At 64.5% G+C, this 57,059-nt stretch carries 53 protein-coding genes and 1 tRNA gene (1 of these 54 only partly in view); 25 read left to right on the forward strand and 29 right to left on the reverse strand.

Translation table 11 applies throughout. The features are described from left to right. Positions 1–71: 71 nt before the first annotated feature. The 3 genes from ychF (at position 72) to VFA60_01715 (ending at position 2,653) form a co-directional block, all read left to right on the forward strand. Positions 72–1,151 carry a redox-regulated ATPase YchF gene (ychF, locus tag VFA60_01705; protein HZQ90488.1) on the forward strand — a complete coding sequence of 360 codons (1,080 nt, stop codon included), beginning with the start codon at positions 72–74 and terminating at the stop codon, positions 1,149–1,151. A gap of 249 nt (positions 1,152–1,400) precedes the next feature. Continuing rightward, entirely contained in the window at positions 1,401–2,132 is a 732-nt protein-coding gene (locus tag VFA60_01710; protein HZQ90489.1) for a ZIP family metal transporter, read from the forward strand. Positions 2,133–2,188: 56 nt separating this feature from the next. Then, positions 2,189–2,653, forward strand: a complete 465-nt coding sequence (locus VFA60_01715) for a hypothetical protein (protein ID HZQ90490.1) — start codon at positions 2,189–2,191, stop codon at positions 2,651–2,653. A gap of 177 nt (positions 2,654–2,830) precedes the next feature. Here the strand turns inward: VFA60_01715 and VFA60_01720 are convergent, their stop codons facing one another. Next, positions 2,831–4,006, reverse strand: coding sequence for a VWA domain-containing protein (locus tag VFA60_01720; GenBank protein HZQ90491.1), 1,176 nt, complete (start codon positions 4,004–4,006; stop codon positions 2,831–2,833). 191 nt (positions 4,007–4,197) lie between these two features. Here VFA60_01720 and VFA60_01725 point away from each other — a divergent pair, with 191 nt between their 5' ends. The 8 genes from VFA60_01725 to VFA60_01760 all read left to right on the forward strand — a co-directional run bounded on the left by VFA60_01725 (position 4,198) and on the right by VFA60_01760 (position 15,704). Further along, positions 4,198–6,018 (forward strand): SpoIVB peptidase S55, encoded by a 1,821-nt coding sequence (locus VFA60_01725; protein ID HZQ90492.1) that lies wholly within the window; start codon positions 4,198–4,200, stop codon positions 6,016–6,018. A gap of 115 nt (positions 6,019–6,133) precedes the next feature. Beyond that, positions 6,134–8,431 carry a hypothetical protein gene (locus VFA60_01730; protein ID HZQ90493.1) on the forward strand — a complete coding sequence of 766 codons (2,298 nt, stop codon included), beginning with the start codon at positions 6,134–6,136 and terminating at the stop codon, positions 8,429–8,431. A gap of 71 nt (positions 8,432–8,502) precedes the next feature. Further along, positions 8,503–9,111 carry an isoprenylcysteine carboxylmethyltransferase family protein gene (locus VFA60_01735; protein HZQ90494.1) on the forward strand — a complete coding sequence of 203 codons (609 nt, stop codon included), beginning with the start codon at positions 8,503–8,505 and terminating at the stop codon, positions 9,109–9,111. Then, positions 9,108–10,412 carry an FtsX-like permease family protein gene (locus VFA60_01740; protein HZQ90495.1) on the forward strand — a complete coding sequence of 435 codons (1,305 nt, stop codon included), beginning with the start codon at positions 9,108–9,110 and terminating at the stop codon, positions 10,410–10,412. The genes VFA60_01735 and VFA60_01740 overlap by 4 nt, the downstream gene beginning before the upstream one ends. Before the next feature lie 68 nt (positions 10,413–10,480). Further along, positions 10,481–10,867: a VOC family protein gene (locus tag VFA60_01745; GenBank protein HZQ90496.1), complete on the forward strand. Its 387-nt coding sequence runs from the start codon at positions 10,481–10,483 to the stop codon at positions 10,865–10,867. Between the two features lie 193 nt (positions 10,868–11,060). After that, positions 11,061–11,795: an ABC transporter ATP-binding protein gene (locus tag VFA60_01750; protein HZQ90497.1), complete on the forward strand. Its 735-nt coding sequence runs from the start codon at positions 11,061–11,063 to the stop codon at positions 11,793–11,795. A 206-nt stretch (positions 11,796–12,001) separates the two neighbouring features. Next, complete coding sequence (locus tag VFA60_01755; GenBank protein ID HZQ90498.1) at positions 12,002–14,452, forward strand: ATP-dependent Clp protease ATP-binding subunit; 2,451 nt, start codon at positions 12,002–12,004, stop codon at positions 14,450–14,452. 316 nt (positions 14,453–14,768) lie between these two features. Continuing rightward, the gene (locus VFA60_01760; protein HZQ90499.1) at positions 14,769–15,704 is read left to right on the forward strand and encodes a trypsin-like peptidase domain-containing protein; all 936 of its coding nucleotides are present in this window, start codon (positions 14,769–14,771) and stop codon (positions 15,702–15,704) included. A 47-nt stretch (positions 15,705–15,751) separates the two neighbouring features. On the opposite strand, the gene VFA60_01765 is transcribed toward VFA60_01760, so the two are convergent. Both VFA60_01765 and VFA60_01770 read right to left on the reverse strand, forming a co-directional pair. Beyond that, on the reverse strand, positions 15,752–17,599 hold the full coding sequence (locus tag VFA60_01765) for a chloride channel protein (GenBank protein ID HZQ90500.1): 1,848 nt from the start codon (positions 17,597–17,599) through the stop codon (positions 15,752–15,754). 1 nt (position 17,600) lies between these two features. Further along, positions 17,601–18,065 carry a helix-turn-helix domain-containing protein gene (locus VFA60_01770; protein HZQ90501.1) on the reverse strand — a complete coding sequence of 155 codons (465 nt, stop codon included), beginning with the start codon at positions 18,063–18,065 and terminating at the stop codon, positions 17,601–17,603. 181 nt (positions 18,066–18,246) lie between these two features. Between VFA60_01770 and purB the strand changes: the two genes are divergently transcribed. Continuing rightward, a complete protein-coding gene (gene purB, locus VFA60_01775; protein ID HZQ90502.1) occupies positions 18,247–19,617 on the forward strand; it encodes an adenylosuccinate lyase in 1,371 nt (456 codons plus the stop codon). Positions 19,618–19,638: 21 nt separating this feature from the next. Here purB and VFA60_01780 read toward each other — a convergent pair whose 3' ends face one another. The 3 genes from VFA60_01780 to VFA60_01790 form a co-directional block, all read right to left on the reverse strand. Then, positions 19,639–20,157 carry a DoxX family protein gene (locus tag VFA60_01780; protein HZQ90503.1) on the reverse strand — a complete coding sequence of 173 codons (519 nt, stop codon included), beginning with the start codon at positions 20,155–20,157 and terminating at the stop codon, positions 19,639–19,641. An 84-nt stretch (positions 20,158–20,241) separates the two neighbouring features. Then, complete coding sequence (larB, locus tag VFA60_01785) at positions 20,242–20,988, reverse strand: nickel pincer cofactor biosynthesis protein LarB (protein HZQ90504.1); 747 nt, start codon at positions 20,986–20,988, stop codon at positions 20,242–20,244. A gap of 120 nt (positions 20,989–21,108) precedes the next feature. Beyond that, the gene (locus tag VFA60_01790; GenBank protein HZQ90505.1) at positions 21,109–22,785 is read right to left on the reverse strand and encodes a ChaN family lipoprotein; all 1,677 of its coding nucleotides are present in this window, start codon (positions 22,783–22,785) and stop codon (positions 21,109–21,111) included. Between the two features lie 113 nt (positions 22,786–22,898). Between VFA60_01790 and VFA60_01795 the strand changes: the two genes are divergently transcribed. Then, complete coding sequence (locus tag VFA60_01795) at positions 22,899–23,510, forward strand: UbiX family flavin prenyltransferase (GenBank protein HZQ90506.1); 612 nt, start codon at positions 22,899–22,901, stop codon at positions 23,508–23,510. Between the two features lie 21 nt (positions 23,511–23,531). Here VFA60_01795 and VFA60_01800 read toward each other — a convergent pair whose 3' ends face one another. From VFA60_01800 to VFA60_01815, 4 genes are all read right to left on the reverse strand, one after another. Continuing rightward, the gene (locus tag VFA60_01800; protein ID HZQ90507.1) at positions 23,532–23,957 is read right to left on the reverse strand and encodes an NUDIX hydrolase; all 426 of its coding nucleotides are present in this window, start codon (positions 23,955–23,957) and stop codon (positions 23,532–23,534) included. 25 nt (positions 23,958–23,982) lie between these two features. Further along, the gene (locus VFA60_01805; protein ID HZQ90508.1) at positions 23,983–24,546 is read right to left on the reverse strand and encodes a hypothetical protein; all 564 of its coding nucleotides are present in this window, start codon (positions 24,544–24,546) and stop codon (positions 23,983–23,985) included. A 70-nt stretch (positions 24,547–24,616) separates the two neighbouring features. Then, positions 24,617–26,989, reverse strand: a complete 2,373-nt coding sequence (locus tag VFA60_01810) for an adenylate/guanylate cyclase domain-containing protein (GenBank protein HZQ90509.1) — start codon at positions 26,987–26,989, stop codon at positions 24,617–24,619. Continuing rightward, complete coding sequence (locus tag VFA60_01815) at positions 26,986–28,857, reverse strand: hypothetical protein (protein ID HZQ90510.1); 1,872 nt, start codon at positions 28,855–28,857, stop codon at positions 26,986–26,988. Before VFA60_01815 ends, VFA60_01810 begins: the two co-directional genes overlap by 4 nt. Before the next feature lie 355 nt (positions 28,858–29,212). Between VFA60_01815 and VFA60_01820 the strand changes: the two genes are divergently transcribed. The 3 genes from VFA60_01820 to VFA60_01830 all read left to right on the forward strand — a co-directional run bounded on the left by VFA60_01820 (position 29,213) and on the right by VFA60_01830 (position 32,694). Beyond that, complete coding sequence (locus VFA60_01820) at positions 29,213–29,530, forward strand: antibiotic biosynthesis monooxygenase (protein HZQ90511.1); 318 nt, start codon at positions 29,213–29,215, stop codon at positions 29,528–29,530. A 176-nt stretch (positions 29,531–29,706) separates the two neighbouring features. Beyond that, positions 29,707–31,653 carry a non-homologous end-joining DNA ligase gene (ligD, locus tag VFA60_01825; protein ID HZQ90512.1) on the forward strand — a complete coding sequence of 649 codons (1,947 nt, stop codon included), beginning with the start codon at positions 29,707–29,709 and terminating at the stop codon, positions 31,651–31,653. A 207-nt stretch (positions 31,654–31,860) separates the two neighbouring features. Continuing rightward, positions 31,861–32,694, forward strand: coding sequence for an alpha/beta hydrolase (locus tag VFA60_01830; protein ID HZQ90513.1), 834 nt, complete (start codon positions 31,861–31,863; stop codon positions 32,692–32,694). Positions 32,695–32,830: 136 nt separating this feature from the next. Here the strand turns inward: VFA60_01830 and VFA60_01835 are convergent, their stop codons facing one another. Next, entirely contained in the window at positions 32,831–33,979 is a 1,149-nt protein-coding gene (locus VFA60_01835) for a hypothetical protein (protein HZQ90514.1), read from the reverse strand. A 401-nt stretch (positions 33,980–34,380) separates the two neighbouring features. Further along, a complete protein-coding gene (locus VFA60_01840; GenBank protein ID HZQ90515.1) occupies positions 34,381–35,385 on the reverse strand; it encodes a hypothetical protein in 1,005 nt (334 codons plus the stop codon). 265 nt (positions 35,386–35,650) lie between these two features. On the opposite strand from VFA60_01840, the gene VFA60_01845 reads away from it, so the two are divergent. After that, positions 35,651–36,640, forward strand: a complete 990-nt coding sequence (locus tag VFA60_01845; protein ID HZQ90516.1) for a hypothetical protein — start codon at positions 35,651–35,653, stop codon at positions 36,638–36,640. 20 nt (positions 36,641–36,660) lie between these two features. On the opposite strand, the gene VFA60_01850 is transcribed toward VFA60_01845, so the two are convergent. Further along, positions 36,661–36,852, reverse strand: a complete 192-nt coding sequence (locus VFA60_01850) for a hypothetical protein (protein ID HZQ90517.1) — start codon at positions 36,850–36,852, stop codon at positions 36,661–36,663. Positions 36,853–37,176: 324 nt separating this feature from the next. Here VFA60_01850 and uvrA point away from each other — a divergent pair, with 324 nt between their 5' ends. Further along, on the forward strand, positions 37,177–40,026 hold the full coding sequence (uvrA, locus tag VFA60_01855) for an excinuclease ABC subunit UvrA (GenBank protein ID HZQ90518.1): 2,850 nt from the start codon (positions 37,177–37,179) through the stop codon (positions 40,024–40,026). Between the two features lie 12 nt (positions 40,027–40,038). Here the strand turns inward: uvrA and VFA60_01860 are convergent, their stop codons facing one another. Beyond that, positions 40,039–40,257, reverse strand: a complete 219-nt coding sequence (locus VFA60_01860; GenBank protein HZQ90519.1) for a hypothetical protein — start codon at positions 40,255–40,257, stop codon at positions 40,039–40,041. On the opposite strand from VFA60_01860, the gene VFA60_01865 reads away from it, so the two are divergent. From VFA60_01865 to mtnA, 4 genes are all read left to right on the forward strand, one after another. Continuing rightward, the gene (locus tag VFA60_01865) at positions 40,231–41,076 is read left to right on the forward strand and encodes a CPBP family glutamic-type intramembrane protease (protein ID HZQ90520.1); all 846 of its coding nucleotides are present in this window, start codon (positions 40,231–40,233) and stop codon (positions 41,074–41,076) included. The two genes, VFA60_01860 and VFA60_01865, sit on opposite strands and share 27 nt — an antisense overlap. 210 nt (positions 41,077–41,286) lie before the next feature. Then, positions 41,287–41,880: an orotate phosphoribosyltransferase gene (pyrE, locus tag VFA60_01870; GenBank protein ID HZQ90521.1), complete on the forward strand. Its 594-nt coding sequence runs from the start codon at positions 41,287–41,289 to the stop codon at positions 41,878–41,880. A gap of 38 nt (positions 41,881–41,918) precedes the next feature. Then, positions 41,919–42,269: a VOC family protein gene (locus VFA60_01875; protein ID HZQ90522.1), complete on the forward strand. Its 351-nt coding sequence runs from the start codon at positions 41,919–41,921 to the stop codon at positions 42,267–42,269. A 95-nt stretch (positions 42,270–42,364) separates the two neighbouring features. After that, on the forward strand, positions 42,365–43,423 hold the full coding sequence (mtnA, locus tag VFA60_01880; GenBank protein ID HZQ90523.1) for an S-methyl-5-thioribose-1-phosphate isomerase: 1,059 nt from the start codon (positions 42,365–42,367) through the stop codon (positions 43,421–43,423). A gap of 72 nt (positions 43,424–43,495) precedes the next feature. Here mtnA and VFA60_01885 read toward each other — a convergent pair whose 3' ends face one another. The 13 genes from VFA60_01885 to trpC form a co-directional block, all read right to left on the reverse strand. Then, on the reverse strand, positions 43,496–43,912 hold the full coding sequence (locus VFA60_01885; GenBank protein HZQ90524.1) for a hypothetical protein: 417 nt from the start codon (positions 43,910–43,912) through the stop codon (positions 43,496–43,498). Between the two features lie 158 nt (positions 43,913–44,070). Continuing rightward, on the reverse strand, positions 44,071–44,808 hold the full coding sequence (locus VFA60_01890) for a DNA alkylation repair protein (protein HZQ90525.1): 738 nt from the start codon (positions 44,806–44,808) through the stop codon (positions 44,071–44,073). 8 nt (positions 44,809–44,816) lie between these two features. Then, positions 44,817–45,512 (reverse strand): CoA transferase subunit B, encoded by a 696-nt coding sequence (locus tag VFA60_01895; GenBank protein HZQ90526.1) that lies wholly within the window; start codon positions 45,510–45,512, stop codon positions 44,817–44,819. 71 nt (positions 45,513–45,583) lie between these two features. Further along, positions 45,584–46,279: a CoA transferase subunit A gene (locus VFA60_01900; protein HZQ90527.1), complete on the reverse strand. Its 696-nt coding sequence runs from the start codon at positions 46,277–46,279 to the stop codon at positions 45,584–45,586. Positions 46,280–46,371: 92 nt separating this feature from the next. Continuing rightward, positions 46,372–46,824 carry a DCC1-like thiol-disulfide oxidoreductase family protein gene (locus VFA60_01905; GenBank protein HZQ90528.1) on the reverse strand — a complete coding sequence of 151 codons (453 nt, stop codon included), beginning with the start codon at positions 46,822–46,824 and terminating at the stop codon, positions 46,372–46,374. Beyond that, positions 46,821–47,714 (reverse strand): prephenate dehydrogenase/arogenate dehydrogenase family protein, encoded by an 894-nt coding sequence (locus VFA60_01910; GenBank protein HZQ90529.1) that lies wholly within the window; start codon positions 47,712–47,714, stop codon positions 46,821–46,823. Before VFA60_01910 ends, VFA60_01905 begins: the two co-directional genes overlap by 4 nt. 15 nt (positions 47,715–47,729) lie before the next feature. Further along, on the reverse strand, positions 47,730–48,746 hold the full coding sequence (aroF, locus tag VFA60_01915; protein HZQ90530.1) for a 3-deoxy-7-phosphoheptulonate synthase: 1,017 nt from the start codon (positions 48,744–48,746) through the stop codon (positions 47,730–47,732). Between the two features lie 83 nt (positions 48,747–48,829). Then, entirely contained in the window at positions 48,830–49,150 is a 321-nt protein-coding gene (locus VFA60_01920) for a chorismate mutase (protein ID HZQ90531.1), read from the reverse strand. 83 nt (positions 49,151–49,233) lie between these two features. Next, complete coding sequence (gene trpA, locus VFA60_01925) at positions 49,234–50,028, reverse strand: tryptophan synthase subunit alpha (GenBank protein HZQ90532.1); 795 nt, start codon at positions 50,026–50,028, stop codon at positions 49,234–49,236. Then, positions 50,025–50,768 carry a hypothetical protein gene (locus VFA60_01930; GenBank protein ID HZQ90533.1) on the reverse strand — a complete coding sequence of 248 codons (744 nt, stop codon included), beginning with the start codon at positions 50,766–50,768 and terminating at the stop codon, positions 50,025–50,027. The genes trpA and VFA60_01930 overlap by 4 nt, the downstream gene beginning before the upstream one ends. Then, complete coding sequence (gene trpB / locus VFA60_01935; GenBank protein ID HZQ90534.1) at positions 50,765–51,988, reverse strand: tryptophan synthase subunit beta; 1,224 nt, start codon at positions 51,986–51,988, stop codon at positions 50,765–50,767. Before trpB ends, VFA60_01930 begins: the two co-directional genes overlap by 4 nt. Positions 51,989–52,003: 15 nt before the next feature. Beyond that, a complete protein-coding gene (locus VFA60_01940; GenBank protein ID HZQ90535.1) occupies positions 52,004–52,714 on the reverse strand; it encodes a phosphoribosylanthranilate isomerase in 711 nt (236 codons plus the stop codon). 121 nt (positions 52,715–52,835) lie between these two features. Further along, positions 52,836–53,645 (reverse strand): indole-3-glycerol phosphate synthase TrpC, encoded by an 810-nt coding sequence (gene trpC / locus VFA60_01945; protein ID HZQ90536.1) that lies wholly within the window; start codon positions 53,643–53,645, stop codon positions 52,836–52,838. A 117-nt stretch (positions 53,646–53,762) separates the two neighbouring features. On the opposite strand from trpC, the gene VFA60_01950 reads away from it, so the two are divergent. From VFA60_01950 to VFA60_01960, 3 genes are all read left to right on the forward strand, one after another. Next, complete coding sequence (locus tag VFA60_01950; protein ID HZQ90537.1) at positions 53,763–54,161, forward strand: hypothetical protein; 399 nt, start codon at positions 53,763–53,765, stop codon at positions 54,159–54,161. A 110-nt stretch (positions 54,162–54,271) separates the two neighbouring features. Continuing rightward, a complete protein-coding gene (locus VFA60_01955) occupies positions 54,272–54,634 on the forward strand; it encodes a cupin (GenBank protein HZQ90538.1) in 363 nt (120 codons plus the stop codon). A gap of 79 nt (positions 54,635–54,713) precedes the next feature. Then, on the forward strand, positions 54,714–55,532 hold the full coding sequence (locus VFA60_01960; GenBank protein HZQ90539.1) for a hypothetical protein: 819 nt from the start codon (positions 54,714–54,716) through the stop codon (positions 55,530–55,532). Between the two features lie 110 nt (positions 55,533–55,642). Here VFA60_01960 and VFA60_01965 read toward each other — a convergent pair. Both VFA60_01965 and VFA60_01970 read right to left on the reverse strand, forming a co-directional pair. Then, positions 55,643–55,729 (reverse strand) — tRNA-Leu (locus tag VFA60_01965). A 244-nt stretch (positions 55,730–55,973) separates the two neighbouring features. Next, a protein-coding gene (locus tag VFA60_01970; protein HZQ90540.1) for an alkaline phosphatase family protein crosses the window boundary here: on the reverse strand, positions 55,974–57,059 show its 3' portion. The gene runs 78 nt beyond the window's last position; the window shows 1,086 of its 1,164 coding nt (coding positions 79–1,164); its start codon lies beyond the right edge, outside the window — the gene reads right to left on this strand; it ends in the stop codon at positions 55,974–55,976.

The raw sequence follows: 57,059 nt of genomic DNA on the forward strand, positions 1-57,059 counted from the left end.
CACACTGGGCCGTTAAGCGTTGATGTAGAAAGGCCAAATGCCAACTGCTCAGCGCCAAGTGCGATTTTCCCATGAAGACGGGAATCATTGGACTTCCGCAAGTCGGCAAGACGTCGCTGTTCCGCATGCTGACCAAGGCGCATGTGGCGGCGCACGCCAACCCGCGCGAGGCGCATGTGGGCGTGGCGAAAGTCCCCGACGAGCGGCTCGACAAGCTGGCCGCGCTCTACAACCCGAAAAAGCTGGTGCATGCCGCGGTGGACTACGTCGACGTGGCGGCGATCGGGCAGGAAGCGCTGAAGGAGACGGCGTATCTTGGAAATCTGCGCACGGTGGACGCACTGGCGCACGTGCTGCGCGCCTTTGACGATCCGGCGGTGCCGCATGTGGGCGAGATCGATCCGCGGCGCGACGCGCGCAACGTGGACTTCGACCTGATGCTCAGCGACCTGGCGCAGATCGAGAAGCGCCTGGAGCGGCTCGAGAAAGACCTGAAGAAGATGCGCTCGCCGGAGCTGGAGAAAGAAAACGAGTTGCTGCATCGCGCCAAGGCGCACCTGGAGCAGGAGCGCCCGCTGCGCGAGATGGAGATGACGCCCGAAGACAAGAAGCGCGTGCGCGGCTTCATGTTCCTGAGCGAGAAACCGATGCTCTACGTCATCAACGTGGGTGAGAGCGCGACGCTGGGCGCGGATCTGGAGAAAGCGGCCAGGAAATATGGCCTTGGCGAGCCGGCGGCGCGGGCAAATTGCGCATCGCTGGCGGTGTGCGCGAAGGTTGAAGCCGAACTGGCGGAAATGAGCGATACCGATGCCGCCGGGTTCCTCGCCAGCTACGGCCTGCAGGAGAGCGGATTGGTGAGACTCATCCGCAAGAGCTATGAGCTGCTGGGGCTGATCTCATTCTTCACCGTCGGCGAAGACGAATGCCGCGCGTGGACGGTGGAGCGCCACACGCGCGCGGTCAACGCCGCCGGCGTGATCCATTCCGACCTGGAGAAGCACTTCATCCGCGCCGAAACCATTCACTGGGACAAGTTGCTCGAAGCCGGCTCGGAAGCGGAAGCGCGGGCCCGCGGCACGCTGCGGCTCGAGGGCAAGGACTACGTCGTCAAAGACGGCGACGTGATGCACATTCGGCACTCGGGATAGGTCTCAGTTCTCGGTCCCCAGTTCTCGGCCCTCAGTCAAGGCCAAAGCAGTGCTCGTGGTTTATAGTTCCGCGCTCCGCCGGAGAAACAAGCCATGGGCAGAACATACCGCGACCTGGTCGCCGGGCGGAAGAGTATGGGTCTGGTTGAACACATTTACGAATGCACGCGGAGATTTCCGCGCGAAGAGGTTTAGCTGATCGCCGCAATAAGACTGAGAACCGAGAACTGAGAGCTGAGAACCGGGAACTTGAGCCCAATTGTCTACAGCATCCTGCTGGGCCTGACCGCGGCAGGCGCGAACCTGCTGGGCGGCGTGCTCATCGTGCAGAAGCACTGGGACGCCCGCTTCCTGCGCTACTTTGTCGCGCTCGGCGCCGGATTCATGCTGGCGACCGCGATGGTGGAGATGGTGCCGGCGAGCGTGGAGCTGCGTCCGCAGTCGGCGGGGTTCTTCGTCCTGATCGGATACCTGATCATCCATTTTTTTGAGCACACCATCTCCCCGCACTTCCACTTCGGCGAAGAGACGCACGCCGACGAGTTTGTCCACGCGCGCAAGGGATATTCGGTGCTGCTGGGGCTCGGCATCCACGCGTTCTTCGACGGGATCGCGATTACGAGCGGCTTCCTGGTGTCGAGCTGGCTGGGCTGGATCATTTTTCTCGCCATCTTTTTGCACAAGATGCCGGAAGGATTCACGGTTGCCTCGGTCATGCTGGCCAGCGGACTCAGCCGGCGCGCGGCGTGGGGATCGAGCGCGTTTCTGGGCATGAGCACGCTATTGGGCGTGCTGGCGATGGCCGCTTTCCGCACCGCGGTGAGCGCCGGCCTGCCGCTTTCGTCCGGCGTAACGCTGTACGTTGCCGCGAGCGACTTAATCCCGGAAGTCAATAAAGAACCGGGCATCAAAATGGCGCTGGTGGTGTTTGTAGGAGTGGCGGTCCTGTTTCTGCTCGATCGCTTTTTTCACGTGCAGTAGCTGCGCTGCACCAACGATGGTGCGCGCTCGAAACGCGCTCTGAATCAGGCGATAGAATGGCCAATGTGCTTACGCCGCCCGTGACCGGTCACGCAATCGATTCGCAGGTGCGCGATGCGCCGCGCGCGAGCTGGCTTTTCTGGGTGCCGCTGTCGAAGGCGAAGATCGTGCTGCTGTCGGTTGCCTTCGCGACGCTGGTGTTCGCGGTTGGACTCGGGCTGGACCTGCTGCTGATCGAGCAGCACGAACCGCGCTCGCTGACGCTGGAAATTTCCGACGCGTTTACCGGCATGGTCGCCGGCGCGCTGTTCCTGCGGTTGCTGATCTATGGCCAGCGGCGGCGGCGCGAACTGGAGCGGCGGCTGGAAATGATCGCCGAGATGAATCATCACATCCGCAATGCGCTGCAGGTGATCGCCTTCTCGCGCCATCTGCCGCCGGAAAAAGAGCCGCTGGCGGCCATTGACGCATCCGTGAAGCGCATCCAGTGGGCGCTGAAGGAGTTGCTGCCGAAGGTGTGAGGCTAGTTCTCGGTCCCCGGCGCCCGGTTTTTCCCTCCCGATCCTCCCATCGGCTTGCGCCCCCGGCCGGGAAGACTGGGGAAGCTAGCCCGGCGTTTTCCAACCTCCGGGTCAGCGCGCAAACAAAACCGCCGTCCGGGGGGACGGCGGGGAAATTGCGGACTGACTGCTGCTGAGTCACTCCACCGTGTGCTTGGCGGTGTAACCCTCACGGGCGATGACGGTGTACTTCACTTCCTTCCCTTTTTCGTCGCGCATTTTCAGCGGCTGGCCGTTTTCGTCCACCAACTCAACCTTGAGCTTGCGGTAGGTGCCGTCGAGCTTCGGGTTGGTCGGATGGTAGGCGAGCGTGTACTCGTTGCGGATGGAGTTGCCGATGTCAGCAAAAATCTCGGGGAACTGGCCCTGGAACCGGGGGAAGTAGGCGCGTCCGCCGGTGAGGCGGGCGAAGGTGGACATCTGGTTGTCGGCTTGGAGGAAATCGATACGAGTCGTGGTGTTGTCGCCCGGCCCGCCGGTGCAGTTCAGGTAATAGGAGGTGAGGCCGCGCGCGTCGGCCCACTCGCGCAACGCCTGGCCAACGCCGATGGCGTAAATGCTGATGTTCTGCGTGGCCTGCACTTTCTTGAGGATCTTGTCGTAGGTGAGCTTGCTGAAGCTGTCGCAGCCGGTGGAAACCAGAATGATGTACTTGCGTCCTTCGATTCCCTCGATGCGGTCAATGGTGTCGTAGAGAGCGTCGAAAAGGTTCGTTTCCCGGAAGCCGGGGATGCGCAGCGAGTTGAGGGCAGCGTAGATGGCGCGCTTGTCCTGCGTGAAATCAACCAGGATCTCGGGCTTCATGTCGTAGGAAACGACCGCGACCCAGTCTTCCTTCTTCAAGGAAGCGGCAAAGTTGTACGACGCGTTGAGCACATCATTCAGCATGAAGCCGTAGTTGTTGGAGGCAAACTCCACCAGCAGCACGGCGGTGATGGGCGCCTCGCCCTGGCTGAAGTTGCTGACCTTCTGCGGCACGCCATCTTCGTAGATGCGGAAGAATTCCTTCTTCAGGCCGGGAATGAAGTGGCCGTCCTTGGCGGTGACCATCACGTCCAGCGTGACCAGCGGGACGTTGACGCTGAGCGAGTACTCGGGCGTCCTCTCAGCGGCGGGCGTGCGACGCGGCGGCGCCGGTGGCGGCTCCTCTCCCTTCCTCGGCACCGCGATGGGTCCGACGTCGCCCGTCGGGCCGCCGGCTTCGGGCGGAGCGGTCTGCGTGGGTTTCTTGTCCTGCGAAGCAGAAGACGACTGGGCGCGCGCGCTGCCCGGACCGAGCAAGGCCACCGCGGCCAGCAACAGGACGACCGCCAACGCGACCGGAGCAACATTGCGGCGAACCCGCGAAAAACGCCGACTAAGTGAGTTTTTGAGGAACTTTTGGGGAAACATTGGAGTCTCTCGCTTGTGAGTCTCTATGCTAGTATAGATGCACATTTTCCGCTCTCGATGACACCTTTGCGGCATTTCCGCTGACGGCGGAATCGAGCGGTCCGGCCGGTGGTATGAAAAAAGCGGTTGCCGTCCTCTTCGTCTTTGTACTCTCCCTCAGTTCTTCCCTGTTGTTGGCGGCCGTACAGCCTTCGGCCGGCCCGCAAATCCTGCCGATTGACCAGATCAAAGCTGGAATGCGGGGCGTAGCGTACACCGTCTTCGAAGGCGTGAAGCCGGAGCCCATGGACGTGGAAGTACTCGGCGTGTTGCGCGACGTGAACGGGCCGAAGGGCGACATCATCCTGGTGCGGCTGCACGGACAAAAGGTGGAGTACACCGGCGTGGTCGCCGGGATGAGCGGCAGCCCGGTGTATATCGACGGAAAGCTTGTCGGGGCGCTGGCGTTCCGCATTGGGTCGTTTTCCAAGGAGGCGATCGCGGGCGTTACGCCCATTGCCGACATGCTCGAAATCAATGAGCTCGACCGCAGCATGCCGCAGGACGCCGCTGCTCCCATGATGGCGAGGGAGCGGAACGAGGCGAGCCGGACGTCTTCTGCCGGGGTGACCACTCAAGGACTGAACGCTTCGCCGGCGGGCGGCTTGCAGTCGTACAAGAACCTGCTCCAGCCGATTGACGCGCCGCTGGTGTTTTCCGGATTCAGCGAAGACGCAGTGAAGCGCTTCTCCGCGCAGTTTGCCGCGGCGGGCATCGTGCCGGTGATGGGCGCGGGCGGCTCGAGCAATGACAAGCAGCCCGAGCCGATCGGGCCGGGCTCGGCGGTGAGCGCGCAACTGGTGCGTGGTGACATGGCCATCTCCGCCACCTGCACGGTGACCTACGCCGATGCTGAACGCCTGCTGGCCTGCGGGCATCCGCTGCTCAATTACGGCATGGTTGATCTGCCGATGACCAAGGCGGAAGTTCTGGCCACGCTGGCGTCGCCGCTCAACGCCTTCAAGATCGTGAACACCACCGAACCCATCGGGACATTCGTGCAGGACCGCCACACCGGCATCATGGGCCGGTACGGACAGCAGTCGCAGATGATCCCGGTCACGCTCACCATCCACGGCGGACCGCGCCCGAAGCAATTCAAATATGAGGTGCTGAACAACGCGCGGCTCACGCCGGTGGCGATGATGGCCACTGTCTACAACGCGCTCAGCGGCGTCAACGAATACGGCGAAGAGATTACGTTCCGCATGCAGGGCAAGATCTCCGTCGGCGGATATCCCGACGTGACGTTGCAGAACATGTTCGCTCCCGCCGACATGAACCTGCCAACCGGTTTCCTGGTGGCGCTGAACGTGGGCGAGCGCTTCGGGCGCATCTTCGACAATCCCTACAGCAAGCCGAAGATCAGCGGCGTGCAGCTCGACTTCGACGTGGTTCGCGAGCGCAAGTCGGCGCGGCTGGAAAGCGCGCGCACCGACCTGACCGAGGCGCGTCCCGGCGACGAGCTGGTGATCGAGGCGGTGCTGCGGCCGTACCGAGGCGAGCCCATCGTGCGGCAGATTCCCGTGCGTATCCCCACCTCGACGCCGAAGGGCACGCTGCGCATCCTGGTGAGCGACGGCGACACGCTGGACCGCATGCGGCGCATGACGTCGGCGTTCGGCAACAAGCTGGACCTTGGTTCGGTGATCGCGCTGCTCAACAAGGAGCACGCCAACCACCGGCTGTACGTTTCGCTCATGGAAGCGAATCCGCAGGCAATGGTGGAAGACAAAGTCATGCCGACGCTGCCCCTTTCCGTGATGAACGTGATGGAAGGCATGCGCGGACGGCAGGAGATGATCGTGACCGGTGAGTCGGCGGTGGACGAGTCGAGCACGCCGCTGGATTACGTGGTTTCCGGCGCGCAGATGATCACGGTCACGGTGAAGTGATTCGGCGCGGCGCGCGGCCGCGTCCTTCCCCTGGTTTTTCCCCGAGGGCATACGACCGGGAACGCCTCCGGGGACCTGGTGTGATTCAAGCATCGCGCTTTGGCGCAAGAGGACTATGAGAAAGACGGCGCTCGTACTGGTGGCGGTGGCTCTGCTGGCCGCGTTCGGCTGGGCCGAAGGAACGCAGACGTGGACGCAGACGCGTTTTGAAGAGTTCGTGAAGGGTACGGCGAAGGGTGTCGCCATCCGCAGCGACGGCACGCTGGAGCTGGCGCCGTCGTTCAAGAACGTGGCAACGACGCCTTCGACGTACATCTGGGCCATCGCGTCGGACGCGGAGGGTAACGCTTACGTGGCGGCGGGATCGCCGGCGCGCGTTTACCGCATTACGCCCACCGGACAGAGCACCGTGGTCTTCCAGCCGCAGGAATTGCAGGTGCAGGCGCTGGTGGCCGACAAAAACGGCTCGCTCTACGCGGCGACGTCGCCCGACGGCAAGGTCTATAAGATCGAGCGCAAGAAGGTCGAGAAGGGCCAGTCCGCGCCGCCGCCGGCCGCCGACACAAAAGCAGCGGCCGCCGATTCGGGATTCATGTCGTCCGTCTACTTCGATCCGAAAACGAAGTACATCTGGGACATGGCGCTCGACGGCAAGGGCCAGCTCTACCTGGCGACCGGCGATCGCGGCGAAATTTTCCGCGTGGTGGCCGCGAACGAAGGCAGCGTGTTCTTCAAGAGCGATGAGGCGCACATCCGCGTGCTGGCCTTCGACCGCAGCGGCAACCTGATCGCCGGCTCGGACGGCAGCGGCCTGGTGTACCGCATCTCGCCGGCGGGCGAGGCGTTCGTGCTCTACAGCGCGCCGCGCAAGGAGATCACGGCGCTGGCCGTCGATGCGCAGGGCAACATCTTTGCCGCGGGTGTGGGCGAGAAGCGCAGCACGCCCGCGTCAACTTCTGCGCCGAGTATTCCGCTGCAGCCGCCGCAGTCGATCAGTTCGATTGGTGGAAGCGGCGCCATCGTTGTTACCGCAACGCCCACGCCGCCTGTCAACTTTGGAACCGGCCCGAGCACGACCGCCCCCGGCGGATCGGAGGTCTACATGATCGCGCCCGATGGCTCGCCGCGGCGCATCTGGTCCGGACGCGAGGACATCGTCTACGCGCTGGCATTCGACGCGAAGGGCAACCTGGTCGCCGGCACCGGCAATCGCGGGCACGTCTATCGCGTGCAGGCGAACGGCGAGTTCACCGACCTGGTGAAGGCGGGCGCGAGCCAGGTGACAGGATTCGCGCCGGCGCCCGATGGCGGGCTCTATGCCGCCACCAGCAACCTGGGCAAGGTGTTCCTGCTCGGGGCGGGCCCGGAGGCGGAGGGCACGTACGACAGCGACGTGTTCGACGCGCGCGTCTTTTCCAAGTGGGGCCGCGCCGAAGTGCGCGGCAACGGCGTGTACGAAATCTGGGCGCGCAGCGGCAACGTGGACAATCCCGACCGCAACTGGAGCCCGTGGAAGAAAGTTGACCTGCTGCACGACATGCCGCTTGACGTGCCGCAGGCGCGCTTCGTGCAGTGGCGCGCGGTGCTGCGTCCTGGACCGACGCCGCCGGTCATCGAGAGCCTGGGGCTGAACTATCGCGCCAAGAACATGGCGCCGGTGATCGAAGACGTGGCGGTACAGACCGGCGCGCGCTTCAATCCCGCGCCCAAGATCAGCAACGACAACGCGCCGGTCACCGTGGGCGGCAATCAGCCGCCCGCGCCCCGGTTCGAAGTCGCGGCCCCCGCCACCCGCGATCGCGATTCCATCGCCGTGCGCTGGACCGCGCGCGACGACAACGACGATCAGCTTGTTTACTCGGTCTACTACCGTGGCGACGGCGAGTCGGCGTGGAAGCTGCTGAAGGACAAAGTCACCGACAAGTTCTACTCCTGGGACGCCGGCTTGCTCCCCGATGGCGGCTATACGATTCGCGTGGTAGCCAGTGATGCACCCTCGCATTCGCCCGACGAAGCACTGACGGCGACAAAAGAGAGCGCGCGGTTTGAAGTGGACCACACGCCGCCCATGGTGCAGGACCTGGTGGCGCGCGTGGAGGGCGGCGAGGTGCACGTCACGTTCCGCGGCATGGACACGTTCTCGCCCATCAAGCGCGCCGAGTACTCCGTTGACGCAGGCGAGTGGCAGTTCGTGGAGCCCGTCGGCCAGCTCTCTGACGCGAAGGTAGAGAACTACGACTTCGAAATGCCCATCACCGGCGTGGACGTGAAGTCACCGGAAGACCGCACCGCCCGCGGCAGCGAAAAGGCCGCCGTTCCTGCCCCGAAGCCGGCCGAGCACGTGATCGTGATTCGCGTGTACGACCGGTTCGACAACATGGGGACGGGGAAAGCGGTGTTCACGTCGAAGTAATACTCATCTGACGATCTGGCGATCGCCCGATGACCAGATCGTCAGATCGCCGGATTCGCTAGAATCGCCTCATGCTGCGTGTGCTTCTGCACATCGCCTGGCTGCTGGGCGCCGTGTACGCCACCATTCCCGGCTTCTGGCTGGCGGCGCATCCCTTTGCCGAGCGTTGGCGGACGCGGCGGGCGCCGTATCGCGTGCTGGCGCCGCTCTGGGCGCTGATGATCTCAGCAACGCTCGCCGCCACCGGGCCGTGGCGCGAGGTTCTTCTGTATGAAAGTCCGTTTTCACTGCTGGGTGGCGGCGTGTTGCTGGCGGCAGCGATCTTCGTCTACCGGCGAGCGCGCCAGGGATTCACTCAGGAAATGCTGATAGGACGCACCGAGCTGGAGCAGGGCCGCGAGCAAAAGCTGGTGACCGGCGGGGTTCGTGATGTGGTGCGGCATCCCGTGTACCTTGCTCATTTGCTGGTCCTGATGGCGCTGACTGCGGCTGCGGGAACGATCGCTTTGTTCGCGATGCTGGCATTCGCCATCGCGACCGGCATCTTGCTCATCCGCGCTGAAGACGCTGAACTCGAGCGCCGCTTCGGCGATGAATTCCGCGCGTGGAAGCGGCGCGTGCCGCACGCCGTCTTGCCGTTGCCGGGCGCGCGCTCGCAGGCGCAGCGAGGTGGAGCGTGAAGTTCGAGCTGTTCGTCGCCGCTCGCTATCTGCGCGCCAAGCGGCGCCAGGCCGTGATCGGCGTCATTACGGCGATCTCGGTGGTCGGCGTGGCGGCCGGTGTGGCGTCGCTCATTGTGGCGCTGGCCATCACCAACGGATTCCGGCAGGACCTGGAGCAGCGCCTGCTCGGCGCCAGCGCGCACGTGCAGCTCATGCGCGCCGCTGGCGACGGCATCAAGGGATGGCCCGAGCTGGTCTGGCGCCTGCAACAGCAGCCGCAGGTGAAGGCGGCGGCGCCGGCGATCTACGAACAGGTGCTGGTCTCGCGCGGCGCTCGCGCGACCGGCGCCGTGCTGAAGGGCGTCGTCCCCAGCGAAGAGCGGCGCGTGAGCGAACTGTTGAGCTTCGTCACGCTGGGATCGGCGGCGGCGCTGGAGCCAGGCGCGGCGAGCGAAGCGGCGGGCAAAGGCCCGGCCGGGGGCGGCCGCGCTCCATCCGACCAGGTGGAAGACGCGGCGCCGCAGCCGCTTCCGCCCATCGTTCTCGGCAAGGACATGGCCGACGACCTGGGCGCGACCGTCGGCTCGGTAGTACTGGTCACCAGCCCGCAAGGCGAGCTGACGCCCTTCGGTATCGTCCCGAAGTATGTGCGCTTCAAGGTGGTCGGCATCTTCCACTCCGGTTTTTATGATTACGACAAGTCGTGGGCGTTCACGCGGCTCTCCGACGCGCAGCGACTGTTTGGCCTTGGCGACCTGATCAGCGTGATCGAGTTCAAGGTGGACAACGTTGACCGCGCCGGAGAAATCGGACGCGAGATCGAGCAATCGGCCGGCGCCGGGTTCCAGACGACGAACTGGATGGAGCAGAACCGCGCGCTGTTTCGCGCGCTGCGCCTGGAGCGCGTGGTCACGTTCATCACCATCGGGCTGATCGTGCTGGTGGCGGCGCTGAACATTCTGATCTCGCTGATCATGATGGTGATGGAGAAGACGCGCGACATTGCCGTGCTCATGTCCATGGGCGCCAGGCGCGGCCAGGTGCGGCGCCTCTTCATGGCGCAGGGCGTGCTGATCGGCGTGATCGGGACGGCGCTGGGCCTGGTCGCCGGCTACGTGCTGGCGTGGGCCGGCGGGCACTATCACTGGATATCGCTCTCGCCCGAGGTTTACTCCATCGACTATGTCCCCTTCGCGCCGCGCGTGATGGATGGCGTGCTGGTGGCGGCGGTGGCCCTGGGGATTTCGTTCATCGCGACCGTCTACCCGAGCTGGTCCGCGTCGCGGGTGTTGCCGGCCGAGGCGTTGCGGTACGAATAGCGATGTTCGAACTTTGTCTTCGCGGCAGCTCGCTACCGGATTAAAGTGATGCCGAGAACGGAAACGCGATGAAACGCACTTGGACGATTATTGGCGTAAGGGACGTGCCGCGAAGCTGCAAGTGGTACCAGGCGCTCTTTGGCCAGCCCGAGACGCCTCCGAACCATGACCACTTTGGTCAGATCCTGGATACGGATGGAACCGTCTTGCTCTGTCTTCACCAGTGGGGCGCGCACGATCATCCCCCTTTGATGAGTCCGGACGAGGCGCCACCCGGCAACGGGCTGCTGTTGTTCTTCCGCGTCGACGATTTCGACCTGGCACTGAAAAGAGCGCGCGCTCTCGTCACGCGGTTCGAAGAGGAGCCGCACGTGAATCCGAACACTCGAACCAGGGAATTTTCACTCCGGGACCCGGACGGATACTACGTCACGATCAGCGCGCTCTCGGACTGAGCGCCGAGGCCGAAAACTGCCCTCAAAATCCAGCCTTTCCTGCTATCACTTTGGTAACCTTCGGACAGCACTGCCGAGCGGCAGGCCAGCGTCAAACCCGCGTCTGTAGGGTAGAAAGGTTGTAAGCTCCGCAATATTGCGGAACCCCAGGGGACGCGGCGCAATGTATCGCAAAGGATAACCGCTGCATCCAATGGAACAGGGAGACATCCTGCGGGCGGAGCGATTGCGGAAGGTATACCGCTCCGGCACGTCGGAACTCGTGGTCTTTGACAACTTGTCCTTTCGCGTGGCGAAGGGAGAGATGGTGGCCATCGTCGGCGAGTCCGGGAGCGGCAAAAGTACCTTGTTGCACATCCTCGGGCTGCTTGATAGGCCTTCGGAAGGTGACGTATACTGCGCGCAAAAGCGGCTGAAATCGCTCTCAGACGATGAAGCCGCCGATTTTCGAAATCGCGAAATTGGATACGTCTGGCAGTTCCACTATCTGCTGCCGGAGTTTACGGCCCTGGAAAACGTGGCCATGCCCTTGCTGTTGAGGGGGCTGGCGGCGTCCGGGGCCAACACACAGGCGCAGAAGTGGATCGGCGAAGTGGGGTTGCTGCCGCGGGCGCACCATAAAAGCGGTGAGCTGAGCGGCGGTGAGCAGCAACGCGTTGCCATTGCCCGGGCGCTGGTGACGGGGCCGCAGCTGCTTCTGGCCGATGAGCCGACCGGCGATCTGGATGGCAGAACGGCCGAGGCGGTATTTGATTTGATCGCCAGGTTACATCGCGACCACCGGCTTACCTCCCTCATAGCCACACATAATCTTGCGTTCGCGCGGCGCTGTTCGCGCGTGTTGCGCCTTGTCCCCTCCTCGGGAGCGGGACCGGCCGCCGCCGCCGGACGCCTTGAGGAAGTTGAGCCGGAATCGCTTCCCGCTTGAGCGGCTTGGCAAGATGAAGCCGCCGGCGAAGGGACAAAGAGAGTTTGCCCGGTTGGAGTCGCCAACCAGCGAAGCCGGCCGGTTGTCGCACTTGTTGGACGGGCCCGCTGTGACGGCGCGTCCTTGGTGATTCAGGGAGAGGCACAGGGCAAGGAAGGGGCCGGGCAAGGTCGGGGGGGCCCGGAGGGCTTCCGGAAGAGGGATTCATGTTTGAACGCTACACGGAAAAGGCGAGACGCGTAATTTTCTTCGCGCGCTACGAAGCCAGCCAGTTCGGCTCTCCGTACATCGAGACCGAGCACCTGCTGCTCGGCCTGCTGCGTGAAGACAAGGCGCTGACGAACCGTTTCCTGCGCAGCCACGCGTCGGTAGAAAACATCCGGAAGCAGATCGAGGGCCACACCACGATTCGGGAGAAGGTTTCCACCTCGGTTGATCTTCCTCTTAGCAACGAATGCAAGCGCGTGCTCGCCTATGCCGCCGAAGAGGCGGAGCGGCTTTCGCACAAGCACATCGGGACCGAACACCTGCTTTTGGGGTTACTGAGAGAAGAGAAGTGCTTCGCGGCGGAAATCCTGCATGAGCGCGGGCTGCGCCTCTCGACCATCCGCGAAGAGCTGGCGCGCAGCACGCAGGAGAAGAGCGCGCCGCAGCGTTCGCGCGAGTCTTCCCTGCTCTCGGAATTTTCACGCGACCTGACCCAGGCCGCCATGGACACGCAGCTCGATCCGCTCGTGGGACGCGAGCAGGAGCTGGAGCGCGTGGTCCAGATCCTCTGCCGCCGCACCAAGAACAACCCGGTGCTGATCGGCGAGCCGGGCGTGGGCAAGACGGCCATTGTGGAAGGCCTGGCACAGCGCATTGCCGACGGCGAGGTGCCGTCGTTCCTGGCCGACAAGCGCATCCTGGCGCTCGACCTCTCGCTCATCGTGGCCGGCACCAAGTACCGCGGACAATTCGAAGAGCGGCTGAAGACCATCATGAAGGAACTGATGGAGAACCAGAACGCCATCATCTTCATTGACGAGCTGCACACGCTGGTGGGCGCCGGTTCGGCCGAAGGCTCGCTCGACGCTGCCAACATCCTGAAGCCGGCGCTGTCGCGCGGCGAGATCCAGTGCATTGGCGCGACCACGCCGGGCGAATACCGCAAGAGCATCGAGAAAGACCGGTCGCTGGAGCGGCGCTTCCAGTCGGTCAAAGTTCCGCCGCCGAACGAAGGCGATGCGGTGAAGATCCTTTACGGCATCAAGGACCGCTACGAGAAGTTCCACGCCGTCAGCTACACCGACGAAGCCATCAACTTCAGCGTGGCGCATTCGAACCGCTATATCCCCGACCGCTTCCTGCCCGACAAGGCAATCGACCTGATCGACGAAGCCGGCGCGCGCGTGAAGCTGCGCCAGACTTCGCTGCCCGACGAGATCACCGAAGTTCAGAAGCGGATCAAGTTCATCGTGCACCGCATGGAGAACGCCATCGCGAACCACGAGTTCGAGAAGGCGCGTTTCTACTCTGACGAGGAGCGCAAGGAGCGCGAAAACCTGCGCGCGCTGCGCGAAAAGTATCACCTCGATGAATCGTCCACCGGCGTGGTGAACCGCGAAGACATTGAAGACGTGGTTTCGCGCTGGACGGGCGTGCCCATCGCCTCGATCAAGGAAGAAGAGAGCAAGAAGCTGCTGCGCATCGAGGAAGAACTGCACAAGCGCGTGATCTCGCAGGAGCGCGCCATTTCGGCGCTGGCGCGCGCCATCCGGCGCTCGCGCGCCGGCCTGAAGTCGCCCAACCGGCCGATCGGCTCGTTCCTGTTCCTCGGTCCTACGGGCGTGGGCAAGACGGAAGTCGCGCGCACGCTGGCGCAGTTCCTGTTCGGCAGCGAGAAGTCGCTGATCCGCTTCGACATGTCGGAATTCATGGAGAAGCACTCGGTCAGCAAGCTCATCGGCTCGCCCCCGGGATACGTGGGCTACGAAGAGGGCGGCCAGCTCACCGAGCGCGTGAAGCGCGCGCCCTACTCGGTCGTCCTGCTCGACGAAATCGAGAAGGCGCACCCGGACGTGTTCAACATCCTGTTGCAGGTGTTTGAAGACGGCCAGCTCACCGACGGCCTGGGCAACACCGTGGACTTCAAGAACACGATTCTTGTCATGACGTCGAACATCGGCGCGCGCCACCTGCAGAAGCGCACTGGCCTCGGCTTCCAGACCGAGAAGGAAGACGTCATCTCGACCAAGGTCGAGGACATGGTGAAGAACGAGGTGAAGCGCACCTTCAACCCCGAGTTCCTCAATCGCCTCGACGAAGTGATCATCTTCAACGCCCTGACCGAGCAGGACCTGATCCAGATCCTGGAGCTCATGGTGCAGCAGCTCAACCAGAACCTGGCGCAGAAGTCGATCACCATCACGGTCACCGAGGAAGCCAAGAAGTGGATCCTCGACAAAACCATCGTGGACCGCAACTACGGCGCGCGTCCGCTGCGCAGGGCCTTGCAGAAGTACATCGAAGACCCGCTCTCGGAAGCGCTCATCCAGGGCTCGATCCTGACGCGGCCCGCGTTCATCGAGGTCTACCTGGAGGGCAACGACCGCCTCTTCTACCGCCCGGTCGGCGAAGAGAAGACCGACGGCGTGCTGCTCTACACCGCCGAGTAGGCCGCATCCCAACGCGCTGGCAAATCAGCCGCCGCTCACCACGGCGGCTGACTGCTTTTGTGAACGTTTGTTGTCGCCTGGTCGCGCTCAACTCCGCGTCAGCCGGGTTGCCTCACGTGCAATGCGCCCGGCCATGGGCGGCAGCCGTCCCAGACATCCCGCCAACTTTCCCGCGAAACCAACATGGTTGAGCGTTTGCCAGAGGCGGACGCGAGCCGCGCCTGACGGCCGGGCCGAACACGAGTGACGGGAACCTGCAAAGGGACTTTTCAGGCGTGACCGATCGGCACAACAGTGAAGCGGCAAGAGAGCAGTTGTGCACGGTCTACTCAGTCTTGCCCGCCAGGGAGCGGTGGCGGCCACGGTCGCCATTGGACTCACCAGCCTCTTCTCGGTCGCGCCATCGACACCACCCACCGGCCCGCTGGAGCAACGCATCGCGCAGCTCTCCGCCGAAGTGCGGCAGCTTGAGCAGCAGCGTGACATGCCGGCGCACATCCTGAGCCGGCACCGCAATTCCATCTGCTACGTGTACGCCGTGTACCGCTTCGACGGGGTTTCGCGCTGGATGCAGCCGCCGCGCATGCACCTCTCGGGCACGGGATTCGTTGCGGCGGAGGGCTGGATCGCGACCAACCGCCACGTGGCCGAGCCGTGGTGGGGCGACGAAGAGGCCGAAGTGCTGCGCGTGCACGGCGGCCGCCCGAAGCTGGAGCGCCTGCTGGCGTTTTTCCCCGGGCTGCGCGCGCCGCTGGAGCTGACGCAGGTGACGCCGGCGCCGGGCAATGACGTGGCGCTCGCCCACTTTGTTCCGCCGGCGGGGGGCGCGCCGCCTCCCCTGCAGATCGCCGCCAATGCGCCCGAGCCCGGCGACGCGGTGCTCGTGCTTGGCTATCCCATGGGCCTCGAAGGCTTGCTGGCAAAATCGCCGAAGCTTGTCTCCCGGCAAGCCTCGCGCGCGCCCGATGAGCTGGCCGCGGCGCGCAGGCTTTCGTCGCTGGCGTTGATTCGTCCCTCCGCGACCCAGGGACACATCGGCGACGTGGTCGGCGATAAGCTGCTCTACGACGCCAGCACGGCGCGCGGCGCCAGCGGCGCACCCGTGTTCAATGCGCGCGGCGAAGTAGTCGGCATCAACACCGCCTATCTGGATGGCTTTTCGGGCGGAACGCTGGGCATCTCGGCGAACGTGCTCCGGCCGCTGCTGGAAAAAGTGCAGCCGGCCAACAGCGCGACCGTCGCGGCGAAGTAAGCATCGTTGCGCCAGGCACGAACGCCCGGCAGGCGCCAGGATTGCAACTATCGCTGTGAGCGCGCCAGGCGCGGCATCCAGCCGGGCTCGCGCACGTGCTCTTCATGCAGGCGGCGCATGCGCGCCTGCAGCACCTGAGGCCGGCCCAGGTATCCGATCACGCGTCCTGGCGCGCGGCGGTCCATCACCGGCAGGCGGCCCACGCCGCGCTCCAGCATCTTGTGCAGCGCCTCGTGCAGCGTTTCGTCGGGATAGGTGACGACCACAAGCTTGCGGCCCACCTCGCCGACGGTGACCTCGCCCGAAGGATGCGAGTCGAGCGCCCGCAGCAGATCGCCGCGGGTAATGATGCCGCAGAGCAATCCGTTGGAATCCACTACGGGAAGGCCGTGATGCGCGGTCACTTCGGGATCGCGTTCGGTGATGCGCCGGCTGAGTTCGGCGACCGTCATGCCCTCGGGGACGCACGGCGCCTCGCGTGACATGACTTCGCCCACCGTGACCTGCTGCAACACATCGGCCTCATAGTCGGTGTGGATGCGCAGCCCGCGGCGCGCCAGCTTTTCCGTCATGATCGAAGTGCGGCTCAGCAATAGAGCGACACCGTCGGCGATTACCGTGACCAGCATGAGCGGCAACACCGCGTTGTAGTCGCGCGTGATCTCGAAGGCGAAGATGATGAACGCGAATGCCGCGCGCGAAGCCGCGCCGAACACCGCGCCCATCGCGACCAGCGCGTAGGCGCCCGGCTGCGCGTGCAGGCTGGGAAACGCGCGGTTCATTCCCATCGCGTAGGCGCCGCCCATGGCCGCGCTGGCCATGAACATGGGCGCCAGCAGGCCACCCGACGTCCCCGAGCCCAGCGAAACCACCAGGGCAAGCGACTTGAAGAACGCCACGGCGAGCAGCGCTTTGAGTGGCAGGCTGCCGTTGAGGATGTCGGAGATCGTGTCGTACCCGACGCCGAGCACGCGCGGGACGAAGTAGCCGATCACGCCCAAGCCGAGCGCGCCGATGGCAGGCCACCACATGGGATCGAGCGGGAGCTTTTCGAACAGGTCTTCCGTCCAGTAAAGCACCTTGCTGAAGCCCACGGCGGCAAGCCCGCAGATCAGGCCGAGCACAACGTACATTGGCAATGCGCGCGGGATGCCGAAGTCGAGGCTGCCCACCGTGAACATCGGCCCCGGGCCAAGCAGCATGACGTGGACGCTGGTGGCCAGCGTGCTCGCAATCACCAGCGGAATGAACGAGCGTGATTTGAATTCGAAAAGCAGCAGCTCGATCGCCAGGATCACGCCCGCAATCGGCGTGCTGAAGGTCGCGGCCATGCCGGCCGCCGCGCCGCACGCCAGCAGTACTTTTCGCTCCGCGGCGGTGACGTGCAGCAATTGCCCCACCAGAGAGCCGAGCGCGCCGCCCGTCTGAATGATGGGCCCTTCGGCGCCGAACGGCCCGCCCGTCCCAATGGCGATCGCTGCCGATACCGGCTTCAGGATCGCGACCTTCGGCTCGATCCGGCTGCGGGAAACAAGCACCGCCTCCATCGCCTCGGGAATGCCGTGTCCGCGAATCTTCGACGAACCGTACTTGGCCATCAGGCCGACGACCAGCCCGCCCATGACGGGAACCACGATGACCAGCGCGCCCAGGGTGTTGTCGCGCGGGCTGACCAGCTCGAGCGAGACGCGATGGTAGAACACCAGGTTGGTGAGCAACGCGATCAGGTTGTAGAGCAGGTAGGCCACCAGGCCGGCGGCCACGCCGATGAGCGCGGCCAGGAACGACAGCAGCACCAGCCGGTCGCGAACACGGCCGGTCGTGTCGGAAAGGTCTTCGATGGCGGTCCCTGCGGCGCGGGATTCAGATGGCGCGGGTCGGGTGGCGGAATCCATGTCAGCTTTCGGACCTCGCAAACGTGTCTCCGTGTGGTTGCCCCGTTCGGCGGCTCGAGCGCCGGGTGAGTGCGCGCAAAATGCTGACCAGCGCCGGGGCGGCCTGCCGCAGCGCTTCGCGATGGTGCAGTGTGAGCCGGCGCAGCACCCGCAACGCCGGCGGCCGGAGCGCAATCACCACGCGGCGCCGGTCGTCGCGCGCGGGAACACGCCTTACCAGCCCGCGCCGCGCGCTGCGGTCGATCAGCTCGACCGCGCTGTGGTGCTCAATCTGAAGCCGCTCCGCGATGGCCCTGATGGACGCCTTGCCCGGGCCCAGGCCTTTCACGGCCAGCAGCAGCTGGTGCTGCTGGGGCTCCAGGCCCGCAGCACGCGCCGCTTTCTCACTGAAGTGCAGGAAGCGGCGCAGTTCGTAGCGGAAGCCGGCAAGTGCGCGGTAGTCGGAAGCGGTGAGGCTCGCGGTCACAAGTGATATATATCGTATCACGATATATTCAAAAAGATCACCACTCCTCCGTGCCGCGTGTCACCCCGGCGGCCCGAGACGCATGCATTCGCCGATCTGCCCGAATTTGGCCGCGCGCAACGCAGCCGGTACAATCAAGGGTTCCAGTGCTGCATCGGGACGCGACCGGAGAGGAGACGGCGTGATCGCGCGCTACACCCGCCCCGCCATGGGGCGCATCTGGACCGACGAAAACAAGTTCCGCACCTGGCTGCGGGTGGAGATTGCAGCCACCGAAGCGCTGGCCGAGGCCGGCAAAGTGCCCAAATCGGCGGCCCGCGCCATTCGCGAAAAGGGCGACTTCGATCTCGCCCGCATTCAGCAGATCGAGGCCGAGGTGCGGCACGACGTGATCGCTTTCACCACGGCGGTCGCGGAAAAGATCGGCCCCGAGTCGCGCTGGCTGCACTACGGTCTTACCTCCAACGACGTGGTGGACACGGCGCAGGCGATCCAGCTCAGCGAGGCCTCCGACATCATCGCCGACGGACTGAAGCGCCTCGCCGGGGTCTTGCGGCGCCGCGCGTTCGAGTTCAAGAACACGCCGCAGATCGGGCGTACACACGGCATCCACGCTGAGCCGATCACGTTTGGGCTGAAGCTCGCCAACTGGTACGCCCAGGTGCAGCGCGACATCGCGCGCTTCACCCGCGCCGCCGACGAGATGCGCGTGGGCAAGTTCTCCGGAGCGGTCGGCAACTTCGGACATCTCGATCCCGCGCTGGAAGAGGCGATTTGCGCGCGGCTGGGACTGAGGCCGGCGAACATCTCGACACAGGTCATCCAGCGCGACCGCCACGCCGCCTACGTGGCCACGCTGGCCATGATCGGAACGACGCTCGAGACAATTGCCACCGAAATCCGCCATCTGCAGCGGACGGAAGTGCGCGAGGCGGAGGAATATTTCAGCGAAAAGCAGAAGGGCTCGTCGGCCATGCCGCACAAGCGCAACCCGATCACCAGCGAGCAGATTTGCGGCCTGGCGCGCCTGCTGCGCGGCAACACGCAATCCGCTCTGGAAAATGTCGCGCTATGGCACGAGCGCGACATCTCGCACTCGTCGGTCGAGCGCGTGGTCCTGCCCGACTCGACGATCGTTGCCGACTACCTGCTGGACAAGACCGCCGCGCTGGTCGAGCGGCTGGTGGTGTATCCGCAGCGCATGCTGGCCAACCTGAACAGCACTGGCGGTCTGGTGTTCAGCGGACAGTTGCTGCTCGACATGGTGGAGGCAGGCGTGCTGCGCGAGCAGGCGTATCGCATCGTGCAGCGCCACGCCATGCGGGCATGGAATGAAGGGCTGAACTTTCGGCAGCTCATTGAGCGCGACCCGGAGGTCGCGCGGCGGCTTTCCCGCCAGCAAATCGAACGGGCCTTCGACCTGAAGCGGCAACTGCGCAACGTGGACGCGATTTTCCAGCGGGTTTTCGGGCCGCTGCCCGCCCCGGCCACGGCTCAGGCGAGCAGCCAGCCAACCGGCAGCCGGCGGCGCAACAAGAAGCGCCGCCGCTGAAGGACGGTCCCGGCCGCAACCTCAGGCCGTCGGCCGCAGACGTACTTCACCGCGCTCGACCGGTCTCCGAGTACGCCCAAGCACGTTGTCGAGCGCGAAGGCTCCGGGTCCGGCGATGGCCACCGTCAGCAGGGCAACGAACAAGACCAGCACGAACTCGACTCCCCCCTTTTGAATGAAAAACCCGTTCTTCAGGTGCACCTGAAAGAACGCGACCGCCATGCTGAAGGCCACGGGCAGCGCGGCAATACGCGCGAACAGCCCGAGCAGCAGGAGCGCTCCGCCGAGGAATTGCGTCAACGACAGCAACCACGCCGACAGGTCCTGAAACGGAATTCCGGACTTGGCCATTCCGGCCGCCACGGCCGCGTGACCCCAGACAAACAACATCTGCCAGCCGTGCGCCACGAACACGATTCCCAGGACTGCGCGCAGCGGCGCAAGTCCGAGTTCGGGACTGCGGGAGATTCGTAGATCCATCTGAGCCTGCCTCCCTCCCGCAGCCTCCTTCCGCGCCGCGGGATGTGTGTTGCCACACATAGATTTCGGCCCATCGCCACGGATGCTTTTTCTCTCAGAATGGGCTCTTACGTGGGATGTGATTGAATCCGCGCGGGTTGCGGTCTACAGCCGATTGATCATGCTGGCCACGTAACCGGCGCCAAACCCGTTGTCGATGTTCACCACGCTGACGTTGGAGGCGCAGGAGTTGAGCATGCCGAGCAGCGCCGCCAGCCCGTCGAAAGAAGCGCCATAGCCGACGCTGGTGGGCACGGCGATGACCGGTGCGCTCACCAGTCCGCCCACTACGCTGGGCAGGGCCCCCTCCATGCCGGCGCACACGATCACCACGCGCGCTTTAGTCAACGCGGCGCGGCTGGCGAACAATCGATGGATGCCGGCCACGCCCACGTCATAAATGTGCTGCACGCTGTTGCCCATCACCTCGGCGGTGACGAGCGCCTCTTCGGCCACCGGAATATCGCCGGTGCCCGCCGAAACCACCGCGATCACGCCCTTGCCATAGCGCCGCTTCTGCTTCCGCAAAACGATGGCGCGCGCCAGTTCGCGATACTCGGCGCGGGGAACGAGCCTGCGCACCGCGGCAAAGTGGTCCGCCGTGGCGCGCGTAGCCAGCACGTTGACCTGGTGCTGCGCCATGCGCGCGAAAATGCCGGCCACCTGCTTGGGCGTCTTGCCCTGCGCCAGGATCACCTCAGGCATGCCGGCGCGCAACGTGCGATGGTGGTCCACTTTGGCGAAGCCGATGTCCTCAAAGGGCAGGTGACGCAGGCGCGCGACGGCCTCGTCGGGCGAAAGCTTGCCGGCGCGGACCTGCTGAAAGAGCCGCTTGATCTGGTCGGCAGTCATGAAAGCCGGGTTTCGCGTTTCACGTTTCCAGTTTCGAGTTTCGAGCTTCAACTTGCAAGCGCAAACGGGCGGCCGCCGGCGAGAAAAGGCAAAAGCATCACACAAAGGACACGAAGAGAATCAAGCCGCAAGCACTTTTTTCTTCGGCATGCGGGTGCGGCGGACGGCGACGAAGTACGCGGTCCGCGCGGCGCCGGGCTGGTGCAGCGCGCGGCAATAAAGGCTGCGCAGGAAGCGCTTGCGCACGCGTCCGGCGACATAGGCGCTGTAGAGCTGGCTGCCCAGCAGCTTGCCGAGCATCTCAGCCGCAAAGCGGCCGCGCGCACCGGGAAGGAGTACGCCCTCGCGCATCAGCGGCGGCACGTCGAGATACGCGCTCAGGTTGCTCTCGTAGTCCTTGTGCATCACCAGAAAATCGGCCACGTGCATGTATTCACGATAGGTGCAGATTCCCTGCTCTTCCACCGCCTCGCGCGTTTGTGTGTAGAGCGCGTAAAGGTCCTGCTCACGCACAATCGGCCGCGCGGGATAGAGCACGCGCGCGGCAAAGTCGGCCAGCGCGTGCTCCATGGTGCGCACGTAAAACGTGTCCTCCGGGCCAAGATCGCCGGCAGCCGTGCGGACCGCGAGGGACCCACTGCAGGCATGATGGAGAAAGCGGGCCGCGTCCTCGGAGCCATGCGCAAGCTGAAAGTTGCGCACGAACAAAGTGTTCAGGGCCGGCACGTAGAAACTGCCGCGCTCCGCAAGTCGATCGAGCGCTTCGCGAACTCCAGACTCTGACGCGCCGGTGCGCAGCATGCGGCTGCGGACCTCGTCGTTCCCTGAGCGAGCCGACACCGCGGGCAGCAGGTCCACCAGAAATTGCGCCCGGGCGCCGGTCTGCGGCGAGTAGCGGTCGATGTTGAAGAAGCGCAGCAGCGCATCCACCAGGTTGTAGAACGTGGGCGCAAAGTCGGGCGGGGCAGTGTCCTGTCGCCAGCGCTCGATGCACAGCCGGTAGCTTTCGTACTTCTCCAGCGGCGTTGCCGTGAAGACGCAGGCCACGTCAGGCGCCACGCGCACTGCTTCCACACGCTCGCGCCGCTCGCCTGTGGCCTGCCAATAGAGAGCGTCCACATTCTGCAGCACGGTGAAGACGCGCTCCCCGGGAAGCCGCGAGCGGACTTCGGCGGGCAGATGTGACGGCGCCAGGTGTGACTCGCCAAACAGGACCAGCACAATCGCATCGGGATGCCGTGCGCGTATTTCCGCCAGCTTGGCGGCGGCGTGGCGGTCGCGGGCGCTGATGCGGCGCAAATCGTCGCGCGGCATGCAATCCAGCCCGTAAAGTCCGGCAGCGTGCCGGCGCGCGCTTTCCAGGAGCGCCAGCAGCGGTTGCCAGTCATAACCCCAGTCAAGGTCGAAGCGGATGCGGTCGCGCAGTTCGGCTTCGTCGACTTCGCCGCGCATCCATTCATCGAGCGCGGCCTGGTCACGGGAGAAGACCGTTTCGAGGCCCAGGACCACCGGACGCGCCCGCGCGGCCTCGAGCTGCTCGAGCAGCGCGCATGCCAGGCGCTGCGAGGCCGGCAAGGCGTGGTAATCACCGATCAGCACGACGCCCGAGCTGAGCAGCGCGTTTTGCAGCTGCGCCGGCGTGAGGACACTCTCGTAGCTTGGAAAAGCCTCTGCGTACTCCCGTATGTATTTTCGGCGAGTATGCGAATCGCTGCTGCGGATGGCGCGCTCCACCTGGACCAGCGCATGGCGCTCGGCGGCGCTGCGCCGCATCCGGATTGTCACCTGCGAGGCCATGCTGGCGAGCGTCGGCGAGGCAAAAGCCGGGTCGGTTCGCGGCCGCGTCACACGCCCGCGGCTGCCGGCGCGTGGCCGCAAACGGCTTCTGCTACAGTTGGATGCGAATTTCGATGAGCGCAGCACCCCAGAACCTTACCGTGGCCGCCACCGGCGCCAGCGGCTCCCTGTTTACCCGCGAACTGCTCCGGGCACTCGAAGAAGACGAGCGCGTCCAGACCGTGAACTTCATCCCGTCCGACAACGCGCTGCGCGTCTTTGCCGAGGAGCTCGGGACCGGCGGCCGCAGCAACGTCATTGCCAAGCTGCTGGGGAAGAAGTCTGGCAAGATCGCGCTGCAAAACAACGACGACATCGGCGCCAACGTGGCCAGCGGCTCCTATCCCGCCGACGCCATGATTGTGCTGCCGTGCAGCATGGGCACGCTGGCGCGCATCGCCCACGGCTACGCTTCGCGGCTGATCGAGCGCGCCGCCGACGTCTGCCTGAAGGAGCGGCGCCCGTTGGTGCTGTGCGTGCGCGAGACGCCGCTGAACAAAATACACATCCGCAACATGTATCGCGCCGCCGACGCGGGCGCGACCGTTTTTCCCCTGATTCCCAGCTTCTACAACAAGCCCGCGTCGCAGGAAGAGATGGCGCGCGAGTTCGCCAACCGCGTGCTGGCGCACCTCGGCCTGCGCCAGCCGGGCGCCTATGAGTGGAAGGGGAAAGGCAGCCGATAGCTGCCCGCTTCTGGCTGCCGGCTAAGAGCCGAAACCCTTGCCAATCACCTCGAGAATGGATGGACGAAGGTTGAGTGCGATCAGTTCCTCGCGTGCGAACCAGCGCGCGTCGGCTGCGTCGCCGGAGGCGCGCAGCTCTCCGCCGGTGACGCGGCAGAGAAAATCAATCAGTACATAGTGAAATTGCGGTTTGCCGCTGGCGTCGGGGAAGATGCTGTCGTAAACACCGAGGACATCTGTGGCTCTGACCGTGAGCCCGCATTCTTCGCGTGCTTCGCGCGCGGCCGCGGCGCGCAGCGTCTCGCCCAGTTCCACCGCTCCGCCCGGTACCGACCATTCGCCTTGGAGCGGTTCAGTGGCACGGCGAACGAGCAGCACGCGCTCGTCTTCAATGATCACCGCGCCGGCGCTGACGATGGGGCGGTCGGGATAGCTGCGGGAGTCCAAATCTTTCACCGCGGAGCCGCAGTGTCTAACTGAAGAACCCTCGCGGGCTGAAATCGGTGATCTTCCAGCCTTTGCGGCCGCGCTCCATCTCGAACTTCACCTGCGACGACTTGCGGATGGGCGCGTTGCCGTTCTTGGGCAGCTCTTCCATTTCGAAAAGCACCATCACCACCGCTTTCTCACCCTCCACCGAGTTCTGCAGGATGCGGTAGTGAACGCGGAAGCCTTCGTAGCGCTGGAACATGGCTTCAATCTGGTCTTCGAAGGTGAGGCCGCCATCCATCTTCTCCAGGTCGAAGGCGCTGAGCATCAGGCGCTGGCTGTGGCCCTCGAGGCCGTCGCGCACGAGGCCGAGCACGTCGTTGGCCACGGCGGCGGAGAACATGCTCGTGTTGAGTTCGTCGTCCTGCTTGCGCTCCTTCTTCTTCTTGTCGTCTTTCTTCTTGTCCTTGGAGTCTTTGGACTGCGAATCCTTGGACTGCGATTCCTTGGACTGCGAGTCCTTGGACTGCGTGTCTTGCGACAGCGCGGGATTGGCAAGCGATACAGCGATTAGCAAGCAAAAGGAGACGATCAGGCGGCGCATCATGGAAGCGAGCTCCGGTTGGGCTGAGATGCTGCGGAATTGTAGCCCGTCGCGCGCCCGCTTCGCCACGGCGCTACTTGCTTTTCGCCACGTAAACACCGTCCCACTGCGGATCGGGCGCCTGCTTCAGGTACTCGTGCGAGCGCTTCAGGAAGGTGTGCGACGGGCCGTCGTCGGGATAGCGCGAGAGCAGTGCTTCGAACTTCTGCACGGCTTCGTCCCAGGCCTGGCGGTAATAGGCCTGCTGCGCGCTCTCCCATTGCGCCAGCAGATCGGCGTAGCGCGGTGCGTCTTTGGGGAAGGCCATCAGCTCGTAGATGCCCACCGGCTTCAGCTTGCCCTTCACGCGGATGCGATCGAGCGGGCGGAAGATGAAGTGGTCTTTGGCGCGCGTCCAGGTGAATTCGCTGACGATGCGCACCGTGTGGTAGTCCTTGTTCTGGCCCTCCAGGCGCGACGCCAGGTTGACCGGGTCGCCCATCACCGTCCAGGCAAAACGCTTGTCGGAGCCCATGTTGCCCACGTTGACCAGGCCGGTGTTGATTCCGATACCGATCTCCAGTTGCTTGCGGCCTTCCGCTTCCCACTTGAGGTTGAGCTCTTCCAGCCGCGCCGACATCTCCAGCGCGCAGCGGCACGAGCGGACAAAGTGATCATCCTGCGGGAAAGGAGAGCCCCAAAAGGCCATCACCGCGTCGCCGATGTACTTATCGAGCGTGCCCCAGTTGCGGAACAGGATGTCGGTCATCTCGCCCAGGTATTCGTTCAGCAGGTGCACCAGCTCGTCGGCGGTGAGACCTTCGGCGATCGTCGTGAACGACCGGATATCGCTGAACATGATGGTCAGGTCTTTGGTCTCGCCGCCCGCGCGGAAGTACTTCTGCGGGTCTTTTTCGATGAGCGCAATGACGCCGGGCGAGACGTAGCGCGCGAACGTGCGGCGGACCTTCCGCTTCTCGCGCTCCTCGAAGATCATGCGGTAGCTGGTGATCGAGCCGTAGTTGGCGATGAGCACCGACGCCGGCACGACAACAAACAGCCACATCCCGAAGTGCACGAATGCGAAGCGCACCAGCCACAGGAAGGTGAGCAGCGCGCCGGCTGCGGAAAGCGTGGCATAGAGCGGCTTCACGTGGCCGAAGACGTATCCCATGCCGAGGCCGAACAGGAGGATGAATGCGATGTCGATCATCTCCTGGTTGAGGCCGCGGCGCAGGAAGCCGCGCGCCGCCTCGTCGTTGTGCAGCAGGTTGTCGAGCACGTTGGCGTGGGTCTCCACCCCCATGTAGCCCTGGTCCTGCTTCTGGTATGGCGTGGAGCGCAGGTCGCCGATTCCCTTCGCCGTGGCGCCCACGATCACGATCTTGTCCTTGAAGGTCGAGGCCGGCACGGTGCCGTCAATCACGTCGCCCATCGAGTAATGCTGGTAGGTCTGGAACGGGCCGGCGAAGTTGATGAGCACCGTTCCGTCGGGCGCGGTGAAGAACTTGTGCGGGCCCATCTCGATGCGCTCCAGGCCCGAGTCGGCCATGTAGCCCACGGTGGATTGCGGCTTGATGTCTTCGGCGACGCGCAGCGTCTCCAGCGGCAGCGACGGATACCACTCACGGTCCTTGTAGAGAATGAGTAGCGTGGCGTGGCGCACCGTGCCGTCGGAATCGGGATTCACGTCGTAAAAGCCGTATGACTTTGACGCCTCTGCGAGCAGGCTCATGTTCGGCAGCACACCCTGCGCGACCAGGCCGCCTCCCCTCTGCCAGGCAACGCGCGGATCGAACTGGTTCCTGTCGTCAACCTTCACCATCTGCGCGAAGGGATGGCCCCAGAGGATGTTGTAGTACTCCTCGATCGCCTTCTCGTTGGTGCGCTTGATGCCCTCGGGATCGAGGAAGCTGTGGCCCAGGATGACGTTATCGGCGCGCTTGAGCGACCCGGCCAGGATGGCATCGTTGTCGCTGCTGCGCTCGATCTCGCGGATCTTGTCGAGCACGGTGGCGGGCGCGGCCGCGCCCAGCTCGGCCCGCAGTTTGTTCAGCGCGTCGGTGGCGGAGTTTTTCTCGGGCGTGGGAAAGCTGACGTCGAATGCCGCGACGGCGGCGCCGCCTTCCTTGAGCCGGTCAATCAGCCTAGCGTAGCCGCTGCGCGGGATCGGCCAGGCGCCGACCTTTTGCAGCGTTACATCGTCAATGCCGATGATGACGATTCGCGGATCATGCTCGCGCGGGCCGCGGCTCTTGAACAGCGCGTCCAGCGAGCGCTGTTCCACGTTCTGAAGAAATCCGAAGATCGTGCCGCGCGTCCCGGTGGCCACGAACGCGTACACGCCCAGGCCCACCAGCGTCATTGCGACGGCGAGTCCCACTTCGACGCGGCGCGCGGGAATGCGCTCGAACGTCTTCACCGCTTTTTCTTTCAGCGGAGCGAGCAGCCTGGCTAGGGGACTCATTTGCCGCGCCGCCCAAACTTGTACACGAGGGTCACACCGAACGACCGCTCATCGAAGTTGGGGGAGTTCCGGTAGAAGTTGCTGTTGCGCTCAAAAGCAAAGGTAATCGTCGTGTTCTCGTCGTTGAGCCACTTGTAGGTGAGCGCCGTCTTGTAGCTCGGGCGGCTGTATCCCGCCGGAACCAGCGTAAGCCCCGTCGGCGAAAGCGCCGGCAGCGTGGCGGAGCTGGAGCGATAGCTCGCCTCCATGATGAACCACTTCGGCGGCTCCACGTAGAAGCCCACGATCGCCAGGCGGTTGGAGTCGTAGTCGAGCAGGAATTCCAGCGGCGTCGTGGTCTGGCCGATGCGCGGGCGCTGCGCCTGGCGTTCCAGCTCGATGCGCATGTTCGGGTTGATGTGCCATCCGCCCAGGTCGTAGACACCGCGCAGGCTGGCGTACCAGCGGTTCGTGTTCGAAGTTTGGCTTGCGTCGATCAGGTCCACCGCCTGCCGGCGCTCCCAGCCAACCGTCAGGAAGGTGGAATGATACGGAATCGTCAGCTCGGCGAACGGAATGCGCACGAAGCGCTCCACGCGGCAATCGGTGGCGCCGTTGGCGCAGTTGCCCGTGAAGGCGAAGGCGTCAACGTTTCGCTGGCGGTAGCCGAACTCGAGCAGCCCGCGGCGGTAGAAGCCCAGGTCGTGCACGACGAAGCGGACTTCGGGCTGCAGCAGGCGCGTCTCGAACTGGAGCTGCTGTTTCAGGTCGTCGTTGGAGCGCCGAACGGTGCTGTCCAGGGTGAGCCAGTCGAGCACGTCATAGGAGGCGCGCAGCACCGAATCCTGAAGGTCGGCGATCTGGCGCGCATTGATGGAAGCAAAATTCGGTTCGTACCTGGTGTAGGAGCCGCGCAGGTTGAACTTGCCTCGACGCCAGCTGCTTTCCAGGCGTCCGCCCCAATCGCCCTGATAGCCGAGTCCCGCCTGCGGAATGCGGTCGTCACACGGCGCGGGACAGCTGGCCGAGCTGCGCGTATCGAAGTCGGTGCTGGACGCGGCAATCTCACCCTCCATGCGGAAGCCGGGACGCTGCACTTTGCCGTCGAAGCTGAACACGCGGTTGCTCGCGGGCAGCGGCGGCGTGCCCAGCGTCGCCGGTGGCAGCGTATCCACGCGATCATCGCTGGACGAGAAGTTAAGGCCGAAGGTGTTTTCGCGACCGACCTTGCGTTCCAACCGGAAGCCCGAGACCAGCGAGGTGTACGGCCGTCCGGGAAGGCAGCCGGTGGTCACGCTGGCGGTGCACAGCTCCTTGTAGAACGAGCCGTAGCGGTCCACGAATGCGCCGCCGATGGTGGTGAGTTTCCAGACGTCGTTGAACTTCCAGGAAGCGTTCACGCCCTTGATGTTCTGATTGAACGTCAGGCGCGAGAGGCTGACCAGCGAGTCGCCGAAGATGTACTCGTCGCGCGGGCCGTAGAAGCGCAGATACGCCTTTTGCAGGCTGTTGTGCTCAGGATCGATGCTGGCGTCGTCGGTGGCCCGGAACATGGTGAGCACCTGCATGCGGCGCGTCACCAGGAAACGGCGGTCCATGAAGTAATTGAACTCGCCCAGGTTGTTCTGGCCGTCTACGCGGAACGAGCGGGTCTTGTCGCCGCCGATTTCGGTGGCGCGGGTCATCAGCCGGATCTCGCCGACCTCCTGGTCGCTGCCGGCGGCGACGGCGTTGCCCACTTCAAACGTCGCGGCCTTGGGCTTGTTGAGCTCGGCCTCGGAGGGCTTGGCCGGCTCCTGCAACGGGGACGTCGGCTGCTGAGGCGCTTGCTGAGTTTGTTCCTGGTCGCGGCTGGTTAATTCCTGGGCGGCCAGCGGTGCTGCCAGCATCGCGCCGCAGAGAAGGACTCGGATGAGACGCATATGACCCCGGGGCTATCGCCACCGCTCTGGTTGCGGCAGGCGGCCGCTTACTTGTTGAACCATTGGGGGATAATGCCGAACAGAGTACCTCAAAAACGGCCACTGTCAATTACAGAGTTGTAGTCCGGCCTAAGGTGCGGGCCTCAGGCTTTCCACAGGTGTGGGGCGTATAATCCGTCCCCGTCGAGCAGTCGTCGGAATCCAGTCAACCCACCCTTCCCCCGCCGCAGGCAGGCCCCTGCCGGGCGGCGAGGCGTTCGTTTTTCGAGCAAGGCAAACTAAAACAATCCAAACTCGCGCCATGCGAAAGGAGAGTCTCCCCATGTTTGCTCGCCTCTTCCAAGCGGATGTCAAGACCGACAAGCTGCAGGAGTACACCAACCGCGTTCGTCAGGAAGTGGATACCACGATCAGGAAGCAGGCAGGCCTGCTGGAGCTGATCAGCATGACCTCGGAATCAAATCCCGGCCGCGTGGCGGTCATCACCTTCTGGCGTACGCCGGCCGACGCCGAGAACTACAGCCGCAACGTGGCGCCGCGCGTGCACGAGTCCATCAAGCCGTTCCTGAAGACAACACCTACCATCGAGCACTTCAACGTGGACGTGACCACCGGCAGCAAGATCGCGGCCGCGGCATAGGCGATTCACTCAGCGCGCAAGCGCAGAAGGCGGGCTGCGGCCCGCCTTTTCAGTTGACGGTTGCCAGTTGCCCTTTTCAGTTGTCAGTTGCCGTTGGCCAGAAAAACCGGCCGGTAGTGATCTGGCAGCCGGCAACCGGCAACTGCCCTCCCTGTCGTACACTCATCTAACCTGCCATGGCCCTGGAAGAATACAGGCGCAAGCGGCGCTTCGAAGCAACGCCCGAGCCGCCCCCCAGGGTCGAAAAGAGCGGCCAGAGCCGCTTCGTCGTGCAGCGCCATCACGCCACGCGTTTGCACTACGACTTCCGCCTGGAGATGGATGGCGTGCTCAAGTCGTGGGCGGTGCCCAGGGGCCCTTCGCTCGATCCCGCCGACAAGCGCCTGGCGATGCAGGTGGAAGATCATCCGGTTTCGTACTTCGACTTCGAAGGCGTGATTCCGCCGGGCAACTATGGCGCGGGCACCGTGATGGTGTGGGAAGTGGGCACATGGGAGCCCATCGGCTGGGACCACAAGGCCAAGCGTCCCACGGGCAAGCCTGGTGACGCGCGCTCCATGCTTGAGGCGGGCGACCTGAAGTTCCGCCTGCACGGCAAACGCCTCAAGGGCGAATTCGCGCTGGTGCGCATGCGCTCGCGGCGTCCGGGCAGCAAGGGCACCGAGTGGCTGCTCATCAAGAAGAAGGACGAGTACGTCGTTCCCGGCTACGACATCGAGAAGCAAGACCGCTCCGTCCTGACCAGGCGCACCATGGACGAGATCGCCGCCGATGCCGGCTCGAAGACGTGGCAGAGCAGTCGCCCGGCGGCCGCGGCGGCCAAGGGCGGCAAACAGGCATGGCTAGCGCCGACGCTGGCCAAGCTTGCCCGCCGAAGGGCATCCGACGCGGCGGTCGCAGAGGACGCAGGGGGCGCGGAAAAGAAAGACGGCGCCAGCCGCTCAAAGAAACCTGCTGCGCGCGACATTGCTGCCGCACCGAAATCCGCGCGCGCTAAAAAAAAAGAAAGAACTGATTCCTCCGCGCTCCTGGCGTCCCCCGCGTCCTCTGCGTTAAGGGCCTTGGGCCCCCTGCCCGGGGCGGCGCGGTCGGCCATGCCGCGCAACATCCATCCCATGCTGGCGACTCTGGTTGACGAGCCCTTCGACGATGACGACTGGCTCTTCGAGATCAAGTTCGACGGCTATCGCGCCGTCACGTACCTCGAAGACGGCAGGGTTCGCCTGTTCTCGCGCAACCAGAACGACATGACGGCGCAGTATCCGGAACTGGCCGAGATCGCCGCCTGCGTTCGCGCCAGGGAAGCCGTGCTCGACGGCGAAGTCGCCGCGCTCGACGAGAACGGGCGTCCGTCGTTCAGCCTGATGCAGCAGCGCACCGGCCTCGGCCACGAGGGACGGCGCATCGGGCGCGGCGATTCCGGCGTGCCCATCGTGTTCTACGCCTTCGACCTCATCTACCTCGATGGCTACAACCTGATGAAGGTGGACTGCGAAAAGCGCAAAGACCTGCTGCGCCAGGTCCTGAAGACCACCGACCGCGTGCGCTACTCGGAGCACTTCGTCGGGCGCGGGCGCGACCTGTACAACGCCGCGGGGCAGCAGGGGCTCGAGGGCATCGTCGCCAAGCGGCGGCGGAGCTGCTACGAGCAGAAGCGCTCGCGCGACTGGCTGAAGATGAAGATCACGCGCGAGCAGGAGTGCGTGGTCGGCGGATACACCGATCCGCAGGGCTCGCGCCCGTACTTCGGTTCGCTCGTCCTTGGCCTCTACGGCGACAAGAAACACCTGCTGCACGTTGGGCAGGTGGGCAGCGGGTTCGACCAGCGCACCCAGCAAGACGTCTGGGAAAAACTTCAGAAACTCAAAACAGCACATTCGCCGTTCTATGGCGCGCGCGACAGCGTGAAGGGCGTCCACTGGTTGAGGCCCAAGCTCGTCGCGCAGGTGAGGTTCACCGAGTGGACACACACGCTCGAACTCGGCCCCCTCGGCGGCGGCCCGAAGATGCGCGCTCCCGTTTTCCTCGGCCTGCGCGCTGACAAGCGGCCGGAAGACTGCGTCTTCGAGCTGGAGAAGCCGGCGACAGAAGAAAAACGCAAGGCCGAGCGCGGCGACTCTTAGCTCGCCCCCACTACTTTTTCTTCCATCAACCGCCGTCCACGCCGCGCAAATTGTCATCCCGGGAGCGCGCTTCAGCGCGACGAGGGACCTGGGTTTGATCACACGCAAAACTTGAAACATGAAACCTGCCTTTTGCTACACTCCCCCGCCATGCGCGCACTCCTTCATGTCCTTCGTGCGGCCTCCGTGTCTTTTGTGGTTGGCTTTTTGTTCGCTGCGAACGCGTTTGCCGCCGGTCCCAACGTCATTCCCGTATGGCCCGGCGCGGCGCCGGGTTCGGAGAGCTGGAAATACGACGAGACGACCAGCGTCGGGCCCAGCGATGGCCTGCGGCGGGTGGGCAACGTTACGCGTCCGACGCTGACGGTGTTTCTGCCCGACAAGACGCTTGCCAACGGCACGGCGGTGATCGTCTGCCCCGGCGGCGGATTCCGCTGGCTGTCGGTGGACCACGAAGGCGCGGCTGTCGCGCAGTGGCTGAACTCGATCGGCGTTACCGCGTTCGTCCTCAAGTACAGGCTGATGCACCAGGGGGGGCCCGGAGAAGACGACCAGGCCTGGATCCTGGAGCAGCGCAAGACCGTCATTCCCCTGGCAGTCGCCGACGGCCAGCAGGCGATGAAGCTCGTCCGCGCCCACGCGGCCGACTACGGCATTGCTCCCGATCGCATCGGCATCATGGGATTCTCCGCCGGCGGACACGTGGCCGCCCAGGTCGCGCTGAAGCACGACGCGCAAAGCCGCCCGGCATTCGTCGCGCCGATTTATCCCGGTCCGCCCATCGAGCCGGTCGTCCCCGCCGACGCGCCGCCGCTGTTCATGGTGCACGCCGACGATGACAAGGGCGTCTCCACCGCCGACAACAGCATCCCGCTGTACCTGGCGTGGAAGAAGGCGGGAATCCCCGCCGAGTACCACATCTACTCGCAGGGCGGACACGGCTTCGGCATGCGCAAGCGCGGCCTCCCCGTGGACTCATGGACGGATCGGCTGAAGGATTGGCTTGACGCGCAGGGGCTTTTGAAGAAATCGGCCAATTGAGGAATCGGGTAAGTGAGTAGACCACACCCCCACCCCGGGCGCCTATTATTCGTTTCAAGCACTAGCGGGCGCTATTTCGGCAAAGTATCGAGCGCCCGGAGTTTAAGACCGAGGTCTTAAACCTAAGCGGTTGGGCCTATTTCGGAGCAGCGGCGGCGCTCCGGTTCACTTCGCCGACAAGCAATTGGATTCCGTTGTCAGTTGCCTTCAAGAAAATGAAACGGTCGTCAGCTGGGCAGCCCCATCCCAGCCCGATTGGGGCTGAAACGCTATATCGGCTGACCGATTTGCCACTGCTGCGATCAACGAGGGCGTTGTATATCTGGAAACCCTGCTCCGGGCTGCGACCTTGCTTTGTAAACTGGACTAGCCATCCGGCCGGTGTCGAACGGACGGAGTTGATATACGCCCCTTTCACGAGTGGCTTGACCGCAATTTGGCGGACGTCACCAGATGGGTCAACCTCGAAGATTGGTGCATCTTGCTGCCTTCGCACCAGCAACAGGTCAGGTCCATCGGCTACGATCTCACTGGTTGCTAATGCTGACTCGAGAGAAGGGCTGGCCGTCATTCTTGAAATCTGAATCGGATTGCCAGAACGTATGGAGCTAGCCGTGATGTCATTCGTAACAGTGACGTATCTTTCCAGTTGCCCATTCGGTCGGAGCAGCGCGATTACCGGCTCGTTCTTGTCTCGATCTATTCCGCTAACAAGGAAATAGCCGTCGGCGAACTCCCCGAATTGAAATATATGAAAGGGTACATCTAATCTAACCATGCCCACAAACTGCCCATTCCAGTCGAAGCGGGTGATGTACTGTCTTTCATCACCTACTTCCTGAAGCACCTCCTGCTCCTCACCGTTCTGTTTGTGTATCTTCAATCTCTGCGAACGAACATTGACAGTCGTGCGAGCTAAAATCAAGACGGCCTTGTCCGTCGGAAAGAATGAGCCGGCCCTCGGCATATGCAAATCGCTAATCCGGTCCATGCCAAATCTTGTGACACTTCCGTCGACTTTAACCGCAGCGACATCCATTACAGACATCGCTGTCGCGAATCGCAGCACAATGGTTCCGTTCGGTGAGCACTTCAGAGGTAAAGCAAAGGCCGGCCCAAGCGCGCCCACTACACTTAGACTAGAAGTAATCGTGATCGGAATCGTAGGCAGCTCCTCCGACGCGGCCGACCTCAGATCGGAATTGGGGTCTGCCAACTCTTGCTGCGCCGACAAGTTCGTCAGCACCAGAGAGAGTGCGACCGCCACGCCTACGAGCCGCTGCATATCTCAACCCCGCTTTCGTATGTTTCTGCTGCTTGGCATATTCAAGAGATAGCCAGCCGGAAGATATACGCCGGAGCAAGTTGGAATCACCAGCTCTTCATGCTCCGCTAGCCGTGCGAATCTCTTCCTCGTCTTCTCATTGCGTAACATGCCGCTGAGGCAGCTTCCGTTACCTACATAGGTTGTCCTGCTATCATTGTTCGCCTCCTTTGGACTTTCAGTCGGCTAACTTTAAACCAGATTACGATTTCCGCCGATCAGATCCGGCGTGACATGGCGTGTTTTTGTCACTTGACCTGCCAACATGCGTCAGAACACCGAATCGCAAAACCGCCTGTCGTGCTCTCGCCCGTTGAGAACAGGATCTCAGCGTCACGCAGGACTCTGTTCCTCGTGTGCGCCTACTTCACGTCCTTCATCGCCAGCATCGAGCCGTAGTCTTCACCCGCCGGCGGAACCGCGCGCGCCACGACGCCACTGAACGCCGCACGGAACTCGGGGTACTTCGCGACGATCGCCTTGATCACCGCCATGGTGTCGGCAAAGGCCTGGCCGCGATCGGCGACGCTGGGCACCTGAAAGCGCGCCACCACGTCGAGCCCGTCGCCGACGGGCGCGGCGGAGATGTCGGTCACGCGATAGGTTTTGCCGGCCGCGAGCAGGTCCATGGGCGCGGCGCGCGTGGGCAGGTCAGCCGGACGCGCCTGCTGCAACTCGCCGCTGAGCTGGTCGAGCTGCGCCGTGCTCATGAAATCCACGGGCGCGAGCAGCGTCCAGGCTGTCAGGTAATACAGCCAGGCGTTATGCGCCTGGCCCTGCTGCTTGTAGTTGCGCGCCTGGCGGAAATACCAAATGCCGTCGTGTCCGCCAATCTGCTGCGGACGGATGTAGAGCCCGCCCAGCTTCCAGCTCGCGCCCTGCTGCTGCAAAACTTCGGTTACGGTGAGGGGCATCTTGCCGCCGCGGGCGTCGAGGATGGCAATGGCGTAGTTGCCCGGCGAGAGATTGGGAATGAGGAAGCCGGCGCTGTTAGCCGTGTGGCCGTTGGCCCCGAAGACGCCGCAGAAAAACTCGGCCCGCGCAATGGGTGCGTTGCCTTCAGCCGAAAGCACGTAGAGCGACCTGGTGGCGGACTGCGCGCCCTGCAGGCCCTCGCGATTTTCCGCGATGGCGCCTTCGACCGATCCGAAGCTCGACGCCAGCGACGGAATCGCGCTGGCCCGCAGGCTCGCGTAATCGGCGGCCGAGGTCATGCGAAAGAACTGCTGTACGGCGGCTTCGACCGACTGCCGCGCGGCCGGATCCAGGTCGGCGGCGGTGGAGCAGGTTTGCGCCGCGGCTGCGCCTGAGCAAGCCAGCGCCACCGCCAGCGCCAGGGGGATCCAAAGTCTAGAACTCCGTTGCATGACAGTTCTTTCTCCAGACTGCGATCAAAGGTCCCAGGACGATTGGAGTCGGGGTCGCGCCTTTATAGGATGCTCCTAACCCGGTGCTCAGATGCAAGTGCCGCCAAGGCGCGGCTGGCTGCCGGCTGCTGGCCCGACAACCTTCCTCCTAACGCGAAAAGCGGCGGTGCCTTGAAGGGCTTAGGGGCGTCGGCCAGCAGCACGTAACTGGACGCGGCAGCCGGGCTTTCAATGCTAGAATTTTTGCATCAGACGTTGTGTCGGTATGACGCGGTATTTCTTCAGGTTTCTGGTCTACGTTGTTTTTGCGGGCATGCCTGGCACGCTCACGCTGCAGGCGCAGACCCCCGAGTTTCCTCCTGACATCCAGGCGCCGGCCAGTGCGAACGCTCCGGCAACGCAGCAGGCTCCGCCGCAAGCCGCGCCACCGGCCGCGAACACGCCCGCGGCTGAGCCCTCGCACACTGCGCCGGCGGCGGCAGCGGGCGAGCGTGCAAACCCGAAGCCGAATGCTCTGCCGCGCGCAACCGCGCACGCCACCACGCGGAAGGGCAAAGCGAAAACGCAGTCGGGAGCAGCCTCCACCGCGGCCCTCGACGTCCCGCCACCGCCTCCGCCGACACCGGCGCAGATGCCGCCCACGCGGCCGCAGGTGAGCTACCGCGATGGCCTGCTCTTCATCGACGCGCAGAATTCCACGATGGCGGACGTACTTTCCGCGGTCCGCAACCGCACGGGCGTAGCGATTGACGTGCCTCCGGTGGCGGCCGGCGAGCGCGTGTTCTTCCACGCCGCTCCCGGCAGCGTGCGCGACGTTCTTGCGTCCCTGCTGACCGGATCGCGGTTCAACTTCGTGATCCTGGGATCGGAGCGCTCGGCCGACGCGGTGCAGCGCGTGATCGTGACCCAGCGCGCTCCGGAAGGCGGCGCGCAGCAGCCGCTGCCTGCCTTCGGCGACGGCAGCGCGCAGGGCGACAACCAGGACGCGGAAATTCCGGACCGCGAAATCGAGGACAATGCGCCCCAACCGCAGCCGGCGGCGCCGGCCGGAGCGAACGCCGATCGTCCGCAGTTTCCGCCTATGCCGTTGGGCCAGTCGCAGGGCGGTCAGCAGCCCAACGCGCAGCAACCCGGCGCCCAGACGCCCACCAACACACCACAGCAGCCAAAGACGCCGGAACAGTTGCTGGAAGAGCTGAAGAAGATGCAGCAGCAGCAGCAGCAGCAGCAGAATCAGCAGAAGCCGCCACAGTAAGGCACCTTTGAATCCTGCTCTTAGTCCACGCTGGCAGCGAGCGGCGCGAGGACCTGCGTGGCGCTGGCGCTGCGCAGGCGGCGAGGACGCTGGCCGAAGAGCTTGAGGATGCCGACGATGGCGCCGTAGCCGACGGCGATGCCGAAGGCCACGGCGAGCAGGATTGTGAGAAGCAGTACGGCTGACGCCAGCAGCGTCCACATGCGAATCACCTGGTTTGATGCGGGTCCGGCCTCGGGGATGCTGGCTGCCGCAAGTTCTGGCCCAACAGCGACGTGGCCCAAGTCCCGGCCGACCAAATTCATCTTCGGCCGCAACCCCTGAATTTACTCGCGTTGACGCGTGGCGCAATTGCCAACTAAGATACGTGAGTAGAGTTGCGTTCCCTCACTCTCGGACTTTTCCGTGGCCCTGTCCACGTCACCCAAGGCCACGTCCTTCGGCGAGGGCAGCGGCAACGCTGGATTCGGGCGCGTGAGGCTGGCCGGAAACTGCTGTCCGGCAGGCACTTAGGGGCGGCCAGCAGAACTGTTCCCATGGCGATTTCCAAGATTTCGGTCCGCGGCGCGCGCCAGCACAACCTGAAGAACATTGACGTTGAAATCCCCCGCAACACGCTGACCGTCATTACCGGGCTGAGCGGATCGGGCAAATCGTCGCTGGCTTTCGACACGATCTACGCCGAGGGACAGCGCCGCTACGTGGAGACCCTTTCGGCCTACGCGCGCCAGTTCCTCGACCAGATGGAGCGCCCCGATGTGGACGCCATCGACGGGCTGAGCCCCTCGATCGCCATCGAGCAGAAGACCACCAGCCGCTCCCCGCGCTCCACGGTGGGCACCATCACCGAAATCTACGATTATCTGCGGCTGCTGTATGCCAACGTGGGCGTGCCGCACTGCCCCAAGTGCGGGCGCGAGATCTCGCGGCAATCGGCCGACCAGATCGTGGCGCAGGTGATGGAGCACGTGCGCGGCGAAGCCACAAAAGAAGAAGAGCGCGTCATGGTACTGGCGCCCATCATTCGCGGGCGCAAGGGCGAGTTCAAAAAAGAGCTGGAGAAGCTGGCGCAGCATGGCTTCACGCGCGCGCGCATTGACGGCGAGCTGCGCAACCTGGTGGACGACGAGATCAACCTCAACAAGCGCAAGAACCACACCATCGAAGTCGTGGTGGACCGGCTGCTGCTGAAGTCCGGCATCGAGAAGCGGCTGGAGAACTCGGTCGCCATCGCGATGAAGCTGGCCGGCGGGCTGGTGACGATCTCGTACGTCGGCGGAAAGGCGAGCCAGGAGCGCGTGTTCTCGGCGCGGCTCGCGTGCCCGGTGTGCGGCATCAACGTGCCGCAACTGGAGCCGCGCTCGTTCTCGTTCAACAGCGCTTACGGCGCGTGTCCCGAGTGCCAGGGGCTGGGCAGCCGCTATGACTTCGATCCGGCGAAGGTGATCGTGGACTGGTCGAAGCCGCTGCTGGAAGGCGGGCTGGGGCCCGGGTCGGCGTCAGGAAACCTGATTAACAGCCTGCAGATCGCGGCTGAAGCCTACGGCTTCGACCTGGCGACACCGTTCGAGCAGCTTCCCGGGAAAATTCAAAACCTGGTGTTGTACGGACCCGACGGAAAAGAGAAAAGCAAACTCGGATTCCGCGGCGTGCTCGCGTACCTGAAGAACAATCTGGAGGACGCGACCTCGGAAGGTTACCGCGAGTGGCTGCTGGGCTATATGTCGGCCACCAAGTGCCCGGTGTGCCACGGGCAGCGGCTGCGGCCGGAAAGCCTGGCGGTGAAGGTGAACGGACGCAGCATCGCCGAGTTCACTGCGCTGCCGGTCTCGCGCGCGGTGGAAGCCGTGAAGGCAATCAAGCTCAGCGAGCGCGAGGAGAAAATCGCCGGGCGCGTGGTGCGCGAGATCGCCGAGCGGCTGCAGTTCCTGAATGCCGTTGGATTGAACTATATCTCGCTCGACCGCTCGGCGGCGACGCTGAGCGGCGGCGAAGGCCAGCGCATCCGGCTGGCCACGCAGATCGGCTCACGGCTGCGCGGCGTCCTGTACGTGCTCGACGAGCCTTCCATCGGGCTGCATCACCGCGACAACGGACGCCTGCTTGCCGCGCTGGAATCGCTGCGCGACCTGGGAAACACGGTGCTCGTAGTCGAGCACGATGAAGAAACCATCCGCCGCGCCGACTACGTGATCGATCTCGGCCCCGGCGCCGGCCGCCACGGCGGCCACCTGGTTGCCCAAGGCACGCCGACGCAGATAACCGAAAGCGACAAATCGCTGACCGGCGCGTATATCTCCGGCAAAGCGCGCATCGGGCTGCGGCACGCGCGGCGCGAGCCGCAGGCGTGGCTCACCGTGCTCGGCGCGCACGAAAACAACCTGAAACACCTCGACGTGGCGTTTCCGCTCGGGGTGATGACGGTCGTGACCGGCGTCTCCGGCTCGGGAAAATCAACCCTGGTCAACGACATTCTTTATCGCGCCCTGGCGAAGAAGCTCTACCGCTCGCGCGAGGAACCGGGCGGGCACAAGTCGATCAGCGGCGTGGAAGCGGTGGACAAGGTCATCCGCATTGACCAGTCGCCGATTGGGCGCACGCCGCGTTCGAATCCGGCCACGTACACCGGCGTGTTCACGCACATCCGCGACCTGTTCGCGATGCTGCCCGAGTCGCGCGAGCGCGGCTACAAGGCGGGACGCTTCTCATTCAACGTGGCCGGCGGACGCTGCGAGGCGTGCCAGGGCGAGGGCCAGCGGCGCATCGAAATGAACTTCCTGCCCGACGTGTACGTGCAGTGCGAAGTGTGCGGCGGGCATCGCTACAACCACGAGACGCTGGCGGTGCGCTACAAGGGCCACTCGATCGCCGACCTGCTGGAGATGCCCGCGTCCGACGCGCTGGCCATCCTGGAAAACATTCCGCAGATCAGGCAGAAGCTGCAAACCGTCGTCGACGTGGGGCTCGGATACATCCACCTGGGACAGTCGGCAGTCACGCTCTCGGGCGGCGAAGCGCAGCGCATCAAGCTGGCGCGCGAACTGAGCAAGCGCCAGACCGGCAAAACACTCTACCTGCTCGACGAGCCCACTACGGGCCTGCACTTCGACGACGTCAACAAGCTGCTCGACGTGCTGCACCGGCTGACCGACCTGGGCAACAGCATCATCATCATCGAGCACAACCTCGACGTGATCCGCAATGCCGACTGGATCGTGGACCTTGGGCCGGAGGGCGGCGACGATGGCGGCCGCATCGTCGCCCAGGGAACGCCCGAGCAGGTGGCGCGCACGAAGAAGTCGTACACCGGCCAGGCTCTGGCGACGGCGCTCGCGCCGGACGGCAACGGCGCAGCGCGTCCGCGTCAGAAAACCGGGCCGGCGTAGGTCTTCCCTGCTTCACTGCTTCCCCGCCGCTCGCCACACCGCAAACGACATTCCCTGCGGGTCGAGCAGGACGGCCATCGCGTCGCCTTCGGGCAGGACGGTGGCGGGGACGAGCACGCGCGCGCCCGTCCGCTCGGCTTTCTGCGCGGCCGCCTTGACGTCCTTCACCGCGGTGAACTCGGCAACCGGTGTAAGCTCAAAGCAGTGGATCCCGACCTCAATCCGCCGCATGACACGTCTCTGGCCGAAGCGCGCGAGGCGTCACCGATCGCGCCGGGCAAGCTGTTGCCCGAGCGAAACCGTTCAGCGGCTTTCACCGGCGAATCGCCGGCCTGGGGCGTGGGAGACGTTCTCGGATTGGCGGGGGTTGCGCTGCTGGCGATCGTGTTCTTTTCCACCGTGGCAGTCGTGCTGGCACAGCTGTTCCAGCACGGCACGCCGGTCAGCGAGATCGTGAAGGACGTTCGCGTGATCCTGGGAGCGCAGGCGGCTGCATACCTGGTGCTGCTGCTGTTCATGCACATGCTGATCGCGCGGCGCGATGATGCGCCGTTCCCAGTCGCGGTGAAGTGGAACTGGCCGGAGACCAGGTGGGCAGCCTGGATCGTGCTCGGCGTGCTGCTGGCGATCGTGACGCAAACCGTTTCGTCGCTGCTGCCGATTCCCAAGTCACTGCCCATCGACAGCTACTTTCACGATCAGGCGTCGGCGTGGGCGATGGCCGCCTTCGGAACGCTGCTCGCGCCCCTGGTGGAGGAGCTGTTCTTTCGCGGATTCCTGTATCCAGTGCTGGCGCGGGGCCTGGGCGTGATCGCGGGCGTGGCAATTACGGCGGCGCTGTTTGCCGTGGTCCACTCGGCGCAACTGGCGCACGCGTGGGCGCCGCTGCTGGTGCTGTTCGCGGTCGGCGTGGCGCTCACCCTGGTGCGTGCGCGTACCGGATCGGTGGCAACCAGCCTGTTGGTACACATGGGCTACAACGCCACGCTGTTCACCCTGGTTTACTTCGCGACGGACCGGTTCCAACACCTGGAGCGGATGACGCAATGAGGCCATTTCGTGATTTGGTGATTTGGTGATTTGGTGATTTGGTGAGTTCGTGATTGGCGATTTCGCAGTCGGCCCTCGGCGCCGGGATTTCGCCGGCACAGCACGGACATTCACGGCCAAATGCCAAGCGCTCATTGCTAAGTGCCGGATTGCGCAATCACCAACTCAGCAAATCACCAAATCCACGCGGCTCTGGTATCGTTGAGAGCGATGTCTCCGCGTGACCAGCTTCTGCGTCTGCTCGCTGAGAAATCGTTCCGCCTGGGCGAGTTCACGCTCTCGTCGGGCGCAAAGAGCGACTACTACGTGGACTGCCGCACCACGACGCTCGATGCCGAAGGCGCGAAGCTGGTGGGCGCGGCGTTTCTGGACGAAATACGCGCGCGCGGCTGGCATCCGGAGGCGGTCGGCGGGATGACGCTGGGCGCCGATCCCATCGCGGTGGCGGTGGCGGTGCTGGCGGCGGAAAGCAACGCGCCGATTCACGCTTTCCTCGTGCGCAAGGCGGAGAAGAAACACGGGACGGCGCAGCGCATCGAAGGATTCAGGCGGCGTGGCGCGCGGGTGGTCATCGTGGACGACGTGTGCACCACGGGCACGTCAATCCTGGAGTCGATCGCGGCCGCGCGCGAGGCGGGCTTCCAGATCGCCGGCGTCATGTGCCTGGTGGAGCGTGAGGAAGCCGGCGGACGCGAAGCGGTGGAGCGGGCCGCCGCGCCGGCGCCGTTTCTGGCCCTGTTCCGCGCGGCGGAAGTGCGCAATCGTCGCGTACTGCTGGAGTCGCAGCAGGCGGGCATCCGCTGAGCGCGAAGAGCAAGGAACGTCACAAAGGAGGTCGTCACATGATCGGCAAACTCGGCCTCATCATGGTGGTGGTAAAAGACATGAAGCGCAGCACCGCGTTCTATCGCGACGTGCTCGGCCTCAGCGTACGCTTCGAGAGCCCTGAGTGGACGCAGCTCGACGCCGGCAATATCGGCGTCGGTCTGCACGGGCAGAGCCAGCAGCTGCACTCCGACAAGACCAACGCCGTGCAGTTCGGCTTCTACGTGGACGACGTGCAGAAGACCGTCGCCGACCTGAAGAAGAAGGGCGTGCACGTTGTGATGGAACCGAAGAAAGAAGATTTCGGCTGGCTGGCCATCATCGCCGACCCGGACGGCTATCACATTCAGCTGGGGCAGACACGCTGAACCGCCGCTAGCTGCTGGCGACTGGCTGCCAGCTGATTTTTTGCGGAATTCGAAGTCATGTTTGGCCAGCTGCCAGTGGCTGGCAGCGCTTTTTTATGATCCACACTCTCCAATGGACCGACGCCGGCGTGGTCTTCATCGACCAGACCCGGCTGCCCACCGAAGAGGTGTACGTCACCTGCCGCACGCACGAGGAAGTGGCGGATGCGATCCGCACCATGATCGTGCGTGGCGCGCCCGCCATTGGCGTGGCGGCGGCGATGGGCATCGCGCTCGGCGTGCGGAACTCGAAGGCGCGCAGCGTGCTGGAAATCGGTCCGGAGTTCGATCGCATTTGCCAGACGCTTCGCTCGACGCGGCCGACGGCGGTGAATCTGTTCTGGGCGATCGAGCGCATGCGCCGCGTATTCGCGGAGGCCTCGGCGAAGTCGCAGTCGCTCACAGACCTCCAGCGGGTCTTGATTCACGAAGCGCAGACCATGCACGCCGAAGACGTGGCCGCCTGCGTGGCCATCGGCAAGCATGGCGCGGCGCTGATGCCTGCCTCCGGCGGCGTGCTTACGCACTGCAACGCCGGTGCGCTGGCCACCTGCGGCTATGGCACGGCGCTGGGCGTGGTCCGCGCGGCGGTGGAAGCCGGCAAGAAGATCCACGTTTTCGCCGACGAGACGCGTCCGTTTCTGCAAGGCTCGCGCCTCACAGCGTGGGAGCTGATGAAAGACGGCATCCCGGCCACCGTCATCTCCGACAACATGGCCGGCGCCATGATGCGCCAGCAGAAGATTGGCGCCGTGGTGGTGGGCGCCGATCGCATCGCTGCGAACGGCGATGTGGCCAACAAGATCGGCACCTACAGCGTGGCCGTGCTCGCCAGGGAACACGGCATTCCCTTTTACGTCGCCGCGCCCTGGTCGACGATTGACCTGGAAACGCCGACCGGCGCCGAAATCCCCATCGAACAGCGCTCGCCGCGCGAGGTAACGCACCTGGCGGGCAAGCAGATTGCGCCTGATGGCGTCCACGTGGAGAACCCCGCGTTCGACGTGACGCCGGCGCGCTACGTGGCCGCAATCGTGACCGAGCGCGGCGTCGCCCGCGCGCCGTACGGCGAGTCGCTGAAGCAACTGGCGGAAGCAACCGCTGCGACGGTCTGACGCGGGAGACCTGGCAAGCTGCGTCTCTGCAGCTCTCGCGGGAGCGGTGGCGGCGCGGGTTTGGCCCCGCCGTCACTTCTTGTCCACGAACCCGCGCAGCACCTCTGTACCCGAGGGATGGTCCACGTTGGCGTTGTCCTCGGCGGTCACCAACACGTCGAACTTCTTATACGGAACAGTTGCCTTGACGGTGGCGGCCATGTCTTCGGGGTTCACCCGGACGACGCCCAGCTTCTCGGGCGGGCGATCTTCGCTTGGCTTGGCCCAGACGACATAAGTGGTCTTGGCCGGATTCAGCCGGTCGGGCGGAGCCAGGTGCTCGAACTTGAGCTCCAGGGCGGTGTTCCCGTTGCGATCGGTGTCCGCTTTGATTTTTCCGGTTGCGGCGGGAACTGCATCGCTGGCCTTCATGGGAAACTCGTCGGCCGCGGCAACGGCCAGCAGCGCGAGGACGACGAGGCTGGTGACAGCAAGTGCACGGAATCTCATAGAACTCTCCCCTGCGGAGCTTCGAGGTTGCGCTTTCTTTTCTTGTGAAGGATGCGGCTTCAGCGGACTTTGTTGCTATCGCGTGAGAGCAGTCGAGAGGGGCTGGCTCGGGCTGGCGCCGCCGCGGGCTGCGCTCCGCGGCCGAGAGAGAAATCAGCTCACGGCTTCAACCGGCGGAGAACCGCCGGGCTGGTGAGTTCCTTCACCGCGCCCTTGCCGATCCAACGTGCGCTGGCGCCGGGAGAGGCGGCGAGTCGCTGCGCCAGCTTCACGGCAGCTGAATTCAGAGCGCGATTGCGCCGGCCGATCAGCCGCAGCGCCCAGCTCACGCCCTTCTTCACGAAGTTGCGCTCGTCGGTCGCGGCCCCTTCGATCAGGGCCAGGCCGCGGATGAAGTGTTCGTCGGGCGCCTGCTTGTCGTGCAGCGCGAGGCAGGCCAGCAGCGCGAACGCAGCGCGCTTCTGGAACTCGCCGCTCTTCTTCGACCACTGCGTAACTCTGGCAAACGCGTGCGGCGTGCAATCGAACAGGTGGAAGCACACGGTGTCGCAGATGCCCCAGTTGTCGAAGTCGCGGCACCAGCGGTCCATCTGCGCGGGCGTGACTTGCGCGGGATCGTCAACGAACGCGGCAAGCATGCGCGCTTCGTGCCAGCCGGTCTGCCACAAATCAGCGGCGAGTTGGTGGTTGCGCCCGAGACGCTTGCCAAGCGCCTGGATCTTGTTGACCGGCACGCCGAACGCCTTGTCTGACGGCAGGCCGTAGCGCGCCATGCCCGTGAGGGTTTTCTTGTCGGCAAGGCGCTTCAGTTCAGCGACAACCTGCTTCGCGCTCTTCGCGAGCGCGCCGGCCGCTTTCGGTTTGGAGCGTGCAGACTTTGCCGCGGTTGCGGGCATCGCTCGACTCAGCTCTCCATCACTTTCAGCGCGGGGCTGAGGATCAGCGTGGGCTCGGTGGCGCGCTGCACATCGTCGGCGGTGAGGCCCGGCGCGACTTCTTCCAGCACGAGCCCGGCGGGCGTGACGCGGATATAGGCCATCTCGGTGACGATCGTGTCCACAACCTTGACCCCGGTGAGCGGCAGCGAGCATTTCTTCAGGATTTTCGGCTTGCCCTCGCGCGTGGTGTGCTCCATGGCGATGACCACGCGCCGCGCGCCGGCCACCAGGTCCATGGCGCCGCCCATGCCCTTCACCATTTTGCCGGGAATCATCCAGTTGGCCAAGTTCCCTTCTTCGTCCACTTCCATGGCGCCGAGCACGCTCAGGTCAACGTGGCGCCCGCGGATCATGGCGAACGAATCGGCGCTGGAGAAATATGCGGTGCCGGGAATTTCCGTGACCGTTTCCTTGCCGGCGTTGATCAGGTCCGGATCTTCGGCGCCCTCGAGCGGATACGGCCCGACGCCGAGCATGCCGTTTTCGCTTTGCAGCACCACATCGATGCCGGCGGGCACGAAGTTCGCCACCAGCGTCGGCACGCCAATGCCGAGGTTGACGTAGAAGCCGTCGCGCAGCTCGCGCGCGATGCGGCGCACGATCCTATCCCTTTTCTCGGCGTCTTTCTGTTTCGAAACGGGCGTGGCGGGTATCGTCGTCATGAAGAGTTCTCAATTCTCGGTTCTCGGAAGAAGTTTTCCCTCTGCGTCCTCCGCGTCTCCTGCGGCGTGCCTTACGCCTTGCGCACGGTGTGTTTTTCGATGCGCTTCTCGTAATTCGTGCCCTGGAAGATGCGCTTCACGTACACACTCGGCGTGTGGACGTGGTCGGGATCGAGCTGCCCGACTTCGACCAGTTCTTCCACTTCCGCAATCGTGACACGCGCGGCGGTGGCCATGACCGGATTGAAGTTGCGCGCCGTCTTGCGATAAACGAGGTTCCCCCACTTGTCGCCCTTCCAGGCCTTGATGAAGGCGAAGTCGGCGACCAGGCCGCGTTCGAGGATGCAGCGCTGCCCGTCGAAACTGCGCTCTTCCTTGCCCTCAGCGATCATGGTGCCCACGCCGGTCGGCGTGAAGAAAGCGCGGATCCCGGCGCCGCCGGCGCGAATGCGCTCGGCCAGCGTGCCCTGCGGGTTCAGTTCCAGCTCGAGTTCGCCGGAGAGCACCATCTGCTCGAGCAGCTTGTTCTCCCCCACGTAGCTGCCGATGTGCCGGCGGATCTGCTTGCTGCGCAGCAGCAGGCCCAGGCCGAAGTCGTCAGTGCCGGCGTTGTTGCTTATGGTGGTCAGGTTCTTCACGCCTTTCTTGACGATGGCGCGAATGAGGTTCTCGGGATTGCCGCACAGTCCGAAGCCGCCGAACATGATGGTGGCGCCGTCGGTTACGTCGAAGATGGCTTCGTCGGCGCCGGGGAAAACCTTGTGCATGCGTCTGCTCCGAGTGGAACAGGTGATTTTATACCGGCGAACAATTCTTACTGCGGATTGACGCGGAACGCGGAGGGTCCAATCGCTCGCCGTTAGATGTCAATGAAACGCGCGCGCTCTTCCGAAGAGGGGATGGGGCACGTTTCGTACCTTCCGAAGACGCGGTAGCGCCAGCGGGCGACCAGGTCGTAGAGCGCATCGCGGATTGCGCGCGGCACGGCGCCAGCGAGTGAGGCGAGCGCCTTCCAGAATCCGCCCAGCTGCCGGCCGATGTAAATCGCAGCCTCCGAGCGCGTCAGTAGCGCTTCCGTGGCAGCGCCGGGGTCCAGGACGACGACGACCGTGCTCAACTCTTTTGGATCGCGTTGATGCCTGCTCAGAACGGACGCGGCAAATCCGCTCTGCAGCGCGGCGAAGCGAAACATGCGGCGGCGGTCGCGCCGGAGCACGGACCGAACCGTGCGATTGCAGAGCGCGCACACGCCGTCGTAGAGCAGCACCGGACTTGATACGCTGCTGCTCCCGCCTTCGGCGCCGGGACTCACTTCTGCTTCTGATTCCGCGCCTGGGGCTTCTCGTCGTGGAAGCGGTTGCCCTGCTCGAACTCCCGGCGCAACTCGGGTGAGCGCAGGTTCTCCCGCAGGTGCGCGAGGCGCTGTTCGAGGGCGAGCAGGGCGTCGGCAATGTTCTCGGAGTTGGTGAGCGCGATGTCGCGCCACATGGAGTACGGGCTGGAGGCGATGCGCGTCATTTCGCGCAGCGCGCGCCCACCCACGGCGTGGACATCGTCGAGCGTGGCGCCCTCCGGACCGCTCGCGGTGAATTCGTCGAGCAGAGTTCCCGCGAGCGCGGTGGAAAGCATTTGCGGCAGGTGGCTCACCCAGGCGCACACCCGGTCGTGGCGCTCGGCGTCCATCGCGATCACGCGCGCTCCGATCTTGGCGAGGAAGGCGGTGTAGTCGCCGGCGCGGCCGAAATCGAGCGTCTGCACTTCCAGCGGTGTGACCAGCCAGACGGCATCGCGGAACAGGTCGGCATCGGCGTTCTCCACGCCTGAGTGCTCCTTGCCGGCCATCGGGTGGCCAGGCAGAAAGCGTGAGGCCGCTGCGTCACCAAAGAGTTCGTAAGCGCGAGCGACAATCGCCGACTTAGTACTGCCGACATCGGTGAGCAAAGTGCCGGGCGACAGAGCCGGCGCTAGCTTTTCCATCAGCTCGAGAATTGCGCCCACCGGCATGGCAAGCACAACCACGTCACTGCCTTTGCTTGCCGCGACGGGATCGGCGACGGCGGTGTCGATCACACCGCGACGCTTGGCTTCGTCGAGTATCGACGGGCGGTCGGAGCCGATGACGCGAATTCCCTCGCGCTTGGCGGCGAGCGCCAGTGAGCCGCCGATGAGGCCCGTGCCGAGAATCGTTATCTGTCGCAACATGGATGACCCCGATCGTCAGATGGTCCGTCCCACCGCCGGCGCAATCATCCTCAGCTCGTCCATGAGCTTCGAAAACTGTTCGGGAAAGAGCGACTGCGCGCCGTCGGAGAGCGCCTTGTCGGGGTCGGGGTGCACCTCGATGAGCAGCGCGTCGGCGCCGGCGGCGACGGCGGCGCGCGCCATGGGAGCAACCTTGTCGCGGCGTCCGGTGCCGTGCGACGGGTCGGCGGTCATGGGCAGGTGCGAGAGTTTCTTGATGATGGGAATGGCGGAAATGTCGAGCGTGTTGCGGGTGTAGGTCTCGAACGTGCGAATGCCGCGCTCGCACAGCACCACGTCGTAATTGCCGCCGGCCATGATGTACTCGGCCGAGAGCAGCAGCTCTTCCAGTGTTGCGGCGATGCCCCGCTTGAGCAGCACCGGCTTGCGCACCTTGCCGAGTTCGCGCAGCAGGTTGAAGTTCTGCATGTTGCGCGCGCCCACTTGCAGGATGTCCACGTAGGGCAGCATGAGCTGGATCTGCGAAATCTCCATGACCTCGCTGATCACCAGCATGTTGAACTTCTCGCCGGCTTCGCGCAGCAGCTTGAGTGCTTCTTCGCCGAGTCCCTGGAAGGAATACGGCGACGTGCGCGGCTTGAAGGCGCCGCCGCGCAGCACGCGCGCGCCCGCCTTCGACGTTTGCTCGGCAACGCGGAACAGTTGCTCGCGCGACTCGACCGAGCATGGACCGGCCATGACCACGACCTGGTCGGCGCCGATGGTCACGCCGCGCGCAAGTTTGAGCACCGTGCCTTCGGGGCGAAACGCCTTCCCTGCCAGCTTGTAGGGCGCGCTGATGCGGTGTACCTGCTCGACGCCGGGAAGGACTTCGACGTCGCGGACGTCGAAATCTGTGCGCGAGCCGACAGCGGCGAGCACCGTCTGCCGCTCACCGGTGGTGCGGTGCACGTCGAAACCCATCTGCGTGAGCCGCTCGATCACGCGCTGGATCTGCGTGTCGGACGCCGTCTCTTGCATTGCCACAATCATTGCAGGATCAGTTCTCGGTTCTCAGTTCTCGGTTTGTCCGTCTCAATGTTCGCGACTGGGACCGAAAACGGAGAACTGAAAAACTATTCATTCACTTCCGCGTCGAATTCGGTGTCGTGACTGGCGCCTTCCTGCTCCGGATGGATCTCTTCCTTCTGCAGCTTGCGCATCACGTCGATGATTCGCTCGTAAATGTGCCTGAGCTCCAGGTCGGGCAGCGGGCCTTTGTTTTCGCGCTGCGCGTTTTCGTAGATGATGCGCTCGCGCTCGGGCTCGTAAATCGGCATGTCGGTGTGGCGCTTCAGCTTGCCGATTTCCTTGGCGGCATGCGCGCGCTCGTTGAGCAGCGCAATCAGCTTGCGGTCAATCTCGTCGATTTTGCGCCGCCAGTCCGCGATGTCCATAAGAGCAGCAGTCAGCACTCAGCAGTCAGCAGTCAGCACTCAGCCCCTGAGCGGTTCCAAGCGCCCACAGAAAGCGCGATGGCTCAGCCGGCTGAATGCCGCCTGCTGGCTGCTGAATGCTCGCCTTTGAGCTTGCCCACCAATTCTGCCACAGCGCGCGCCGCGCCCGCTTTTCCGGCGGACTCGATGGCCTGCACCAATGCGCTGCCGACAACGACGGCGTCGGCAAATCTGCCCGCTTGAGCAAACTGCTCCGGCGTCGAGATGCCGAAACCGACCGCGATCGGCAGCCTGGAGAAGCGTCGCAGGCGGGCGACCAGCTCGCGCGCGTCGGAGGCGAGCTGCTTCTGCTGCCCGGTGACGCCGGTGCGCGAGACGGCATAGATGAATCCGCTGGAGGCCTTCGCGATGGCGCGCAGCCGGGCGTCGGTGCTGGTGGGCGCGGCGAGAAACACAGTGGTCAGATTGCGAGAGCGCATGGTGCGCAGATAGTCGTCCGCTTCCTCGACCGTCAAATCGGTGATGAGCGCGCCGTCGACGCCGGCCGCTTGCGCGGTTGCCGCGAAGCGCTCTACGCCGAAGCGCAGCACCGGGTTGAAGTAGGAAAAGATGATGAGCCCGGCATCGCTCTGGCGGCGGACGTCGCACGCGAGGTCGAGCACGTCGCCAAGGCGCGTTCCGTTTTCCAGCGCGCGCTGGCTGGCCCGCTGAATCACCGGGCCATCGGCGACGGGATCGGAGAACGGCACGCCAAGCTCGACCACGTCGGCGCCCGCGTTGACCGCCGCGAGCACGACCTCACCGGTGGCGCCGAGGTCGGGATCGCCGCAGGTGACGTAGGCGATCAGCGCAGGCCGCGCGTGAAATCGCAGCGTCATGGCGCGGCGGTCTTGCCCCGGAACATTTTGCGGCGCGCGTCGGGCCAGAATTCGTGTCCCAGGTTGGCGGCGGCGGCGCCCAGGAGTCCAAATCCGAACCGCGAGAAGGTAAGGCCCGCGCCCCGGCTCTGGTCGGGATAGTAGGCGTTCGAAAGCGCGCCGCTGAAAAGCGCGCCCCCGAGCAGCGAGTAGTTGGACTGCCGCTTGCCGTCGTCGGAGCGGGTGATCAGCACGCGCGACAGCGCGTAGCCTGTCCTGCTGCCAAAGCTGCCGCCGGCGCGGCGGAAGTAGCGTGGATCCTGGCGCAGCAGCGTGGCGAGCATAAAGCGGCCGAAGAACACGGCGGAACTTTGGTCGGCCAGCGAGGCGCCGAAGCGTTTGCCGAAGCCCTCACCCCCCTGTCCGTACGGTTCGGGAGAGTTCCTTGCCTGTCCAATCCCCGCGTCAAGGCCTGCGACGGCCCAGTTCAGCGGGTTGTAAGCGTACCCGGAGAAGATGCGGAACTTGCCGGCGGCAGAAATCGGCGTGGCCGCGTCGGCGGTTTCGTAACTGCGGCCCGTCCCGAAGATGCGTTTGGGCTTCTTCTCTGCGGCGCTCGACGGAGCGCTGGGCGCCCCAGCCGGGGCAGGGTCCTGATCGCGAACCGGCAACTCCGCCTGAGCTGGCTGCCACAGCGTGCTCAGGCAAAACGCGAGCACGCAAGGTCCCAGCCGCGATGTAGATTTTCCGCCGACGTTCATAGCTTCAGCTCCTCGCGCAGGATGCCCATGTCTTTGTCGCCGCGGCCGCTGATGTTGACGATTACCGTCTCGCTCTTCTTCATGCGCGCAGCGCGCTTAACGCATTCGGCCACTGCGTGCGCCGCCTCCAGCGCGGGAATAATGCCCTCGCTGCGCCCCAGAAGCGTGCAGGCTTCCAGCGCCTCGGCGTCGGAGGCGGCGGTGTACTCAGCGCGGCCCGACTCAGCCAAGTAGGCGTGCTCGGGACCGATGGCGGGGTAGTCGAGGCCGGCGGAGACCGAGTGCGTCGGAGCGATCTGCCCGGCGTCGTCTTGCAAGACGTACGAATACGTTCCCTGCAGCACGCCGGGCGAGCCGCCTGGCTTTTTCGCGGTGCCCATGAGGGCCATGCGCGCGGCGTGCGCGCCGAGTTCGGGGCCGCGCCCGCCGGCTTCAACTCCGACCAGACGCACGCGCTTGTCCTTCAGGAAGCCGCTGAAGATGCCGATCGCGTTCGACCCGCCGCCTACGCAGGCGATCACCGCCGAAGGCAGTTTCCCCGCCTGCTTCATGATTTGCGCGCGCGCTTCGCGCCCGATGACGGTGTGGAAGTCGCGCACCATCGCCGGGTAAGGATGCGCGCCCAAAACGCTGCCGAGCAGATAGTGCGTGGTGCGCACGTTGGTGACCCAATCACGCATGGCTTCGTTGATGGCGTCTTTCAGCGTACGCGAGCCCGAGTTCACGCCGCGCACTTCGGCGCCGAGCAGCCGCATGCGAAACACGTTGAGTTCCTGGCGGCGCATGTCCTCCGTGCCCATGTAGACCACGCACTCCATGCCCATGAGCGCGCACACCGTGGCGGTGGCCACGCCGTGCTGGCCGGCGCCGGTTTCCGCGATGATGCGCCGCTTGCCCATGCGCCGCGCCAGCAGCGCCTGTCCGATGCAGTTGTTGATCTTGTGCGCGCCGGTGTGCAGCAGGTCTTCGCGCTTCAGGTAGATCCCGGCGCCGCCAAGTTTTTTCGTGAGACGCCGCGCAAAAAACAGCGGCGTGGGACGTCCGGCGTAGTTGCGCAGCAAGTCGGCGAATTCGCGCTGAAAGGCGCGTTCGCGCCGCGCCTTCGCGTAGGCCGCCTCCAGCTCCTCGAGCGCCGCCATCAGCGTTTCCGGAACGTAGCGGCCGCCGAACCGGCCAAAGCGTCCGGGCTGCGGCGGCGTTTGTTTGGCGGAGGCGGACATAGAGGCTGCTTGGCGTTACTTCTTGCCTTTCGCGGTTCGCGCCGCCTTTTCCTTTTCCTTGGCCCTGGCCTCGCGCGCGGCCTTGATGAAGGCGCGCAGCTTGTCGTGGTCCTTTTTCCCCGGCGTTTTCTCGGTGCCGCTCACCACGTCGACGCCCCACGGACTCAGGATGCTGATCGCGGTTGCAACATTCTCGGCCGTAAGGCCGCCCGCCACGATGATGGGAAACGACCGCCCGAAGACCTTCACCTTGTGCTGCCAGCGCGTCCAGTCGAACGTTTCGCCGGTGCCGCCGCGCACCTGGCCAATGATGGAGTCGAGCAGGAGCGCGTCAATCTGCAGGCGCTCGCGCGTTGTCGGATGGCCGCTGGCCTCTTCCCACTCTTCGCCGCTGGCCGGGACCATGAGGATAACCCGGCGTCCCGGCGCTGATTTGCGCCACTCGGCCAGCTCGGGAACGATGGCGCGGTCACCCTCGCCGCTGAGCTGGATGCCGGTCAGGCCGGCCTGCTCGGCGATCTCGCGGATGCGCCCCGGCGATTCGTTCACAAACACGCCGATCTTCTCCACCTCAGGCGGCAATCCGGCAACGACCTTGCGCGCCGCCTCGGGCTCGATGCGCCGCGGGCTGGGCGCGAAGATGAATCCCAGCGCGTCAGCGCCGGCGCTGGCGCCGGCCAGCGCGTCTTCCAGGTTCGTGTTGCCGCAAATCTTGATCCAGGGCATAAGGGCGGTTTCTAGTTTCTGGTTTCCGGTTTCTGCGTTTTCGTCTTCGTCTTCTCGTGCTCCTTGCTTGCTGGTTGGAGCTGGCGCATTGATCCATGCGCGAAACACTGGAAACGAGAAACTAGAAACTGGGAACGTTGGTTCTTGAAGGCGACAGCAGCTCCCGCAGCGCCTCACCGGGATGCTGCGCCGCCATCAACGACTCGCCGACCAAAAACGCGTCATACCCGGCTTCCCGCAGCGCGGCAATATCACTCGCATGGCCGAGGCCGCTCTCGGCGACGCGCACCGCATCACGCGGAATCTGCGGCGCCAGCCGCAGCGCCGTGTTCAGGTCCACGCGAAACGTGCGCAGGTCGCGATTGTTGACGCCGATCAGATCACATCCCGCGGCGACGGCGCGCTCCAGTTCACGTTCGTCGTGCACCTCGCAGAGGACATCCAGACTCAGGCCGCGGGCAGCATCAGCCAGGCGGCGCATGGCGGCATCGGCGAGCCCTGCGGCGATGAGCAACACAGCATCCGCATGGTGCGCGCGCGCTTCGAGCAACTGGAATTCGTCAACCATGAAGTCCTTGCGCAGGCACGGCAGATGAGTCGCCTGGGAAGCGGCCCTCAGGTTCTGCAGCGAGCCCTGGAAGAATTCCTCGTCGGTGAGCACGCTGAGGGCGGCGGCGCCGGCCTGCTCCAGTTCGCGTGCCAGCGCTGCCGGATCGAGCTCCCGCCGGATGAGCCCGCGCGAGGGCGACGCCTTCTTGAGCTCGGCGATCACCGCCGGCCCGCGCTCCGAGCGGTCTTTCAGCGTTCGCCGAAAGCCGCGCGGGACGTGGCTTTCCGCCTGGCGCTCGAGCGCGCGCACGTCGGCACGGCCGCGGTCTCGCTCGACGTGCCGCCGCGTTGCGGCGATGATTTCTTGCAGCCCGATTGGCATGCGCGCGTGGATCTTTGAGTATACCTGCCCCGCCGCGAGTTGACAGCGCGTCTCCCGCGGAGTAGCTTCCCTCCGCCTTTCAAGCCATTCCAAACTGAATTCTCAAGGAGGGAACTTATGAGAGCACGAGTCGTGGTCTGCCTCGTCATGGCGGCCATTCTCTTGACCGCAGCCGCCGTGGCACAGGACGCCGTGAAGGCTGATCCCAAGCACTACACGGTGGTCAGCGAGAACGCGAAGGTCAGGATCCTGAAGATCCACTACGGACCGCACGAAAAGTCGGTCATGCACAGCCATCCCGACAGTGTGGTCATTCCGCTCAGCGACCTGAACGCCAAGTTCACCATGCCGGACGGCAAGACCGAGACGCGGGCGATGAAGCACGGCGAGGCGCAATTTACGCCCGCGGTGACCCACCTGCCCGAGGACACCTCGGACAAGCCGTTCGAGGCCATCCTGGTCGAGTTAAAGGGCAGCTCTGCCAGGGCAGCCGCCGCCGCGCCGGCCAAGAAGTAGTCTCGGGTTCGTCTGCGCCAGACGCCCGCCCGCGGAACAACGCGCGTGGCGGGCACTTCCTTTCAGCAACCCGACCTTGTCAGTCAAGCCCGCCCATGTACACTGCCGGCGTGCCAACCCTGATCGCATCGCCAACGCGCATCACCGCCGCCGGCAACAAGCCCAAGCTGATTGATGAATACGTCGGTCGCGTAAATTCACAGTCGCAGCAGGTCAGCGTGGCGCACATGCGCAGTCCGGGCGGATGGCGGGAACCGGGGCAGCGTCCCGAGTTCGATGAGTACACGCTGGTGCTGCGCGGCCTCCTGCGCGTGGAGCACGACGGCGGTTACCTCGACATCCGCGCGGGACAAGCCGTGATCGCGCACAAAGGCGAATGGGTGCGCTACTCGACGCCGGAAGCCGAAGGCGCGGAGTACGTGGCCATCTGCCTGCCCGCGTTCTCGATGCAAACGGTGCACCGCGACCACTAGCGGGCGAATCGGCCTTCTGCGCAATTCCCGTCGCGAACGCATGTAGAATACCTCCCGCTCCCGACCGGAGGAAACCCGCATGCGCCTCGCGCTCGTTCTCGCGTTGATGCTCTCCACAACCGGATGCGGATGGATCAAAGGCTTCTTTGAGCAACAGGCCGAAAAAGCCAAGGCCAAAGCTACCGAAGCCGCCAAGAACGCGCTCGCCGAGGCGCAGAAGCAGGCGCAGCAGCAAGGGCAGGCGAACCCGAATGTCGAACGGAAAGAAGCGCCGACACCCGAGGTGCGCGGCGCCGCGCCGCGCGGCATCACCACCGGGCAGAGCGCCGACATCGTTCTCACCGGCGCATTCGGCGACGTGAAGGACGTGACGGCGGGCGAGATATGCCACGTGGAGCAGTGGAAGGCGGTGTCGGCGACCGAGATCCACCTGACGGTGAACGCCGACGACCGCGTGGGCGATTGTCCGATCACGCTGAACACCGGCGGCGGCCGCGGCGCCAGCGTTTACCTGGAAGTGCAGGCCAGCGCCGCCGCCAAGGCGCAGCGCGAGCGGGAGCAACAGCAGGAAGCCCAGGAACAACAGGCCAGGGCGGAAAAGGACGTCCAGCAGCGGCTGGAGATGGCGGGCACGAAGTGGTCTGTGAAACTGCCTTCCGGCAAGACCGATGAGTGGACGCGCTACGAAACGCTGCCCGGCGGGATCACGCGGTTCAAGTCAAGGAACGGCGTGAATTTCATGATCGTCGCCAATCCCGATGGCACCGTGGCGGCGCAGAGCGAAGACGGCAGCTGCCTGTTCAGCGGCAACGTGGAGAACGGCCGCGTGACCGGGCAGTCGCTCATGCCCAGGTGCTCGCTGGGCTCGGGCGCGTTCACTGCCACAGTCAGCAAGTAGAACGCTAAGCCTTCCCTGCGCGACCTGCGGCGCCCGCGTTGCCGAGCCGCGCAATCAATGGTCTTCCGAGTTTCTCCCGGAGAAAGGCCCACCAGCTATTTTCAAAAAAATGGTGCCGAAGAAGGGACTCGAACCCCCACGCCCTTGCGGGCACATGGACCTGAACCATGCGCGTCTGCCAATTCCGCCACTTCGGCTTCGGTGTGCGGAGCGCAACCTCACGGTCACGCCGTCAGGAAGGAGACAACTTTCTTATTTTACAAGCCGCGGTGGTTCTGTCAAACCCGGCGGTCGCCACTCTGCATTCAGCCGTCGGCCTTCAGTCCGCAAGCGGGCGGAGGCGAAAGCGGGCCTCGTCTCCACCCGCGACCGAATCCGCGCACATCAAGCGACTCCGGGAGACGCGAGAAGCGCCTCCCGGAGATCAACCAGCCAATTCAGCTACTTCACAGTTGTGTACACCGTGGCCTTGAATACAGATCCGGCCATTGTGTAAGCCTGCACGCTCACGCGGTGCGTGCCTGTGGAGAGTGGGAGGGACGTGTCGAGCCGGCCGCCGGAGACCTGGTATGTCTTGGCCCCGTCGATGTAGATCTGCAGGATGCGTACCCCTTCGGACGAAGTCGCGCCCGCCACAACTCGCACCGGCGAGGAAGAAGTTCCGTTGTTCGCCGGAGAGCAGATGGTGACGGTGTTGTTCACCGTGCTCAGCGTGCAGCCGGCGGTTGTGGGCGGTGGGGGCGTGCCTGTCGTGGTGAAGAACTCCGCCATCGAGCGCGCGCTGGCCGCGGCCCCCAGTTGCGGGTTGAGTCCCAGCGCCTCGAGAAATGTGCGCAGCAGGTTCTGGTGCTGATAGAAGCTCGTGGAGCGATACCCGCGTTTGCCGTACTTCGGGCTCACCACAACCGTCGCAATGTGCCCGCCGCCGTGCGCCGTGTCGCTGCTGTACGACTCATCGAACGCGATCACCAGCAGCCCGTCCTTCTGAAATTGCGCATTGGCCAGCAATGGCGCGACCTGCGCCTTCAGCCATGCGTCGGCTGCGCTCAGCGATCCATCGTGCGCGTTGTGGAGCTGGTTGGGCACGACGAACGAGAAGTCGGGCAGGGTTCCGTTCGCCAGATCGGCGGCGAATTGCGTGAACGGCACGATGAATGGGCGCTGGTTGCTGCTGTTCACCACGTCGGAGAAATACGCGAACGGATTGTGGTGCTTGATGTAGGGATACTGGTCACCGCCGGTGTAGCCGGCATAGGGCAAGCTTTCGGCGTAGACCTTCCATGTCTTCCCCGCCAGCATCAGGTGGCGCACGATGTTGTCGCCGCTGAACGTGCCGCCGTAGCCGTCGCTGTTGGTGACGATCTGGCCGGTGGTCATCATGAAGTAATTGCCGATCGAGGGATGCGTGTTGGCGTAGAACTGCGTCGCCAGTCCGCATTGGTTGGCGAGCGCATTCCCGTACGGCATGCTGCTCTTCCCGATCACGCTCGAGTAGCTGTGGTTTTCTTCCATCACCACGACCACGTG

The organism is Terriglobales bacterium (assembly GCA_035651995.1).
Classification (GTDB): domain Bacteria; phylum Acidobacteriota; class Terriglobia; order Terriglobales; family Acidobacteriaceae; genus DASRER01.

Coding starts and splice junctions, on each gene's coding strand:
- VFA60_01790 (HZQ90505.1), bottom strand. CDS start 22,785: ATGGCCTCGCAGGTGACAATCCGGATGCGGCGCAGCGCCGCCGAGCGC.
- larB (HZQ90504.1), bottom strand. CDS start 20,988: ATGACTGCCGACCAGATCAAGCGGCTCTTTCAGCAGGTCCGCGCCGGC.
- VFA60_01920 (HZQ90531.1), bottom strand. CDS start 49,150: ATGGACATCGCGGACTGGCGGCGCAAAATCGACGAGATTGACCGCAAG.
- VFA60_01860 (HZQ90519.1), bottom strand. CDS start 40,257: ATGCGGCGGATTGAGGTCGGGATCCACTGCTTTGAGCTTACACCGGTT.
- ychF (HZQ90488.1), top strand. CDS start 72: ATGAAGACGGGAATCATTGGACTTCCGCAAGTCGGCAAGACGTCGCTG.
- pyrE (HZQ90521.1), top strand. CDS start 41,287: ATGTCTCCGCGTGACCAGCTTCTGCGTCTGCTCGCTGAGAAATCGTTC.
- VFA60_01795 (HZQ90506.1), top strand. CDS start 22,899: ATGAGCGCAGCACCCCAGAACCTTACCGTGGCCGCCACCGGCGCCAGC.
- VFA60_01840 (HZQ90515.1), bottom strand. CDS start 35,385: ATGCAACGGAGTTCTAGACTTTGGATCCCCCTGGCGCTGGCGGTGGCG.
- VFA60_01895 (HZQ90526.1), bottom strand. CDS start 45,512: ATGACGACGATACCCGCCACGCCCGTTTCGAAACAGAAAGACGCCGAG.
- VFA60_01910 (HZQ90529.1), bottom strand. CDS start 47,714: ATGTTGCGACAGATAACGATTCTCGGCACGGGCCTCATCGGCGGCTCA.
- VFA60_01745 (HZQ90496.1), top strand. CDS start 10,481: ATGAAACGCACTTGGACGATTATTGGCGTAAGGGACGTGCCGCGAAGC.
- VFA60_01885 (HZQ90524.1), bottom strand. CDS start 43,912: ATGAGATTCCGTGCACTTGCTGTCACCAGCCTCGTCGTCCTCGCGCTG.
- VFA60_01715 (HZQ90490.1), top strand. CDS start 2,189: ATGGCCAATGTGCTTACGCCGCCCGTGACCGGTCACGCAATCGATTCG.
- VFA60_01820 (HZQ90511.1), top strand. CDS start 29,213: ATGTTTGCTCGCCTCTTCCAAGCGGATGTCAAGACCGACAAGCTGCAG.
- VFA60_01960 (HZQ90539.1), top strand. CDS start 54,714: ATGCGCCTCGCGCTCGTTCTCGCGTTGATGCTCTCCACAACCGGATGC.
- VFA60_01890 (HZQ90525.1), bottom strand. CDS start 44,808: ATGCCCGCAACCGCGGCAAAGTCTGCACGCTCCAAACCGAAAGCGGCC.
- VFA60_01805 (HZQ90508.1), bottom strand. CDS start 24,546: ATGATGCGCCGCCTGATCGTCTCCTTTTGCTTGCTAATCGCTGTATCG.
- VFA60_01940 (HZQ90535.1), bottom strand. CDS start 52,714: ATGCCCTGGATCAAGATTTGCGGCAACACGAACCTGGAAGACGCGCTG.
- VFA60_01845 (HZQ90516.1), top strand. CDS start 35,651: ATGACGCGGTATTTCTTCAGGTTTCTGGTCTACGTTGTTTTTGCGGGC.
- VFA60_01810 (HZQ90509.1), bottom strand. CDS start 26,989: ATGAGTCCCCTAGCCAGGCTGCTCGCTCCGCTGAAAGAAAAAGCGGTG.
- VFA60_01765 (HZQ90500.1), bottom strand. CDS start 17,599: ATGGATTCCGCCACCCGACCCGCGCCATCTGAATCCCGCGCCGCAGGG.
- VFA60_01780 (HZQ90503.1), bottom strand. CDS start 20,157: ATGTGTGGCAACACACATCCCGCGGCGCGGAAGGAGGCTGCGGGAGGG.
- VFA60_01730 (HZQ90493.1), top strand. CDS start 6,134: ATGAGAAAGACGGCGCTCGTACTGGTGGCGGTGGCTCTGCTGGCCGCG.
- aroF (HZQ90530.1), bottom strand. CDS start 48,746: ATGATTGTGGCAATGCAAGAGACGGCGTCCGACACGCAGATCCAGCGC.
- mtnA (HZQ90523.1), top strand. CDS start 42,365: ATGATCCACACTCTCCAATGGACCGACGCCGGCGTGGTCTTCATCGAC.
- trpB (HZQ90534.1), bottom strand. CDS start 51,988: ATGTCCGCCTCCGCCAAACAAACGCCGCCGCAGCCCGGACGCTTTGGC.
- VFA60_01815 (HZQ90510.1), bottom strand. CDS start 28,857: ATGCTGGCAGCACCGCTGGCCGCCCAGGAATTAACCAGCCGCGACCAG.
- trpC (HZQ90536.1), bottom strand. CDS start 53,645: ATGCCAATCGGGCTGCAAGAAATCATCGCCGCAACGCGGCGGCACGTC.
- VFA60_01930 (HZQ90533.1), bottom strand. CDS start 50,768: ATGAACGTCGGCGGAAAATCTACATCGCGGCTGGGACCTTGCGTGCTC.
- VFA60_01950 (HZQ90537.1), top strand. CDS start 53,763: ATGAGAGCACGAGTCGTGGTCTGCCTCGTCATGGCGGCCATTCTCTTG.
- VFA60_01750 (HZQ90497.1), top strand. CDS start 11,061: ATGGAACAGGGAGACATCCTGCGGGCGGAGCGATTGCGGAAGGTATAC.
- VFA60_01835 (HZQ90514.1), bottom strand. CDS start 33,979: ATGCAGCGGCTCGTAGGCGTGGCGGTCGCACTCTCTCTGGTGCTGACG.
- VFA60_01900 (HZQ90527.1), bottom strand. CDS start 46,279: ATGCACAAGGTTTTCCCCGGCGCCGACGAAGCCATCTTCGACGTAACC.
- VFA60_01875 (HZQ90522.1), top strand. CDS start 41,919: ATGATCGGCAAACTCGGCCTCATCATGGTGGTGGTAAAAGACATGAAG.
- trpA (HZQ90532.1), bottom strand. CDS start 50,028: ATGACGCTGCGATTTCACGCGCGGCCTGCGCTGATCGCCTACGTCACC.
- VFA60_01725 (HZQ90492.1), top strand. CDS start 4,198: ATGAAAAAAGCGGTTGCCGTCCTCTTCGTCTTTGTACTCTCCCTCAGT.
- uvrA (HZQ90518.1), top strand. CDS start 37,177: ATGGCGATTTCCAAGATTTCGGTCCGCGGCGCGCGCCAGCACAACCTG.
- VFA60_01755 (HZQ90498.1), top strand. CDS start 12,002: ATGTTTGAACGCTACACGGAAAAGGCGAGACGCGTAATTTTCTTCGCG.
- VFA60_01735 (HZQ90494.1), top strand. CDS start 8,503: ATGCTGCGTGTGCTTCTGCACATCGCCTGGCTGCTGGGCGCCGTGTAC.
- ligD (HZQ90512.1), top strand. CDS start 29,707: ATGGCCCTGGAAGAATACAGGCGCAAGCGGCGCTTCGAAGCAACGCCC.